Annotated in this window: 34 protein-coding genes and 2 pseudogenes (1 of these 36 only partly in view); 18 read left to right on the top strand and 18 right to left on the bottom strand. The window is 70.3% G+C overall.

The genetic code is table 11. From position 1 onward, the window contains the following. The 8 genes and pseudogenes from ACPZVR_RS22525 to glnA all read right to left on the bottom strand — a co-directional run. Nucleotides 1–244, bottom strand: a pseudogene (locus tag ACPZVR_RS22525) (IS3 family transposase); the annotation flags it as partial. A gap of 28 nt (nt 245–272) precedes the next feature. After that, nucleotides 273–1,565 (bottom strand): annotated as a pseudogene (locus ACPZVR_RS22520) (ISL3 family transposase). 109 nt (nt 1,566–1,674) lie between these two features. After that, nucleotides 1,675–1,839 carry a hypothetical protein gene (locus ACPZVR_RS22515; RefSeq protein ID WP_436701925.1) on the bottom strand — a complete coding sequence of 55 codons (165 nt, stop codon included), beginning with the start codon at nt 1,837–1,839 and terminating at the stop codon, nt 1,675–1,677. After that, complete coding sequence (locus ACPZVR_RS22510; RefSeq protein ID WP_436701924.1) at nt 1,836–1,967, bottom strand: hypothetical protein; 132 nt, start codon at nt 1,965–1,967, stop codon at nt 1,836–1,838. Before ACPZVR_RS22510 ends, ACPZVR_RS22515 begins: the two co-directional genes overlap by 4 nt. A 314-nt stretch (nt 1,968–2,281) precedes the next feature. Next, nucleotides 2,282–3,337, bottom strand: coding sequence for an Eco57I restriction-modification methylase domain-containing protein (locus tag ACPZVR_RS22505; protein WP_436701923.1), 1,056 nt, complete (start codon nt 3,335–3,337; stop codon nt 2,282–2,284). Between the two features lies 1 nt (nt 3,338). Further along, nucleotides 3,339–6,485 carry a DEAD/DEAH box helicase gene (locus ACPZVR_RS22500; protein ID WP_436701922.1) on the bottom strand — a complete coding sequence of 1,049 codons (3,147 nt, stop codon included), beginning with the start codon at nt 6,483–6,485 and terminating at the stop codon, nt 3,339–3,341. A gap of 145 nt (nt 6,486–6,630) precedes the next feature. Then, nucleotides 6,631–7,290, bottom strand: a complete 660-nt coding sequence (locus ACPZVR_RS22495) for a DNA methyltransferase family protein (RefSeq protein ID WP_436701921.1) — start codon at nt 7,288–7,290, stop codon at nt 6,631–6,633. A gap of 433 nt (nt 7,291–7,723) precedes the next feature. Beyond that, nucleotides 7,724–9,145: a type I glutamate--ammonia ligase gene (gene glnA / locus ACPZVR_RS22490; RefSeq protein WP_436701920.1), complete on the bottom strand. Its 1,422-nt coding sequence runs from the start codon at nt 9,143–9,145 to the stop codon at nt 7,724–7,726. Between the two features lie 223 nt (nt 9,146–9,368). Between glnA and ACPZVR_RS22485 the strand changes: the two genes are divergently transcribed. Further along, nucleotides 9,369–9,794 carry an RDD family protein gene (locus ACPZVR_RS22485; protein ID WP_436701919.1) on the top strand — a complete coding sequence of 142 codons (426 nt, stop codon included), beginning with the start codon at nt 9,369–9,371 and terminating at the stop codon, nt 9,792–9,794. Nucleotides 9,795–9,812: 18 nt separating this feature from the next. Here the strand turns inward: ACPZVR_RS22485 and ACPZVR_RS22480 are convergent, their stop codons facing one another. From ACPZVR_RS22480 to lipB, 3 genes are read right to left on the bottom strand one after another with little or no spacing between them, the layout of a single operon-like run. Next, nucleotides 9,813–10,529, bottom strand: a complete 717-nt coding sequence (locus ACPZVR_RS22480; protein WP_436701918.1) for a DUF4191 domain-containing protein — start codon at nt 10,527–10,529, stop codon at nt 9,813–9,815. A gap of 36 nt (nt 10,530–10,565) precedes the next feature. Then, nucleotides 10,566–11,510: a lipoyl synthase gene (gene lipA / locus ACPZVR_RS22475; RefSeq protein ID WP_436701917.1), complete on the bottom strand. Its 945-nt coding sequence runs from the start codon at nt 11,508–11,510 to the stop codon at nt 10,566–10,568. Between the two features lie 4 nt (nt 11,511–11,514). Continuing rightward, entirely contained in the window at nt 11,515–12,252 is a 738-nt protein-coding gene (gene lipB / locus ACPZVR_RS22470) for a lipoyl(octanoyl) transferase LipB (RefSeq protein ID WP_436701916.1), read from the bottom strand. Nucleotides 12,253–12,323: 71 nt separating this feature from the next. Here lipB and ACPZVR_RS22465 point away from each other — a divergent pair, with 71 nt between their 5' ends. Then, nucleotides 12,324–12,932 (top strand): hypothetical protein, encoded by a 609-nt coding sequence (locus tag ACPZVR_RS22465; RefSeq protein ID WP_436701915.1) that lies wholly within the window; start codon nt 12,324–12,326, stop codon nt 12,930–12,932. Here ACPZVR_RS22465 and ACPZVR_RS22460 read toward each other — a convergent pair. Continuing rightward, complete coding sequence (locus ACPZVR_RS22460; RefSeq protein ID WP_436701914.1) at nt 12,866–13,765, bottom strand: TIGR01777 family oxidoreductase; 900 nt, start codon at nt 13,763–13,765, stop codon at nt 12,866–12,868. The two genes, ACPZVR_RS22465 and ACPZVR_RS22460, sit on opposite strands and share 67 nt — an antisense overlap. A 7-nt stretch (nt 13,766–13,772) precedes the next feature. Further along, entirely contained in the window at nt 13,773–15,575 is a 1,803-nt protein-coding gene (sucB, locus tag ACPZVR_RS22455) for a 2-oxoglutarate dehydrogenase, E2 component, dihydrolipoamide succinyltransferase (protein ID WP_436701913.1), read from the bottom strand. Between the two features lie 70 nt (nt 15,576–15,645). On the opposite strand from sucB, the gene ACPZVR_RS22450 reads away from it, so the two are divergent. Next, entirely contained in the window at nt 15,646–16,038 is a 393-nt protein-coding gene (locus ACPZVR_RS22450; RefSeq protein ID WP_436701912.1) for a hypothetical protein, read from the top strand. On the opposite strand, the gene ACPZVR_RS22445 is transcribed toward ACPZVR_RS22450, so the two are convergent. Next, nucleotides 15,992–17,515: a leucyl aminopeptidase gene (locus ACPZVR_RS22445; RefSeq protein ID WP_436701911.1), complete on the bottom strand. Its 1,524-nt coding sequence runs from the start codon at nt 17,513–17,515 to the stop codon at nt 15,992–15,994. The genes ACPZVR_RS22450 and ACPZVR_RS22445 overlap by 47 nt on opposite strands. A gap of 42 nt (nt 17,516–17,557) precedes the next feature. Between ACPZVR_RS22445 and gcvT the strand changes: the two genes are divergently transcribed. Genes gcvT through ACPZVR_RS22405 form a run of 8 tightly spaced genes read left to right on the top strand, consistent with a single transcriptional unit; the run spans nt 17,558 to nt 24,679 of the window. Next, on the top strand, nt 17,558–18,667 hold the full coding sequence (gene gcvT, locus ACPZVR_RS22440) for a glycine cleavage system aminomethyltransferase GcvT (RefSeq protein WP_436701910.1): 1,110 nt from the start codon (nt 17,558–17,560) through the stop codon (nt 18,665–18,667). A 1-nt stretch (nt 18,668) separates the two neighbouring features. Continuing rightward, complete coding sequence (locus ACPZVR_RS22435; protein ID WP_436701909.1) at nt 18,669–18,938, top strand: hypothetical protein; 270 nt, start codon at nt 18,669–18,671, stop codon at nt 18,936–18,938. Next, a complete protein-coding gene (locus ACPZVR_RS22430) occupies nt 18,935–19,783 on the top strand; it encodes a PhzF family phenazine biosynthesis protein (protein ID WP_436701908.1) in 849 nt (282 codons plus the stop codon). Before ACPZVR_RS22435 ends, ACPZVR_RS22430 begins: the two co-directional genes overlap by 4 nt. A gap of 26 nt (nt 19,784–19,809) precedes the next feature. Then, nucleotides 19,810–20,604, top strand: a complete 795-nt coding sequence (locus tag ACPZVR_RS22425) for a thymidylate synthase (RefSeq protein ID WP_436701907.1) — start codon at nt 19,810–19,812, stop codon at nt 20,602–20,604. Nucleotides 20,605–20,608: 4 nt separating this feature from the next. Continuing rightward, nucleotides 20,609–21,127: a dihydrofolate reductase gene (locus ACPZVR_RS22420; RefSeq protein WP_436701906.1), complete on the top strand. Its 519-nt coding sequence runs from the start codon at nt 20,609–20,611 to the stop codon at nt 21,125–21,127. 24 nt (nt 21,128–21,151) lie between these two features. Beyond that, nucleotides 21,152–22,090, top strand: coding sequence for an LLM class F420-dependent oxidoreductase (locus ACPZVR_RS22415; protein WP_436701905.1), 939 nt, complete (start codon nt 21,152–21,154; stop codon nt 22,088–22,090). 16 nt (nt 22,091–22,106) lie between these two features. Then, a complete protein-coding gene (gene dapA, locus ACPZVR_RS22410; protein WP_436701904.1) occupies nt 22,107–22,994 on the top strand; it encodes a 4-hydroxy-tetrahydrodipicolinate synthase in 888 nt (295 codons plus the stop codon). Continuing rightward, complete coding sequence (locus tag ACPZVR_RS22405) at nt 22,994–24,679, top strand: ribonuclease J (RefSeq protein WP_436701903.1); 1,686 nt, start codon at nt 22,994–22,996, stop codon at nt 24,677–24,679. Before dapA ends, ACPZVR_RS22405 begins: the two co-directional genes overlap by 1 nt. 302 nt (nt 24,680–24,981) lie before the next feature. Here ACPZVR_RS22405 and ACPZVR_RS22400 read toward each other — a convergent pair whose 3' ends face one another. Beyond that, on the bottom strand, nt 24,982–28,173 hold the full coding sequence (locus ACPZVR_RS22400; protein WP_436701902.1) for a M4 family metallopeptidase: 3,192 nt from the start codon (nt 28,171–28,173) through the stop codon (nt 24,982–24,984). 219 nt (nt 28,174–28,392) lie between these two features. On the opposite strand from ACPZVR_RS22400, the gene ACPZVR_RS22395 reads away from it, so the two are divergent. From ACPZVR_RS22395 to ACPZVR_RS22365, 7 genes are all read left to right on the top strand, one after another. Then, entirely contained in the window at nt 28,393–31,008 is a 2,616-nt protein-coding gene (locus ACPZVR_RS22395; RefSeq protein WP_436701901.1) for a DNA translocase FtsK, read from the top strand. Between the two features lie 5 nt (nt 31,009–31,013). Next, the gene (locus tag ACPZVR_RS22390) at nt 31,014–32,708 is read left to right on the top strand and encodes a helix-turn-helix domain-containing protein (protein WP_436701900.1); all 1,695 of its coding nucleotides are present in this window, start codon (nt 31,014–31,016) and stop codon (nt 32,706–32,708) included. A 64-nt stretch (nt 32,709–32,772) separates the two neighbouring features. Further along, nucleotides 32,773–34,224, top strand: a complete 1,452-nt coding sequence (gene rimO, locus ACPZVR_RS22385) for a 30S ribosomal protein S12 methylthiotransferase RimO (RefSeq protein WP_436701899.1) — start codon at nt 32,773–32,775, stop codon at nt 34,222–34,224. Continuing rightward, entirely contained in the window at nt 34,221–34,871 is a 651-nt protein-coding gene (gene pgsA / locus ACPZVR_RS22380; RefSeq protein ID WP_436701898.1) for a CDP-diacylglycerol--glycerol-3-phosphate 3-phosphatidyltransferase, read from the top strand. Before rimO ends, pgsA begins: the two co-directional genes overlap by 4 nt. Nucleotides 34,872–35,095: 224 nt before the next feature. Further along, on the top strand, nt 35,096–43,075 hold the full coding sequence (locus ACPZVR_RS22375; protein WP_436701897.1) for an ExeM/NucH family extracellular endonuclease: 7,980 nt from the start codon (nt 35,096–35,098) through the stop codon (nt 43,073–43,075). 68 nt (nt 43,076–43,143) lie between these two features. Then, nucleotides 43,144–43,659, top strand: a complete 516-nt coding sequence (locus tag ACPZVR_RS22370; protein ID WP_436701896.1) for a CinA family protein — start codon at nt 43,144–43,146, stop codon at nt 43,657–43,659. A gap of 49 nt (nt 43,660–43,708) precedes the next feature. Further along, entirely contained in the window at nt 43,709–44,026 is a 318-nt protein-coding gene (locus ACPZVR_RS22365) for a helix-turn-helix domain-containing protein (RefSeq protein WP_436701928.1), read from the top strand. A gap of 122 nt (nt 44,027–44,148) precedes the next feature. Here the strand turns inward: ACPZVR_RS22365 and htpX are convergent, their stop codons facing one another. The 3 genes in view from htpX to ACPZVR_RS22350 are tightly spaced (at most 56 nt apart) and all read right to left on the bottom strand, a layout consistent with a single transcriptional unit that may run on beyond the window. After that, entirely contained in the window at nt 44,149–45,021 is an 873-nt protein-coding gene (gene htpX, locus ACPZVR_RS22360; protein ID WP_436701895.1) for a zinc metalloprotease HtpX, read from the bottom strand. A 56-nt stretch (nt 45,022–45,077) separates the two neighbouring features. Beyond that, nucleotides 45,078–45,875 carry a DNA-formamidopyrimidine glycosylase family protein gene (locus ACPZVR_RS22355; protein WP_436701894.1) on the bottom strand — a complete coding sequence of 266 codons (798 nt, stop codon included), beginning with the start codon at nt 45,873–45,875 and terminating at the stop codon, nt 45,078–45,080. A 10-nt stretch (nt 45,876–45,885) separates the two neighbouring features. Then, on the bottom strand, nt 45,886–48,226 hold the 3' portion of the coding sequence (locus ACPZVR_RS22350; protein ID WP_436701893.1) for an ATP-dependent helicase. 2,231 nt of this gene lie beyond the right edge of the window; 2,341 of the gene's 4,572 nt are visible here — the last part of the coding sequence; its start codon lies off the right edge, out of view; it ends in the stop codon at nt 45,886–45,888.

Genomic DNA, 48,226 nt, shown 5'->3' with positions numbered 1-48,226 from the left:
CGGTCCGTGCAGCCATGTCCTGGCCGGCCTCCTTCGCTTCGTCGAGGAGGAACCGGTAGCCGAACTCGGGGTCGTCCATGTGGGCGTCGAACAGCGCGTTCGCGCGGTACGCCTCGACCAGGTCGGCGTCGGTGACCGGGCAGGCGAGCCAGCCGTAGTAGGGCTGGCGAGCGATGTTGAGGACCCGGCACGTGACCGTGACAGGGATCCCGTCGACGGCCAGCTCGCGGACGAGCGGGTACATTTTTCGGCTCTTCTGACTGATCCGTGGGTCATCGGCCGGGCAGTGCGGGTCGGTGGCCGCCGAGGTTGAGCATGGCCAGCGCGATGAGGGCGTCGGGCGATCTGAACCCGAAGGCCATCCTGGTGATGAGGCGGATCTTGGTGTTGACCGACTCAACCAGGCCGTTGGATAGGCCGTGCTCGATCGCGGCGAGGATCTCGTCGCGGTGCTTGGCGATCCGCTGCTGGATCTTGACGAAGGACTCGATCCGACAGCGTCGAGCCCACGCGATCCAGCGATCGAGGGCATCAGCTGCTTCGTCGGGCGGCAACCGGAACACGGTGCGCAGGCCCTCCTTGAGGAGGTAGGCGCGGTAGAGCCCCGGGTCGGTCTTCGCGATCCAGGCGAGCTTCGCCTGCTGATTCTCGGTGAGGTTCTCCGGGTTCTTCCACAACGCGTAACGGGCGTTCTTGAGTGCTCGAGCATGACCGGTGGACACGATGAGTCGACGACCAGCAGCCCACCCGTAGACCTTGGTGTTTCCAGCGCGACGGGCCTGGTTTCAGGCGTCGCGGCGCACGACGTCGAGTGCGTCAGTCGCCCAGCCGACGACATGGAACGGGTCAGCACACCGCACAGCCTGGGGACATCGCTCGCGCACGACGTTCGCGATCCACTCTGCGCCATCAGCTGTGACGTGAGTGATCTGGGCGCACCTGCCTTCGCCGGAGGCTTCTAGGGCGTCGAAGAACTCCTCCATCGTGGCTCGGTCGCGTCCGGCCTTGGCCCATACGAGTCGGCCGGTGTCATGATCGACCACGACGGTCAGGTACTTGTGCTTGCGCTTGTAGGAGATCTCGTCGATCCCGAGGCGTCGCAGGCCGGCAAACGCGTCGATCCCTTCGGCCGTGTCGGCCCAGACGCGGGTGATGATCGCTCCGACGGTGCGCCACCCGATCCGCATCAGTTGGGTGACCGCGGCCTTTGAGGACTGCGTCGCCAACCAGGCGACCTGCTGGTCGAACGCGAGCGTGTGGCCGGCGGCGTGACGTGCCCACGGAACCTGCCTGACGGTCGGCCCGTGGGTCGGGCAGTTCACGCGCGGCGCGTCTGCCTCAAGGAACACCTCTACGGTGCCCAGGTCCAGGCAGCGCCAGCGGCGGCGTCCTTCGCCGGGGTCGTACCAGGAGGCTCGGGTGCCGCACCGACCACACCGGCCGCGGGCAGCTCGTCGTGGCCGCACATGCGCGACGACCACCTCGCCTACCTCGTCGAACTCGATGTCCTCGATGACGGTCTTCTCGACGCCCAAGAGGGCGCGCCATAGGCTGGCGTTTCGCACGCCGTTCTCCGCTCTGCAGTTCCTGACTCTCGACAAGCAGAAACTAGAGCGGGAGCGGCGTGTGGCCGTTCAGGCGCGATCAACCACCCACAGAAGTGTCACAAGAGCCTCATTTTCCCGGCAGGTTCGCCTGGGACAGGTAGGCAGCCGCGCGTCGCAGGACTTCGTTCTCCTGCTCCAGCAGCCGCAGCCGCTTGCGCAGCTCGCGGTTCTCGGCATTCTCAGCCGCCGTTGTGCCGGGCTTCACGCCGTCCTCGACGTCGGCGGTCTTCATCCAGTTCGTCGGCATGACTCGCTGATGCCGAAGTCGGCAGCGATCTGCTTGAGGTGGACGCCCGGCTCACGGTTCCTCGCGACACGGACCACGTCGTCGCGGAACTCCTTGGGGTACGGCTTCGGCACAGTGCATATCCTTCCAGCGGCACCTCTCGGAACCACAGATCAGATGTCACCTATCCGTGCAGCAGTCCCAACCCTGCTATGACGTAGCGGTTCAGTCGACGCGTCCGGAGGGCGCGCGGCAGCCACCGCCGCCGGGAGGCACGCCTGGAGCGCGGCGAAGGTGACCGCGGGGATGCCGCCGCGCACCTCTGATCGACGTGGTGAGAGCCTCTCAAGGGGTTTCGGCATGTGTGGCCAGCTTACCGATTCCATTAACGAGCGGTCTTCTAGCGACTGAATCTCTTGGGCGCCGAATGGAGTGACCCCCTCCGGGGTCACTCCATGGGCGTGACCTTCTCCTCGATGAAGGCGATCTCGTCCTCCTCGAGCCCGTACTTCGCGTGGAGCTGTTGGTCGATCTCCGGGATCGACTTGGACCAGTCGATGTCCGAGGCGGCCGTGAAGTCCTGCTTCGGCACGTAGCGCCACGTGTGGGCTGCGTTGTGCTGGGTCACCTTGAGGATGCCCAGCATCGCGCGAGCGAACTTCGACTTCACGTACTTGAGCAGCGCCTCGGCTTCCGCTTCGGTGTCGAAAGCCCCGATCGTGAGGAACGTGCTCGTCACCGCCACGTCCGGCGCAAGCACCGTCGGGTTGTTCAATGCGATGCCGAAGAAATCGGTTGTCGATCCAGACCCGTTCGCAGCCGGAACTGCAACCTTGTAGGCCGGGAACGAACGAGGGCCAGTGATGTAGTCGCGGCGGAGCCAGCGAGTCGTGCGCTTCCGTCCGGACAGGCCGTACACCTCGACGTAGTCGAAGCCATCCGACGGCCGCTTCTCGTGGAAGAGGAACGGGAGACGGTCGAAAGCGCCGGCATCGAGCTTGTACGGGTTCCCCGCGGACATCAACGACCGGGCGGTCGGGTTCTCCGCGTGCATCTTGTCGGTGTAGCGATGCTGTCGATCGTTGGTGATGCCCAGATCCGTCAGCGAGTGAGTCCCTGCGCTCTGGACCTTGCTCAGGATGGCGTTGAGCTGCGGGTGCTGCGTGAAGAAGCCGATCGGGCCGAGCTTGCGCCCGGCGTCGCGATGAGTGACGGCGATTCCGCCCTTAATCGGGTCGGTCAGGCCTGGGAAGAGCCGATTCGAGTCGGGCTCGAAGTGAGCTACCCGAAGGTGCTCGTCCGCGAGCATCTTCTCGTTCCAAGCCTTCGGCGTGAACCCCGCGTTGAAGAGGAAGCGTGCTGGCGTGATGAGCACGACCTGGTTGCCAACCGCGAATGCCGCGTCCATGAACTTGTCGTAGATGGGCATGTTGTGGGTCGATTCGCCGACTGAATCCTCCTGGTAGGGAGGGTTGCCGATCACGACGTCGAACTTCTTGCTCACGTCAGTTGCCTTCCCTCAGCATCTCATCGACCATTGCTCGACGCTCCTTGACGCTCATGTTTGCGACGTTGCCGACCCGGAAGTGCCCGGACTCGGTGAGCCACTCTTTGCGCTCGGGGACCCCACCGGAGACAGCCTCAATCGTGATGCGGTGCAGGATCTCGTTGTGGCTCATCTCGAACAGCTGGGCCGACATGATGTGCCGTAGCCGCTCGTCCTGGTCGGGGAATACCTCGGCAAGGCCCGTGTCGAGGCGACGTACGAGCTCCATCAGGAACAGGCCGGCCGTTGAGAACAGGTCCGCGAACGTCTTCTCGGCGTCGGAGAAGATGCCAGGGTTCTCGGCCTCGAGGGTGTCCACCATCAGCTTCACTACGGCCTGTGGCGTGAAGACCAGCGAGGTCTTCTGCTGCGGGATGTAGGCGAAGATGTTCTCGGTCTGAGCGCCGTCGAAGTAGTCGGCGAGAGCTTCCTTCTTGTCGAGAAACTCCAGGACGGCCTCGTTGAAGACGGCCTCGTCGAAGAGGCCCGGGATCTTCGTGACGGTGCCGTCCTCCTCCGTGACCTCCTGACCGTCGCGCAGCAGCCGGAACTCCGCCTCGGTGATCCCGGTGATCTCCTCAAACACGTCGTCGGGCGTGTAGTCGTCGAAGTTCGAGAGCCGGAGGTCGCGGTTGCCGTACGCCATAAGGAACATCGGGATCGTACGAGCGAAGCCCCGCAGGTGCGAACGGGCGTCCTCGATGGTCTGGTTCGCCCGCTTCTGCTCCTTCTTGGTCTCCTCGCGCGTGACCACTTGAGGCACGATCGTCTCCATCGTGCTCTCGACGATGGAGAGGATGTTCGTCTTGAACGCCTCGTCCTGCTCGGCCATCCTCGCGGCGATAGCGGCGGCCTCCGCCTCGGTGGCCGCGTTCTTGAGCTCGTTCTCGAGGTGCTTGTTGACGATGTTGTGGTCGGTGTAGGCGCGCTCGACCTGGTCCTTCACCACCTGCTCGGTCTTCTTGATGTCCTTGTCGACCTGGGCAACCGTGAGCCCGTACTCGTCCTTCAGTTGCTCGCGCTTAGCGCGGGTCTGCTCCGTCACGGCCTTGGCGATAGCCGTTGCAGCCGTCGCGACCGGTGCGTCGGCCTCGGGCATCGGGAAGTCCTCGATGCGGTAAACCGGCTTGCCAAGTTCCTCGACCTTGGGGTTGATCACGGTCTCGGTTATGGCGTTGACGTCGACCTTACCTTCCGGATCGGTCACAGGCGGGGGCTGTGGGATCTCGATGGGATCGCCCACCTTGGCCTTGCCCTGCTTCGCCGTGGGGAGCTTGTCGAGGATCTCCTTGACGTGCTCAGAGTAGCGGAAGATGCCGCCGACGTTGGCGAACAGCAGGTTCGATAGGAACCCTCGGCGTACGACCTCGCGGGCCTTGAAGACCTGCGGGAACGTCAAAACCTGCGACGCGTCGAGCTCGATCATCCGGCCCTCGGCGTCCTCGCCGAGCACCGGGAAGAAGTTGAGCAGCGTGCGGATGTTCTCCTTGCGCGCTGCCGGGTCACCCGAGGGGTTCGGGTGGAGGTTATTGGCGAACGCGTCGAAGACCGTCAGTGTGCGCTCGGGGGCGAAATCGAAGATGTAGGCGTTCTGCTTCTGGAAGACCTGCCCACCGCGCTCGAAGGTGCAGGGGTTCTGCGCCCGGAACGCCGCCTGCATGTACTGCGCCGGCGAGGACAAGTCCGAGAGCATGATGACCGCGGTCCACTCTGGCACCGTGACACCGGTGGTGAGCTGGCCGACCGACAGGGTGATGGTCTTGCCGCCGGCCTTCTCGGTCTCAGCGATCGCCTGGCGCACCTTGTCGAGCGACTTGCCAGCGGCCACAGGGTCCGCGTCGTCGTCGTTCGGGCGCCCGTCACCGGCAGCGAGAACGATCGTGTAGTCCTTGAAGACCTCGTGTTTCTTGAGCATCCGGTCGAGCGCCTTCGCCGAGGCAACGCGGTTGAGCAGCCAGAAGGAGTGGCGGATCTCGTCGCGCAGCTCCGGAGTGGAGAACGGGTACTTCTCGTTCGTCGCCATGCAGTCCAAGAACTTCTCGACCTCGGCCTCGTGCTCGAAGTAGCCGTTGTCCTTGGTCGCGAAAAACTCGTTGAGGTTGAAGGCGAAGTCGATGTTCGCCTCGTCCTCGGCGATCGCCACACCCTCCGCCAGACGGTCGGTGATCATCCGCGAGATCTGGTAGGTCAGCAGGTTGAGCGTCGGCAGCGCGGCGTACGGGTTCTCCCCGTCCCCGGGGGTCCAGTTCTGGCGCGCGACCTGCTCGTCCTCGTAGGTCCAGTTGAAAATCTGGTCCTGCTCAAACTTGCCCTTCGCCAGCGCCTTGAAGGGCGTACCGGACAGGTGCAGCGTCCACTTGCGCTTGATCTGGTCGAAGGCGACGTCAGTCTTGGTGGTGTCGATGCCCTCGTGGGCCTCGTCGATGACGAGCAGGTCCCAGTCGAACTGCGCGATGTGACGCAGCTTGTCGTAGGAGCCGCCGAAGTACTGCGAACCCTTGAGGTCCTGCAGCGAAACGAATTCCACGATGCGCGGGTTGTCGTCTTGGTGGGCCAGCGAGTACGCCCGCCACTGTTCGCGGGTCATGGGCGATCGAGCGTCCAGCGAGGGCGACTCCGAGACGAACCGGAAGGTGGTCTGGTGGCCGATGAACTGCGTGAAGTCGTCGTACCAGGCGTTCGCGATGGCTGGACGATTGGTGACGATGAGGACCTTCTGCACGTCCAAGGCGCGCATGAGGTCGTAGGTGGTCAGCGTCTTGCCGAAGCGCGGCTTAGCGTTCCAGAGCACCTCGGGCTTGCCGCCCTTGAATGCGGCCACAGCCTGGTCAACCGCGGCCTGCTGCTCGGGCCGCAGGGTGTAGTCCTCGACCACATCGACACGCTGGATCGCGGAGAAGTCCTGGCCGGCGAAGTCGTTGAAGTAGTCGATCGACTTCCTGGGGGCCTCGGCGAAGTTGTGCCACTCGGTCCGCGTCGGCTTGAGCTCCCGCTCCACGCCCTGCTGACGCAGGAATGCGTGGAAGTCGGTGTCGGTGAAGCGGCCGCCCGCCTCGGATGTGAAGACCGCCCGGCGCGCCCAGACCTTCTCCTTGGTGATGGACATCTGGCTCGCCTGCTGCGCGATGCGGGCGTCGGCAGTCTCCTGCTCGGTGTATCCGATCTTCTCCCAGCCCTCGTACTTGGGGACGTCGGGCGTCCTCCATGAGTAAATCAGCGGGATGATCTCGCGGTAGGTCTTGATCTTTGGGCTAGCCATTCGAGCGGCCCTGCTCGTGCACCTTGTCGATCCGGCAAGCCTCGTAGTCCGGGTAGACGTTGAAGTCGATGGCCCCCTCACGCAGCGAGGAGAACGCGAACGGCTCCCGCTGGACCACCCCAGGTGAGCCCTCGACCCGGCGCCACCAGGAGAACTGGATCTCCCTGCCCCGCCAGTCTCGGCCCGTGAGGGTGTTCCCGCGGACAACGTTGGTGTCGATGAGGAACGCGGCGGACCGATACAGGTTCGTCCGAGGTCCGCAGGGCACCTCGCGCTCCTCGTGGAAGCGCAGGAACGTCGAGAGAATCAGCAGCTTCGCGTCCTTGTGGTTGTCCTCCAGCAGCTCGATGCCGTAGATCGAGGCCAGGGCGAACAGCGAGGCCTCGGGCCACTCCTCGTAGGGGTAGCTCCGCTCGATGGCCGCCAGCTTGCGCTGCAGGATCGCGACGAGGAAGTTGCCGTCGCCGGCTGCCGGCTCGAGGAAGGTCCTGTCGACACACTCCAGGTCCTTCTGCACCAGGTCGAGCATGCGGTCGACCATGTGCCGCGGCGTGAGGACCTCGCCGTACGTCTTCACCCGATGTCGGGACTTCACGAGCTGCTCCTCGACCGTGGCCTGCACGTCTGGGCCTGTCGCGACCTGGGCGGTCATGCTCTCCCTTACCACTGGGCCCCGCCGGCTTGCGAGGTCACTCCTCAATGCGGTGAGCCTATCCGCGAGGGCCGACACAGGCGGGGAGAATCGCGGAGGTCATCAATGCCCGCGTCAGCCACAGTGAGTAGAGCAGCGGGATGGGGGTGACCAAGCCGTGAGGGGGTGTTGATCCAGATCACTTCGGCCGCGACGCCCCGGGTCAAGCCCGGATCGCGGCTGAGCGCACGTTTCGGCTACGGTAGCGGCCCTGTGCAGCACCGATGTGCAGGGCAGGCCGGGCGGTCCCGGACGGCCAACACCGGTGTGTGGGCCGCACGGGGGTCGCAGACGAACGAAAAACGACCCCTGATGATGGAAGACGTTGGAAGGTGTCTTCGCAGGTCAGGGGCCGTTTTCAGGCACTCAGCCGGTGGGCGTCACCCACGCGGGGCTAAATGTCGTAATACAGCTCGAACTCGTGCGGGTGCGGCCGCAGCTGCACGGGAGCGATCTCGTGCTCGCGCTTGTAGGACACCCACGTCTCGATGAGGTCGGGGGTGAACACGTTGCCGACGGTGAGGAACTCGTGGTCGGCCTCGAGGGCCTCGAGCACGGCGCCGAGGGAGGTCGGGACCTGGGCGATCTCGGCCATCTCGTCCGGCGGGAGCTCGTAGATGTCCTTGTCGACCGGGGCGGGCGGCTCGGTCTTGTTCTGGATGCCGTCGAGGCCGGCGAGCATCAGGGCCGAGAACGCCAGGTAGGGGTTCGCCGACGGGTCGGGGAAGCGGGCCTCGACGCGCTTGGCCTTGGGGTTGCTGCCGGTGATCGGGATCCGGATTGACGCAGAGCGGTTGCGCGAGGAGTAGACCAGGGAGATCGGGGCCTCGTAGCCGGGGACCAGGCGGTGGAAGGAGTTCACCGTCGGGTTGGTGAAGGCGAGCAGCGCCGGGGCGTGCTCGAGGATGCCGCCGATGTACCAGCGGGCGACGTCGGAGAGTCCGCCGTAGCCGGTCTCGTCGTAGAAGAGCGGCGAGCCGTCCTTCCACAGCGAGGAGTGCACGTGCATGCCGGAGCCGTTGTCGCCGAAGATCGGCTTCGGCATGAAGGTGACGGACTTGCCCTGCTCCCAGGCGGTGTTCTTGATGAGGTACTTGAACTTCATCACGTCGTCCGCGGCCTTGAGCAGCGTGTCGAAGCGGTAATTGATCTCCGCCTGACCGGCGGTGCCGACCTCGTGGTGGGCCCGCTCGACCTGGAGCCCGCAGGTCTCGAGGTTCTTGACCATGTCGGCGCGCAGGTCGCTGTAGTGGTCGTACGGCTCGACGGGGAAGTAGCCGCCCTTGAGGCGGGTCTTGTAGCCGCGGTTGGTGTCGTCGGCCTTGCCGGAGTTCCACCAGCCCTCGACGGAGTCGATGTGGTAGTAGCCCTCGTTGACGCCGGTGGAGTAGCGGACGTTGTCGAAGATGTAGAACTCGGCCTCCGGCGCGAAGAACGCGGTGTCCGCGATGCCGGTGGAGGAGAGGTACGCCAGCGCCTTCTTCGCGATGTTGCGCGGGTCGCGCGAGTACGCCTCGCCCGTGATCGGGTCGTGGATGAAGAAGTTCACGTTCAGCGTCTTCGACCGGCGGAAGGGGTCGATGTACGCCGTCGTCGGGTCGGGGAAGAGCGACATGTCCGACTCGTTGATCGCCTGGAAGCCACGGATCGAGGAGCCGTCGAAGCCCAGGCCGTCGTCGAAGACGGACTGGTCGAAGGACGAGGCCGGCACGGTGAAGTGCTGCATGACACCGGGCAGGTCGCAGAAGCGGACGTCGATCATCTCGACGCCCTCGTCCTTGATGTACTTGAGCAGCTCTTCGCTGTTGTTGAACATTCGTTCCTCCTCGGCACGTCTCCTACGGACGTGCCCTCAGGCGTTACCCGACGGGGGTGTGGTCGGTCGCGGCAGACGGTCCGCGCCTGTGCGGAGCGCCGCTGACAGCAACTTACCGGTCGCGCAGTTTCCCACCCATGACCGCTTTGTTTCCGGAATGTAACAAGATGCGCGGGCCGGGGTGGCGGTCGTCCGAACGAGCGTCCCGCCTACCCTTGGTCGCGTGCCACGTGTCGCTGATGTGAACAGTCCCTCGTTCCCCACCGCCTCGTGGGGACGCCGGGTCCTGGCCTTGATCGTCGACTGGACGCTGTGCACGCTGGTGGTGATCGTGGCGTTCGGCCTCGACGACTACACCGAGCCCGGCTCGACCGCGTCGTTCCTGGTCCTGCCGGTGTACGTCGCCGAGTCGGCCCTGCTCACCTGGCTGGGCGGCGGCTCGGCGGGCAAGCTGCTGACCGGCCTGTGCGTCGTACCCGCGGACGGTCACCTGCGCCGCCTCAACCCGTTCAAGGCCTTGCTGCGGCAGGTCATGATCGCGCTGGTCATCCCGCCGCTGGTGTTCCGCGCCGACGGCCGGGGGCTGCACGACATCCTCGCCGGTACGTCGACCATCACCTTCGCGACGCTGCGCACGATGGTGAAGTAGCGCGGCGAGGCGGGTGCCTCAGCGGCCGCGGAGGTTGCCGCGCATGCCCTTCATCGAGGTGGGCACGGGGCCGCGGGGGAGCGGCACCTTGGGCCGCTGGGCGTCGAGGGCGCGCAGCCGCTGGCGGATCTCGGTGATCTCGGCCGGCTTGACCTGGCGGCCGAGCTTCTGGACGTGGCGGACCAGCTTGTTGAGCGGGACCTGCCCCTCCTCGGTACCGACCAGCACGTCGTGGACCGGGTAGTCGCCGGCGACCCGCTCGTGCTTCTTGTGTTCGCTGAGCATGAGGGCCTTCAGCCGGCCGGGGTTGCCCTCGCCGACCAGCACGATGCCCGGAGGGCCGACCACGCGGTGGACCATGTCCTGCTGCTTGGTGAAGCCCACGACCTCCTCGATGACCCAGCCGCGGCGCAGCATGGTCAGCGCGCGGGCGGCGGCGCCGAGCTGGCCGTCGAGGCGGGCGAAGGCCGCCTTCTGGGCACGGCGGCCGAAGACGATCATCAGCGCGAGCAGGCCGATGAGGAAGGTCGCGATGCCGGCGAGGATCCAGCTGAAGACCGAGTTGTTGTGGGGGAGGACCAGGCGGAAGAGCGCCAGGCCGAGACCGCCGAAGACGAGGAAGGCGCCGAGCATCCACCAGCGGATCGCCGGGTCGACCTCCCGAGACATCTTGTAGGTCTCGATGATCTGCCGGCGGCGGCTCAGCGTGGACGGATCGACAGGCGTGTTCGACATGGGGTGCTGCGGTCTCCTCAGGCGGAACGGCGGGCGTCAGGCGGTCGCTTCGGCGCGCGCGTCCCGCGCGGCCATCGCCTGACGATACAGACGTCCGGCCCGGTACGACGAACGGACGAGCGGGCCGGACAGGACGCCGCTGAACCCGATCTCCTCGGCCTCGGCGGCGAGCTCGACGAACTCCTCGGGCTTGACCCACCGCTCGACCGGGTGGTGGTGCACCGAGGGTCGCAGGTACTGAGTGATCGTGACGAGCTCGCATCCGGCCTCGTGGAGGTCGCGCAGGGCCTGGGAGACCTCCTCGCGGGTCTCGCCCATCCCGAGGATCAGGTTCGACTTGGTGACCAGCCCGAACGCGCGGGCCTGGGTGAGGACGTCGAGGGAGCGCTCGTAGCGGAACGCGGGTCGGATCCGCTTGAAGATCCGCGGGACGGTCTCGACGTTGTGCGCCAGGACCTCGGGTCGCGACTCGAACACCTCGGTCAGCAGGTCGGGCACCCCGTTGAAGTCGGGGATCAGGTTCTCCACGCCCGTGTCGGGGTTCAGCTCGTGGATGGCGCGCACCGTCTCGGCGTACAGCCACGCACCGCCGTCGGGCAGGTCGTCACGGGCGACGCCGGTGATGGTGGCGTACTTGAGGCCCATCGTCTGCACCGACTCCGCGACCCGGCGCGGCTCGTCGCGATCCAGCGCCTGCGGCTTGCCGGTGTCGATCTGGCAGAAGTCGCAGCGCCGGGTGCACTGGTCGCCGCCGATGAGGAACGTGGCCTCGCGGTCCTCCCAGCATTCGAAGATGTTGGGACAGCCCGCCTCCTGGCACACGGTGTGCAGGCCCTCGGACTTCACCAGCTTCTGCAGCGCGGTGTACTCCGGGCCCATCTTGGCCTTGGTCTTGATCCACGACGGCTTGCGCTCGATCGGGGTCTCCGCGTTGCGGACCTCCAGGCGCAGGAGCTTGCGCCCCTCGGGTGCTGCACTCACCACGTCAGCCTACTCCGCGGGCGGGATAGCCCAGCACCGGGACCGCGGCCTTGGCCGGGTCGGGGCGCGGCTCGTAGTCGGGCGTCGGCACATAGGGTCTCCACGCCAGCAGGTCGGCCAGGTGCCGGCGTACGGCGTCCAGCACCTCGCGCACGGGGACGTCGCGTCCCAGCTCGGCGCTCAGCGAGGTCACGCCGGCATCGGAGATGCCGCAGGGCACGAACCTGTCGTACCAGCTCAGGTCGACGTCGCAGTTGAGCGCGAAGCCGTGCATCGCGACGCCGTTGCGCACCCGGATGCCGATCGCCGCGATCTTCCGCTCGCCGCCCCGCTCGTCCGCCCTGAGCCACACGCCGGTGCGGCCCGGGATCCGCGCCGTGGTGACACCGAACTCGGCACACACGGCGATGATCGCCTCCTCGAGACGGCGCACGTAGTCGACCACCTTGACGTGGTCGGCCAGCCGCACGATCGGATAGCCGACCAGCTGGCCGGGTCCGTGGAAGGTGATCTTGCCGCCGCGGTCGACCTCGATGACCGGAGCGCCGCCGGGGTCGGCGGGGCGCTCGTGCGGCTCGGTCCGGCGGCTGGCCGTGAAGACGGGCGGATGCTCGACGAGCAGGACGGTGTCGGTCAGCTCGCCGGCGACGACCTGCGCGTGCAGCTCGCGCTGCAGGTCCCATGCCGTGACGTAGTCGATGAAGTCGGGTCCGAGTCCGTCCTCGCGGAAGGTCAGCGTCACGTCGTCGAGCCTACTCCCGGGCCTGTGGATGACCGGATGCGCCTGTCGGGGGGACGGGACAGGATCGGCTCATGCAGATCTCGGCCGCCCGCTCCGTCCTCGCCGGGACCGCCGCCGTCCTCGTGACGATCGCCGCGGTGGTCGCGGGGGTGCTGCTGCGGCCCGGCTCCCCGTCGTCCGGTACGCCGACCGGTGGGCCGGTCACCGTGGTCGGCCCCGCCGCGGCGCGGGTCGAGGTCGCCCGCGCCGTGGGCTCGCTGGCCGTGCTCCGCGACTGGGACCGGGCCCGCTCGCGGGCCTGGGCCGAGGCCGATCCGGCGGCGCTGCGGCGGCTCTACGCCCCCGGTTCCGCGGCCGGTCGCCGCGACGTGGCGATGCTGCGCGCGTGGCTGCGGCGGGGCCTGCGGGTGGAGGGCCTGGCGATGCAGGTCCTCGCGGTCGAGCTGCGACGACGCACCGACGACCGGATCGTGCTGGTGGTCACCGACCGGGTGGCCGACGGCTCCGTGATCCGGGCCGGGCCGGGGGAGTCGGCGACGCTGCCGCGCGACCGACCGACGACGCGACGGCTCGCGTTCGTCCGCAGCGGCGCCCGGTGGCTGCTCGCGTCGGCTCAGGCTGCCGAGCCCCGGAGCCCGGTGGCGAGCACGGCGTCGACGTCGGGGTCCGCGAAGCCGTAGCCGAGGTCGAGCAGTGCGGCCGGCCGGAGGTTGAGCGAGCCGAGGACCTCGTCGGCCATCGGGCCGGCGGCCAGCCGGATCGCGGCGGACGGCGCCGGCAGCAGGGCCGGTCGGTGGAGCAGCCGCGCCAGCGCGCGGGTGAACTCGGCGTTGGTCGGCGTGACGGGGGCACACAGGTTGACCGGACCCGCCGCGGTGGGGTGCTCGACGAGGTGGGTCGCGGCACCGACCCAGTCGCGTAGCGAGATCACCGGGTAGTGCTGCCGGCCGCTGCCGAGACGCCCGCCGAGCCCGGCGAGGAACTGCAGGCGCTGCTGCCGCAGCGGGGCGTTGCTCCGGTCCTGGACCGGCGCGGTGCGCAGCAGGACGACCCGGGCACCGGCCTCGGCCGCGGGATGCGCCGCCGCCTCCCATGCGCGGCACACGCGGGTGAGCAGGGCGTGACCGCGGGTGTCGGAGGCCTCGGTGAGCTCGGCGGGGCCGTGGTCGCCGTACCAGCTGACGCCGGAGGCGTTGACCAGGGCCGGAGGCGTCGGCGCGGCGGCGATGGTCCTGGCGAGCAGGCCGGTCGTGGCGCACCGGGAGTCGAGGACGTCGTGCGCCCACTTCTTGGAGTGCGGGTTGCCGATCAGCGGCGCGCCCGCGAGGTTGACGACGACGTCGGCGGAGCGCACCAGTCCGGCGTCGACCGTGCCGCCCTGCGGGTCCCAGCGGGACTCCGCGCGGTCCGGGTCGCGCCGCACCAGGCAGGTGACGTCGTGGCCCCGGCCGCGCAGCTCGGCGACGAGCCGGCGGCCGAGGAAGCCGGACGAGCCGGCGACCACGACGTGCACGGTGGCCTCAGACCTCGAACTGACCGGCCTCGAGGCGCTTCTTCAGGTCGCGCAGGAAGCGGCCCGCGTCGGCGCCGTCGACGACCCGGTGGTCGTAGGTGAGCGCGAAGTAGACCATGTGGCGCACCGCGATGGTCTCGCCGAGGTCCTCGTCGTCGATCACGACGGGACGCTTGACCACGGCACCGGGGCCGAGGATGGCGACCTGCGGCTGGTTGATGATCGGGGTGTCCCAAAGGGCGCCGAAGCTGCCGAGGTTGGTGATCGTGAAGGTGCCGCCGGAGAGCTCGTCGGGACCGATCTTGTTGGTCCGCGTCCGCTCGGCGACGTCGGCGATCTTCTTGGCCAGCCCCGAGATCGACAGGTCGCCGGCGTCCTTGACGACCGGCGTGAGCAGGCCCTTCTCGGTGTCGACGGCGAAGGCGACGTTCTCGCGGTCGTAGTAGGTGATCTCGCCCTTCTCGAGGTCGAGGTTGGCGTTGAGCGACGGGTGCTGCTTGAGCGTGTCGATGGCGGCCTTGGTGAAGAACGGCAGGTAGGTCAGCTTGACGCCCTCGCGCGCCTGGAACTCCGCCTTCACGCTCTCGCGTAGCCGGGCGATGTTGGTGACGTCGACCTCCACCACCTGGGTGAGCTGAGCCGAGACGTGCAGCGACTCGACCATCCGCTCGGCGATGATCTTGCGCAGCCGGCTGACCTTGACCGTCTGGCCGCGCAGCGGCGACGGGGTCGCCGGGGCGGCGGATGCGGCGGGAGCGGCGGCCGGGGTGCCTCCGGCCGGGGCGGCCTTGGGGGTCGCCGCGTCGAGGACGTCCTGCTTGCGGATCCGGCCGCCGACACCGGAGCCGGTGACCTGCGCCAGGTCGACGCCGTGCTGGGCGGCGAGCTTGCGGACGAGCGGAGTGACGTAGCCGGGGCCGTCGGTGGCCTCGGCGGCCGGCGCGGGTGCGGCCGGCGCGGGTGCAGCCGGCGCGGGTGCGGCCGGAGCCGCCGGAGCGGGAGCGGCCGCGGGTGCAGCGGGCGCCTCGGGAGCCGGGGCGGCCTGCGCCGGCGCGGCGGGAGCCTCCGGAGCCGGGGCCTCCGGGGCCGGGGCGGCGGGTGCCTTCGGCGCGGCGGGCGCCTGCGGGGCGGGGGCGGCGGCGGCCGGCGTCCCCGAGCCGATGATGGCGAGCTCGGCCCCGACCTCGACCGTCTCGTCCTCGGCGGCCTTGATCTCGAGCAGGGTGCCGGCGACCGGCGACGGGATCTCGGTGTCGACCTTGTCCGTGGAGACCTCGAGCAGCGGCTCGTCGACGGCGACCTCGTCGCCGACCTGCTTGAGCCAGCGGGTGACCGTGCCCTCGGTGACCGACTCGCCCAGGGCAGGCAGGGTGACGGCGGTGCCGTCGCCGGCGCCCGATGCGGCGGGCGCGGCTGCCGGCTCGGGCGCGGCGGCAGGAGCTGCCTCCGGCTCGGCGGGGGCGGGGGCGGGGGCCTCGGCGGCCGGAGCGGCCTCGGCCTCGGCGGCCGGAGCCTCAGTGGCCGGAGCCTCGGCGGGTGCCTCGGCGGCGGGGGCCTCGGCAGGCGCCTCGCCGGCTTCACCGACGATCGCCAGCACGGCACCGACCTCGACCGTCTCGTCCTCGTTCGCGCGGATCTCGACCAGCGTGCCGGCGACGGGAGACGGGATCTCCGTGTCCACCTTGTCGGTGCTGACCTCGAGCAGGGGCTCGTCGATCGCGATCTGGTCGCCGACCTGCTTGAGCCAGCGCGTGACGGTGCCTTCGGTGACGGACTCACCGAGGGCGGGGAGAGTGACTTCGGTCGCCATGGTGCTCATCCTTGCACCATCGACAACGCAACCGGCAACGGCCCACCCACGGTTCGGGCACACTGGAACCATGGGTTTGTTCGACCGGTTCCGCGGCGGCTCCAAGCTACGGATGAGTAACCCGGCCAAGGACGCAGCACGCACCGGCTCGACCCGGGTGCGTGCCTCCGATCGCGCCGACGAGGAGCATCTGCGCACCTGGGTCCAGGAGCGCCGTGGGGTCGAGGGGTTCGTCGAGCCGCGCACCGCGGTCAGCGAGATCACCCTGCTCCTCGTCGCCCACGACGGGGAGTGGACGCGCCGCCGGGTGCCCTCGATCAACTGGGCGCACGACTTCTGCAACCGCCACCAGGTGCCGTCGTACGACGCCGCCGTGGTCGGCGTGCCGCAGCGGATGCGCGACTACAACTCCCGGGTCAGGCAGGCGCAGAAGCAGCGGGACCAACAGCGGCGCGAGCCCTGAGGTACTCCACCAGCGTCGCCACGCCGTAGCCGGTCGCGCCGGGCGCGAGGTGGCCGCTCGGGCCGCCCTTGTTGAAGGTCGGCCCGGCGATGTCGAGGTGCGCCCACGGCAGTCCGCCGGTGAACTCGCGCAGGAAGGCGGCCGCGAACAGCCCGCCGCCCCAGCGGATGCCGTCGTACTGGGCGAGGTCGGCGACCGTCGAGCTGCGGATCCGGCCGTCCATGTACTCCGGGATGGGCATCGGCCAGGCGTCCTCGCCGGCCGCGGCGCCGGCGGCGATGACGTCGGCCACCACGTCGTCGTCGCCGAGCACGCCGGCCAGGCGGTCGCCCAGCGCGAGCACCATGTGCCCGGTGAGGGTCGCGATGTCGAGGATGGTGTCGGGCGCGGCCTCGAGGGCGCGGCCGAGGGCGTCGGCGAGGACCAGGCGGCCCTCCGCGTCGGTGTTGGTGACCTCGACGGTGGTGCCGTCGTAGGTGCGCAGCACGTCACCGGGGCGCATCGCCGCCTCACCGACCATGTTCTCGGCCAGCGCCGCGAAGGCGGAGACCCGCACGGGCAGGCCGAGGCGGGCCGCGGCGAGGGCGGCCTGGACGACGGCGGCGGCGCCGGCCATGTCCTCCTTCATCGTGGCCATGCTCGCGGCGGGCTTGATCCACAGGCCGCCGGAGTCGAAGGTGATGCCCTTGCCGACCAGCGCGACATGGGCGACCGCGTCCTTCGGCGCGTAGCTGAGCTCGACCAGGCGCGGGGGAGCCGCCGAGCCGGCGCCGACCCCGAGCAGTCCGCCGCAGCCGAGCTCGGCCAGCCGCGCCTCGTCGATCACGTCGGCCTTCACCTTGGCGCGCCCCTTGGGGAGACCCTTGTTGACGTCCTTGACCGCCGCGGCGATGGCCGCGGCGAAGGCGGGGGGTGTCAGGTCGCCCGGCGGCGTGTTCACCCAGTCGCGCGCGGCGACGATCGCGTCGACCAGCACCTGGGCGGGCTCGACGGCGGCGGCCACCTCGGCCCGGCGCGCGGCCGGCGTGAGGACCACGACCTCGGCCGGTGCGGTCGGCGTGGCCGGCTTGCTCTTGTAGGACGTGAACGCGTAGCCGCCCAGCCGGTAGCCCTCGACCACGGCGCGCACCAGCTCGGGCGTGTCCGCCGGCAGGGCCAGCGCGACCGAGGCCGCATTGGTGACCGCGCGCGCGGCATTGCCCGCGGCTCGGCGTACCGCCGCGGCGTCGGGGTCGGCGCCCAGCCCGACGAGGACCAGGAGCGGGGAGGCGATCGTCCCCGCGGTCGGGACCTTGGCCACCTCGCCCGGCGCGCCCTTGGCGCCGACCGTCGCGAGCAGGCCGGACAGCTTGCGGCCGTACGCCGCCGCCACGTCCTCGGCACCCGGGGCCAGCACCCCGTCGGGCAGCACCCCGACGACGACCGCCTCGGCACGGGTCTTGGCGGGGCTGGCCGTTCGGAGCGCGAAAGTCGTCACGCCCGGCAGGATATCGAGGCGGCCCGGCGATAGATTGCCCACATGGCGGACGCGACCCCCCTGCACTCACCCCTGCACGACCGGCACGAGGCGCTCGGCGCCAAGTTCTCGGAGTTCGGCGGCTGGCTGATGCCTCTGGAGTACCCCACCGGTGTCGTCAAGGAGCACGCCGCGGTGCGCGGCGGCGTCGGCATCTTCGACGTCAGCCACCTCGGCAAGCTCGTGGTCCGGGGCCCGGGTGCGGTCGAGTTCCTCAACGCCACCCTCACCAACGACCTGCACCGGATAGGTCCCGGCCGAGCCCAGTACAGCCTGGTCGTCGACGACGCGACCGGCGGGATCGTCGACGACGTCTTCACCTACTACCGCGACGACGACCACGTGCTCGTCGTCCCGAACGCCGCCAACTGCGCCGAGGTGCGCCGCCGCCTGGCGCAGGCCGCGCCGCAGGGCGTCGAGGTGCTCGACCACCACCGCGACTACGCCGTGCTGGCGGTCCAGGGCACGCGGTCCGACGAGGTCGTCGCCGGCGTCGGGCTGCCGGTGGGCCACGACTACCTGAGCTTCGTCGAGGCGCCGTTCGAGGGCGCGCAGGTCGTGGTCTGCCGCACCGGCTACACCGGCGAGCGCGGCTACGAGCTCATCGCGCCGTCCGAGGTCGCCCCCGCCCTGTGGGACGCGCTGATGGCGGCCGGCGAGCCGTACGGCCTGGTGCCGGCCGGCCTGGGCGCGCGCGACACCCTGCGCACCGAGATGGGCTACCCGCTCCACGGCCAGGACATCTCGCCGGACATCACTCCCAACGAGGCCCGGCTGGGATGGGCGGTCGGCTGGAAGAAGCCCGCCTTCTGGGGCCGCGACCGGCTGTTGGCCGAGCGTGAGGCGGGCCCCCGTCGCAAGCTCGTCGGGATCGTCTCCACCGGCCGCGCGATCCCGCGTCCGCACATGAGCGTGCGCCTCCTGCGCGACGTCCCGCTCGGCGAGGTCACCTCCGGCACGTTCTCGCCGACCATGAAGAAGGGCATCGGCCTCGCGCTGGTCTCGACCGTGGTCGACGACGGCGCCGAGGTGATGGTCGACGTCCGCGGCCGGCCCGAGGTCTTCCAGATCACCAAGCCGCCGTTCGTGCAGCCGTCCGTGCGAGAGTCGTGACATGACCCTGCCCGAGCAGCCCGCTCCGTACCGCCCGTCCGCTCCCGCCGAGCATCCCTGGCGCTGGCGCCTCGAGGACGCCTCGGGGAGCGAGGTGGCGCTGACCGGCGCCGACGCCCAGGAGTACGCCGACCAGACCTTCCCCAGCCAGGGCGACGCCGAGTCCTGGATCGGCGAGACGTGGTCGGAGCTCGCCGACCTCGGCGTCACCCACGTGACGCTTTTCGAGGCGGACCGCGAGGTGTACGGCCCGATGTCGCTCAGCGCGTGACCCTGGGTGACGCCATGATCCGGGAGTTCCGCCAGGTCGACGTGTTCACGACCGAGCCGCTCCTCGGCAACCCGCTGGCCGTGGTCCACGGCGCCGACGCGATGAGCGACGAGGAGATGCAGCGCTTCGCCCGGTGGACCAACCTCAGCGAGACGACCTTCCTCCTGGCGCCGAGCGACCCGGCGGCCGACTACCGGGTGCGCATCTTCACCACCGAGGAGGAGCTGCCGTTCGCCGGGCACCCGACGCTCGGCTCCGCCCACGCGTGGCTGGAGGCCGGTGGGGTGCCCGCGGGGGAGGGTGTGGTCCAGCAGTGCGGGGTGGGCCTGGTGCGCCTGCGCCGCGACGCCGGCCGGCTCGCGTTCGCCGCCCCCGACCTGATCCGCTCGGGTCCCGTCGACGAGCAGCTGGCCGGCCGGATCGCGGCCGGGCTGCGCATCGACCGCGCCGAGATCGTCGACCTGGCCTGGGCCGACAACGGGCCCGGCTGGGTCGCCGTCCGCCTGGCCAGCGCCGACGCGGTGCTCGCGCTCACCCCGTCGCTCGCCGAGCTGCCCGGCAAGGTCGGCGTCGTCGGCCCGTATCCGCCCGGGTCGGAGTGCGCCGTCGAGGTGCGGGCCTTCGTGACCGACGAGACCTCCGGCACCGAGGACCCGGTGACCGGCTCGCTCAACGCCTCGCTCGCCCAGTGGCTGGCGGACGGCGTGCTGCCGGCGTCGTACGTCGCGGCGCAGGGGACGGTCATCGGCCGGCGCGGCCGGGTCCACGTGGACACCGACGGCGACGGGGTGATCTGGATCGGCGGCGACACCCGGACCACGATCCGCGGGACGGTCACGCTGTGACCGCGCCGTCCAACTAGGCTGACGCCGTGCGCGCGTACCTCGACCTCGTCCAGCGGATCCTCGACGAGGGGACCGAGAAGGGCGACCGCACGGGCACCGGGACCCTGAGCGTGTTCGGGCACCAGATGCGGTTCGACCTCACCGCGGGCTTCCCGCTGGTGACGACGAAGAAGATCCACACCCGCTCGGTGTTCGGTGAGCTGCTGTGGTTCCTGCGCGGCGACACGAACGTCCGCTGGCTGCAGGAGCGCGGCATCACCATCTGGGACGAGTGGGCCGACGACAACGGCGACCTCGGGCCCGTGTACGGCGCCCAGTGGCGCTCGTGGCCCACCCCCGACGGCGGCCACATCGACCAGCTCGCGCAGGTGATCGCGCAGATCCGCGCCAATCCCGACAGCCGCCGCCACATCGTCTCGGCGTGGAACCCGAGCCAGGTCGACGACATGGCGCTGCCGCCGTGCCACAGCCTGTTCCAGTTCTATGTCGCCGACGGCCGGCTCAGCTGCCAGCTCTACCAGCGCTCGGCCGACGTGTTCCTGGGCGTGCCGTTCAACATCGCGTCCTACGCCCTGCTCACCCACATGGTGGCCCAGGTCGCCGGTCTCGGCGTCGGCGACTTCGTGCACACGCTCGGCGACGCGCACCTCTACTCCAACCACCTCGAGCAGGCCCGCCTCCAGCTCGCCCGCGAGCCGCGGCCGCTGCCGAGGCTGGTGCTCAACCCCGCCGTCACCGAGATCGACGCCTTCGAGCTCGAGGACATCGCCGTCGAGGGCTACGACCCGCACCCGGCCATCAAGGCCCCGATCGCGGTCTAGGACGATGACGACTCCCGCAGGACGGCGGGTCACGATGGTGGCCGCCGTCGCCGAGAACGGCGTGATCGGCGCCGACGCCGACATCCCGTGGAAGATCTCCGAGGACTTCCAGCACTTCAAGGCCACCACGATGGGCCACGTGCTGATCCTGGGACGGACCACCCACGAGGGCATCGGGCGGCCGCTGCCGGGCCGCACCACCATCGTGCTCACCCGCGACCACGACTACGCCGCCGACGGCGTCGAGGTCGCCTACTCGATCACCGACGCCCTCGCGCTCGCCGACCGGATCCTGGAGGGACAGCCCGCCGACCGGCAGGTGATGATCGGCGGCGGAGCGGCGGTCTACGCCGCGGCGATGCCGTACGCCGACGAGCAGGTCATCTCCGAGATCCCACTGTCGCCCGAGGGCGACACCCACTACCCGGAGTTCGGCCCGAAGCGTTGGCGCGAGGTGCGCCGCGAGCCGCGCGACGGGTTCACCATCGTGTGGTGGGAGCGGGCCTTCGCCTGCGGCGGGTGAACAGCGGCCTGAGAAGGTAGGGGCATGGAGCTCCGTGTCTTCACCGAACCGCAGCAGGGCGCGACCTACGACGACCTGCTGGCCGTCGCCCTCGAGGCCGAGAGGCTCGGCTTCGGTGCCTTCTTCCGCAGCGACCACTACCTCCACATGAGCGGCGACGGTCTCCCCGGCTCGACCGACGCCTGGACCACCCTGGCAGGGCTGGCCCGCGACACCAGCACGATCCGGCTCGGGACGCTGATGACCAGCGCCACCTTCCGTCACCCGGGAGTGCTCGCGATCCAGGTCGCGCAGGTCGACCGGATGAGCGGCGGCCGGGTCGAGCTCGGCATCGGCGCCGGCTGGTTCACCCAGGAGCACACCGCCTACGGCATCCCCTTCCCGGACACCAAGGAGCGCTTCGAGCGGTACGCCGAGCAGCTGGAGCTGATCACCGGCCTGTGGTCGACGCCGGTGGGGGAGCGGTACGCGTTCGACGGGCGGCACTACCGGCTCGAGGACAGTCCCGCGCTGCCCAAGCCGGTCCAGGACGGCGGGCTGCGCGGCGGCGTACCCGTCCTCGTCGGAGGTCTCGGCAAGAGGCGGACGCCCGCGCTCGCGGCGGCGTACGCCGACGAGTTCAACCTACCGTTCGTCGACGAGGAGACGACCGCCGCCCAGTTCGCCCGGGTACGCCGTGCCGCCGAGGAGATCGACCGCGATCCCGCGTCGCTGACGTGGTCGAATGCGCTGGTCCTCTGCGTCGGCGAGGACGAGGCCGCGATCGCTCGCCGCGCCGCCGCGATCGGGCGGGAGGTCGACGAGCTGCGGACCAACGGGCTGGCCGGGACACCGGCCGAGGTGGTCGACAAGATCGGGCGGTACGCCGCGCTGGGCGCCGAGCGGATCTACCTCCAGGTCCTCGACCTGGGTGATCTCGACCACCTGCGCCTCGTGGCGGCTGAGGTCCTGCCCCACGTGTGACGATAGGCTGGGGGTCATGACTCCCGCACCCTTCGGCACCATGCTGACCGCCATGGTCACGCCGTTCCTCGAGAACGGCTCCGTCGACCTGGACGGAGTGCAGAAGGTCGCCAAGCACCTCGTCGACAACGGCAACGACGGCATCGTCGTCTCCGGCACGACCGGGGAGTCGCCGACCACGACCGGTGCCGAGGACGGCGAGACCCTGGCCGCGGTCAAGGACGCCGTCGGCGACCGGGCCAAGGTCGTCGCCGGGGTCGGCACTAACGACACCCGTCACTCGGTCGAGCTGGCCAAGCAGGCCGAGAAGGTCGGTGCCGACGGGCTGCTGCTGGTGACGCCCTACTACAACAAGCCCAGCCAGCCCGGCGTGCTCAACCACTTCCGCCACGTCGTCGAGGCGACCGGGGTGCCGGTCATGCTCTACGACGTCCCGGGCCGCACCGGCACCAAGATCGCGCTGGAGACCTACGTCGCCGCGCGCGAGTGGGACACGGTGATCGCGGTCAAGGAGGCGACGGGCGACCTGGCGCGCACCGCGCAGCTGGTCGACCTCGGCTACGCCGTCTACTCCGGCGACGACGTCAACACGCTCGGCTACCTCGCCTACGGCGCGGTGGGCCTGGTCTCGGTGGTCGGCCACGTCGCCGGCACCGAGCTGCGCGCGATGATCGACGCGTTCCGCTCCGGCGACCATGCCGAGGCGCTGCGCATCCACACCGGGCTGATCCCCGCGTTCGAGGCGATCATGGGCGTCGCCAACTACGGCGCGACGACGGCCAAGGCCGCTCTCGAGCTGGTCGGGGTCCTCGACAACCGAACCGTCCGACCGCCACTGATGGCGCTCGACGACGCGGAGGTCGCGGATGTCCGTGCCGGTCTCGCCGCGGCGGGCCTCCTCTGATGTCGCACCCGCACCCCGAGCTGTCCGCGCCCCCGAAGCTGCCCCGGGGCGGCCTGCGGGTCATCCCGCTCGGCGGCCTCGGCGAGGTCGGCCGCAACATGACCGTCTTCGAGTACGACGGCCGGCTGCTCATCGTCGACTGCGGCGTGCTCTTCCCCGACGACCACCAGCCGGGCGTCGACCTGATCCTGCCCGACTTCGCGGCCATCCGCGACCGGCTCGACGCCGTCGAGGCGCTGGTGCTGACCCACGGCCACGAGGACCACATCGGCGCGACGCCGTACCTCCTGCGCGAGCGGCAGGACATCCCGCTGGTCGGCTCCGAGCTCACCCTCGCGCTGGTCAACTCCAAGCTGCGCGAGCACCGCCTGCGGCAGACGCCGTTCTACACGGTCAAGGAGGGCGACCGGATCTCCTTCGGCCCCTTCGACCTCGAGTTCGTCGCGGTCAACCACTCGATCCCCGACGCGCTCGCGGTCGCGATCCGCACCGGCGCCGGCATGGTGCTGCACACGGGCGACTTCAAGATGGACCAGCTGCCCCTCGACGGCCGGATCACCGACCTGCGGGCGTTCGCGCGACTGGGGGAGGAGGGCGTCGACCTCTTCCTGACCGACTCGACCAACGCCGAGGTGCCCGGCTTCACCACGGCCGAGCGCAAGATCACCCCGGTGCTCGAGCAGGCGTTCGCCGAGTCGAAGCAGCGCATCATCGTCGCCTGTTTCGCCTCCCACGTGCACCGCGTCCAGCAAGTGCTCGACGCGGCGGTGAAGCACAACCGCAAGGTCGCCTACGTCGGTCGCTCGATGGTCCGCAACATGGCCATCGCCCGCGACCTCGGCTACCTCAAGGTCCCGCCGGGCGTCATGGTCGAGGCCAAGGAGCTCGCCGACCTCGCCCCCGAGCGGCAGGTGCTCATCTCGACCGGGTCGCAGGGCGAGCCGCTCAGCGCGCTGGCCCGGATCGCGCAGCGCAACCACAACTTCGTGCACCTCGAGGAGGGCGACACCGTCGTCCTCGCCTCGAGCCTGATCCCCGGCAACGAGAACGCCGTCTACCGGGTCATCAACGGCCTGGCCCGGCTCGGCGCACGCGTGGTCCACAAGGGCAACGCGCTGGTCCACGTCAGTGGTCACGCCAGCGCCGGCGAGCTGCTCTACTGCTACAACATCGTCAAGCCGCGCAACGTGCTGCCGGTCCACGGCGAGGTCCGGCACATGCTCGCCAACGGCGAGCTCGCCAAGGCCACCGGCGTCGAGAACGTCGTCTACGCCGAGGACGGCGTGGTCGTCGATCTGGTCGACGGCATCGCCTCGGTCGTGGGCAAGGTCGAGTGCGGGTACGTCTTCGTGGACGGCCAGTCGGTCGGCGACGTCACCGAGTCCGAGCTGAAGGACCGCCGGATCCTCGGCGAGGAGGGCTTCATCTCGGTCATCGTCGTCGTCGACTCCGTCGCCGGCAAGGTCTCCGCAGGCCCCGAGATCCACGCCCGCGGCCACGCCTGGGCCGACTCGGACTTCGAGTCGATCAAGCAGCCGATCGTCGACGCGGTGAACCGCTCGATCGACGAGGGCAGCACCGACACCTACCAACTGCAGCAGACCGTGCGCCGGACCATCGGCCGCTGGGTGAGCAACACCCACAAGCGCCGGCCGATGATCATCCCGGTGGTCGTCGAGGCGTAGACCGGGCCGACGGCTCGGGCACGCCCGGGCGGCAGCTGGGGCACGCTCGGGCAGCCGGTCGCGTCGTACGCGGTCGGGGGCCGGCACCGGTGCTGGTCCGTGGCGTGCGCCGTGCATGGTCATGCGCATCACCTCGCCCGCTGGCGGGGTAGGACGTGTTCCGATTGGGCACAAACAGCATCCGATCGGCCCGAATTGTTGCGGTTTGGTCCCAAACCGCAACGGCGCAGATCCGGCTGAAAAACGCCGAGAGTGCATGGGCTCTCGATCCACCGAGAACCCATGCACTCTCCTGCGTACCGCTACTGCTTGCCCTTCAGCTTGATCGTCACCTTGGCCGAGAACGGCGAGATCCTGGCGTCACCGGGGTAGCTCACGGTCCCCTTGACCTTGCGCTTGCCCTGCCGCCACAGCTTCTTGAGCTGCTTCTTGGCCTTGATCTTCACGACCCCGTTGACCGCGGTCCCGGTGTAGGTCTTGCCCTTGATGGCGAGTGTGACCGGACCGGAGGGCATGACGCCGTTGGAGGTCGTGATCGTGAGCGTCACGGTGCCCTTCTTGGCGCTGGCCTTGGGGGAGACGGTCGCGGTGCCGGGAGCGACGTCCGGGGTGGTGCAGATGCTGACCGCCACGTTGTCGATGTACCAGCCGTCGTTGCCGTTGCAGCCGTCCATGCCGAAGTCGAACCGGAACTCCACGGTGTCGCCTGCCTTGGCGATCATCGACAGGTCGATGGCCGAATGACCCCACTGGCCGGTGGGGAGGCCCCCGTCGGCTCCGGTGTACGCCGGCTCGCCGGCCATCGGGTTGGTGTTGCCCGACGCCTCGGTGTCCAGCTCGCCACCCGGGGCGTTGTAGAGCCAGGCGCGGTCGGGCACCAGCTCGAACTCACCGGTGCCGTTGACCTTGTACTTCACGTTGCCGCCGTCGAAGCCGACCTCGGTCGCCACGTAGTGGTCGAACGTGAAGCGCGGCAGCTCGCCCGCGGGCACGGTCAGGGGCGGCGTCGCCATCCCCACCCGCGAGGAGTAGTCGTTGGCGTCGAGGTTGCAACTGCCGAAGTTGCCGGCGTCGCCCTTGTCGTTGAAGTACAGCACCGACGTGCCGCCCTTGTGCTGGACGCCGCCCTTGCTGACCACCGGCAGGTTCGTGGTGGTCGTGGCGTCGAAGTGCTTGGCGCCGTCGCCGTCGGGGCTGGTGTAGTACTCCACGTCCTGGGTCCACCCGGCCGGGATGCCCGACTCGAAGCCCTCGGTCCACAGGCTCTTCGTGACGGTGCCGTCGCCGCAGCCCACCTGGCCGCGGTGGAACATCGGCTTGAAGTTGCACTGCACCGGCTCCTTGCGCAGCTCGGTCGCGGCGATCGCCTGGGTCACCGCGGCGCAGTCGGCGGCGGCGATGGGGGCGATGGTCCCCGCGTCGGCGGCACTGCCGCCGGTCGGGCTGTCACCGAGGGTGAGCTTCTTCAGCGTGGTGTTCCCGGTGAGGGTGGCGCAGGAGCCCTCGAGGCCGTCGGCCAGCTCGGCGAAGCCGGAGGTCGGCGTCAGGTAGGCCGTCTGCGTGCGCCAGAACAGGTGCGCCGCCTTGTCGAGCCCGATGCCCGGCACGGTGACTCCGTTGTAGGTGCCGCCGTCGACCAGCAGGGCGAAGGTGTGGTTGACCACTCCCGAGTTGGTGTGGACGCCGCCGCTGTCGTCGGTGTCGCAGAAGTACTCCTCGTCGGAGACCTTGCCCGGGTCGCCGTAGCAGTTCGGGTTCCACATGTCGCGGATCGCGCCGCCGAAGGCGGGGTCGTCCTCGCCGGAGAGCCAGCGGAAGCTGGCGTCGCGCGAGCCCGGCACCTCGGCGTCGGTCAGCGTGATGCTCAGCGGACCCGCGGCCGCCTTGATCTCCGCCCCGTCGGCCTGGGTGACCATCGCGCCGTAGAGGGAGGAGAATCCGGCGACCGACGCGACGCCCGGCTGGTTGTTGCCGAAGATGATGCCGACGGCGTCGGCGTCCTCCGCGTGCGCGATCTTGGTGGCGAAGGGGCACAGCCCGCGGTCGACGTAGACGAACTTGCCGGCGACCTCGGCCGCGTTGTCGAACGGGGAGCAGCCGTCGGTGTCGGTGCCGACGACCTCGCCTTCCTCCTCCTCGACCGCGTCGGTGCCGACGACCAGGTCGTCGGTGACGTTGTCGATGATCGGGCCGAACGCCGCCGCGACGGCGGTGCACTCGCCGACCTGGGCCTCCGGGGTGACGACGACGGTGATGTCGCCGCGGGTGCCCTCGGAGCACTTGCCGTCGGTGCGCGGGGTGTCCTCGTCGGGGTCGTCGAGCCGGTTGTTGAGCATGTCGACCGTCTCGCCCCAGATGTCGGAGTAGGCCTCGTTCATCGCGCCGGGCTGCCACTGGTAGAGCAGACCGGACGTCTTCTCCGTGTAGGCGTGTCCCCACTCGTGGGCGACGGTGTCGTCGGAGGAGACGCCGGAGCAGTAGTTGGTCGAGGTGCCGTTCCAGTTGGCGTTGGGGCACTGGATGGTCGGGTCGTTGTTGACCGTGATCATCTTGCCGCCCAGGCCGTCCCAGGAGTCACGGCCGAAGGAGTTCATGAAGAACCAGTACGCCTCGCCGGTGCCGAGGACCTCGTTCTGCTGGTCCTGGTCGAGGGCCCCGGGGAACGCGTCGCCCTCGGACCACACCGGCTCGGTCTCGATGGACTCCTCGTGCAGGTCGCGGTCGAGCGCGTGGGCGATCATCGAGTAGCGGTTGACCGGCTTGCCGGTCTCCGCGTCGAGGACGGAGGTCTCGCGGACCTGCTTGCCGTCGGTGACCTCGACCACCCAGGCGAGGAGGTTGCGCCCCTCGACACCCTGGATGGCGCCCATCCGGTAGATCATCAGTCGGGCGCTCGCGCGCAGGCTGCCCGCGTCGGGCTTGGCGCTCGCGTGCTCGTCGGCGCCGGCCGGTGCCTCGGCGGCGAGCCGGATCGCCTTCGCCTCGGCCGCCGCCTCGTCCAGGCGCGGCGTGACGTCGACGTCGACCTGCGGCGCGACGTAGCCGGAGACCGAGACCAGGTCGCCGTCGGTGTCGACCTGGGCGCGCAGCTTGGCGCCGAACACCGGCACCCCCTGGTAGGTCTGGGCGAAGTCGACGGTGTGACCGGCCGGCGTCGCGGTGGTGACGGGGTGACCGAGCTGGGCGGCGGTCGCACCGAACGCGCGGGCGTAGCGGTCGACGTAGTCGGTCGCCTTCGCGGCAGCGCCGCTGCGGGTCGTCCCGGAGCGCTCCGACGGGGCGAGATCGCCGCTGGCACTGATGAAGCCGACCTTGCCCGTGGCGGGCGAGGTGGTCAGCGACACGGCGCCGGCCGCCTGGTTGCGCATCTGCTCGACGACGGACGGATCCGGATCGGCGGCCTGGACCGGTGTCGACGGGATGATGACGAGGGCCGCCCCGACGAGCGAGAGTCCGACGCCCTTCCTCAGGGTGTCGGGAAGGTTGAGTCTCACGAATGTTCTCCTCGAGATAGAACGTGTCGTCGGCGGAGCCCGAGTGTTGCCCGCTCCGGACACTGCACGGCACCCTAAGCGCAGGAATACGGCCGGTCCAGAGGTCCGGCGTAAACTCTCCGTCGCCGTGCTGGCGGAGCAGGAGAACCTCCCGGTCCCCGGCGACACACCGCCGTGTGGTCCGTGTGACTGGTGGGACGATCACCTAGGTTTGGTGTCATGGCGACCCGTACGTCTTCCCCGCCGGGGTCGCGCAGCAGGACCAGCTCTTCCTCCCGCTCGGGCGTGAAGAAGACAGCCAGCTCGCGTACCCGGAGTACGTCCACCAAGAAGCGCCCGCCGGCCAAGAAGTCGGCGGCGAAGCGGCCTGCCCCGCGCGCGGTGCGCAGCGGGCCCGGCCCGGTGCTGCGGACGTTCACCGCGCTCGGCAGGGGAGTGGTCGCCCTCTGGCTCGCCTTCGCCCACGGCATCGGCGCCGTCACCCGGGGCGTCGGCCACGGCGCCCGCGACATCGCGCCCGAGCAGCGCCGCGACGGCTTCGGTCTGCTCCTCGTCGCGGTCGCCCTCGTCATCACCGGCGCCGTCTGGTTCGAGGTGCCCGGCGGGGTCATGGACTTCACGCGTGCCGCGGTCTCCGGATCGGTCGGCAAGATCGGCTGGTTCGTGCCGCTGCTGGTGCTGGCCGCGGGCTGGCGGGTCATGCGCGACCCGGTCGGCAACGGCCCGGCCGGACGCCAGGTGATCGGCTGGACCGCCTTCTCGTTCGGACTCCTGGGCGTCGTGCACATCGCCAACGGCAGCCCCGAGCCGGTCCAGGGCGACACGACGCCGCTGCGCGACGGCGGCGGCGCTGTCGGGTACGTCGTCTCGGCGCTGCTGCTCGACCTGCTGCGCGCACCCGCCGTCGTCGTACCGCTGCTGGTCCTCCTGGCCTTCTTCGGCGTCCTCGTCATCACCGCGACGCCGCTCTACCGCGTGCCCGACCGCCTGCGCGACCTGGGCGACCTGCTGCTCGGGCGGCACCACGGTCACGACGACGACGCGACCCAGGCGATCGACCTCGACGACACCTTCGAGCGGATGGGCGACCCGGCGTACGACTCGCCGGTCCTCACCGAGCCGAAGCGCCGGCGGCGCAAGAAGGACGAGGAGCCCCATCCGACCGAGGAGTCGATGGAGCTGCGCGAGCCGATCGACGTACCCCTCACCGACGAGGAGCCGATCGACCCGGAGGCCGGTTCCAACGCCCTCATCGCCCGCCGCCTCGCGCAGAGCGCCGCCACGGACGACGAGGAGACCGGCGAGCTCGAGCCGCCGCCCCACGCCGACCTGCCGCAGCGGGTCGAGCAGCTCGCCCTGTCCGGCGACATCGTCTACACGCTGCCCGACGCCTCCGCGCTCAAGCCCGGCGACCCGCACCGCGCGCGGTCGAAGGCCAGCGACGAGGTGGTGGCGCGGCTGCAGACCGTGCTCGACGAGTTCAACGTCGACGCGCAGGTGACCGGCTACACCCGGGGCCCGACGGTGACCCGCTACGAGATCGAGCTCGGCACCGGCGTCAAGGTCGAGAAGATCACCAACATCCAGAAGAACATCGCCTACGCGGTGGCCACCTCGGACGTGATGATCCTCAGCCCCATCCCCGGCAAGTCCGCGGTCGGCGTCGAGATCCCCAACACCGACAAGGAGATCGTCTCCCTCGGCGACGTGCTCCGCTCGCCGGTCGCTCGCAACGACCACCACCCGCTCGTGTCCGGCCTCGGCAAGGACGTCGAGGGCGGCTTCGTCGTCGCGAACCTCGCCAAGATGCCCCACCTGCTGGTCGCGGGCGCCACCGGCTCCGGAAAGTCGAGCTTCATCAACTCGATGATCACCTCGGTGCTGATGCGCTCGACGCCCGACGAGGTGCGGATGATCATGGTCGACCCCAAGCGGGTCGAGCTCAACGCCTACGAGGGCGTGCCGCACCTGATCACGCCGATCATCACCAACCCGAAGAAGGCCGCCGAGGCGCTCGAGTGGGTCTGCCGCGAGATGGACATGCGGTACGACGACCTCGCCAACTTCGGCTTCCGGCACATCAACGACTTCAACAAGGCCGTGCGCGAGGGCAAGGTCGAGGTGCCGCCGGGCAGCGAGCGCACGCTGTCGCCGTACCCGTACCTGCTGGTGATCGTCGACGAGCTGGCCGACCTGATGATGGTCGCGCCGCGCGACGTCGAGGGCTCGATCGTCCGGATCACCCAGCTCGCCCGGGCCGCGGGCATCCACCTGGTGCTCGCGACGCAGCGTCCGTCGGTCGATGTCGTCACCGGTCTGATCAAGGCGAACGTCCCGTCCCGGCTGGCGTTCGCGACGTCCAGCCTCGCCGACAGCCGCGTCATCCTCGACACCCCCGGTGCCGAGAAGCTCGTCGGCCAGGGCGACGGGCTCTTCTTGCCGATGGGCGCCTCGAAGCCGATCCGCGTGCAGGGGTCCTGGGTCAGCGAGCCCGAGATCCACGCGGTCGTCAAGCACTGCAAGACCCAGCTCGAGCCCAACTACCGCGAGGACGTCACCGCACCGGCGGCGTCGAGCAAGGTGCTCGACGACGACATCGGTGACGACATGGACCTCGTGGTCCAGGCGATCGAGCTGGTGGTCTCGACCCAGTTCGGCTCCACCTCGATGCTGCAGCGCAAGCTCCGGGTCGGCTTCGCCAAGGCCGGGCGCCTGATGGACATCCTCGAGAGCCGCGGAGTCGTCGGACCCAGCGAGGGGTCCAAGGCCCGCGACGTGCTGGTCAAGCCCGACGAGATCGACGCCGTGATCATGACCATCCAGGGCGAAGGGTGAGCGAGATGACCGACAGCGTGAGCCAGCCGTCCGCCTCGCGGGTCGAGGTCCGCCGCAACGTCGCCCTGTCGGCCTCGGTCGGCGGGTTCTCGGCCCTGCTCGCCGTCGCGTTCGCGGTGCGCTCCTTCAGCGGCGGCACCACCCTCGACTGGGTGACCTTCGGGGTGCTGGCGCTGGTCACCGTGGCCCATCTGGCGGCGCTGGTCGACGGCCGCGCGCCGCTGCTGGTCGCCGACGACCACGGCGTCCGGCTGCGCCAGGGCGCGACCTGGCGAGGGATCGCCTGGCCCGAGATCGACTGTCTCGAGCACCTGCCCCGACGCGGCCTGGTCCGCGACGGGCACCTCCTTGTCGACGGGTACGACGACCAGCAGCTCGTCGTCCCGCTCACCCTCGCCACCCGCCTGGTCGGCGCCGAGGCGGACTCGCTGAGCGACGTCCTGGCCGAGCTCGCCGACGGGCGCGCCGACGTGGTCGAGGTGGTGCCGGGCCTGGCCGACGACGGCGCGGAGCGCTCAGGGGACGTGCCCAAGCTCAGCGACCTCTACGCCGACGACGCGCCCGCCGCGGAGCCGGAGGCGCGGCGAGGGATCGCCGCCCGCGTGGCCGCGGGCCTCGGCGCCGCGCGGGAGCCCCGCCCCGACGCCGCCCCCGACCTCGACGCTCCGGACCTCGCCGCGCCCGACGCCGCCTCCCATCTCGACGCGTCGGACTTCGAGGACACCGGCGAGGTCGTGCTGGCCGCCGACACCGAGAGCACCGACGAGATCGCCGTGGTCGACCCGACCGACGAGAGCGACGACACCCCCGTCCCCGACCGCCCGACGGTGCTGCCCGCGCGCGTCGAGCTCGACCGTTCGGTCCCGGACCGGCCGACGTTGGTCCGGGCGCCGATCGTGCCCGACGCCGACCACGCCGACCGCGCCGAGCACGCCGAGGACGGCGAGTCCGTGACGGTCGTCCTCGAGGACCTCGCGGTGCGTCCGGCGGCGCAGCCGGTCATCGGTCCGGAGCTGACGGCCGCGCGCGACCGGCTCCGCCTCACGATCGACCAGCTCTCCGAGCGGACCCGGATCCGGCCGCACGTCATCGAGGCGATCGAGGTCGACGACTTCGCGCCCTGTGGTGGCGACTTCTACGCCCGCGGGCATCTGCGCACCCTCGCCCGCGTGCTCGGCATCGACGCCGGACCGCTCGTGGCGTCGTACGACGAGACCTATGCCGACGCACCCGTCGACCCGCGGCGCGTGTTCGAGGCCGAGCTGGCGACCGGCGCCGGCGGCTCGATCCGCAGCACCCGCGGCGGTCGCAACTGGTCGGTCCTCATCGCGGCGGTGATGGGCGCGGTGCTCGTCTGGTCGGTCGCCAAGCTCGTCATGGGCGGGCCGGCGCCGGTGGGCGACACCCCGGTCCTCAACCAGAGCGGCGGCATCTCCCAGGCCGCCGCGGCCAAGGGCGATCCCGTGAAGCTCACCCTGACGGCCGCGGGCGGCGGCGCCCAGCTGGTCATCCGCGACGCGGCGGGGGAGATCGTCTTCGACGGCAACCTGGCCTTCGGCCAGACCTCCGAGCTGAAGGTCGTGCCGCCGGTGCGGATCTGGAGCTCGGACGGCTCGGTGACCTACGCGATCGGCGGCGCGCAGCCGCAGGCGCTGGGCGAGACCGGCGCGGAGGTCTCCAAGACCGTTGTCGCCCGGTGACGGCACCGGTCACACCGCTGAGGAATGCCGGCCGGCCCGCGCTCGCCGGTATCCTCGACCGGACATGACCAGCACACCCACGAACCCCGTCTCGGTCGCGCTCCTCACCCTCGGTTGCGCGCGCAACGACGTCGACTCCGAGGAGCTGGCCGGCCGGCTCGCCGCCGACGGCTTCGCGCTGGTCGACGACCCCGAGGACGCCGACACGGTCGTGGTCAACACCTGCGGCTTCGTCGACGCGGCCAAGAAGGACTCGATCGACACCCTCCTGGCCGCCGCCGACCTCAAGGAGTCCGGCCGCCCGCAGGCGGTCGTCGCGGTCGGCTGCCTGGCCGAGCGGTACGGCGAGGAGCTCGCCGACTCGCTGCCCGAGGCCGACGCCGTGCTGGGCTTCGACGACTACCAGGACATCTCCGGCCGGCTGCGGTCGATCCTCGCCGGCGAGCGCCCGCACCCCCACACGCCGCGGGACCGGCGGCTGCTGCTGCCGATCAGTCCCGCGGAGCGCCAGGCGGTCGTGGACGCGCCGACGTCCGCGGACGCCGATGTCGAGATCGCCATCCCCGGCCGCTCCGCGATCCGGCGCCGCCTCGACGGCGGGCCGATGGCGCCGCTCAAGCTCGCCAGCGGCTGCGACCGCAGGTGCACCTTCTGCGCGATCCCCATGTTCCGCGGCTCCTTCGTGAGCCGGCGTCCCTCCGACGTGCTGCAGGAGGCCGCCTGGCTGGCCGGCCAGGGGGTCAAGGAGCTGTTCCTGGTCTCGGAGAACTCCACGTCCTACGGCAAGGACCTCGGCGACCTCGGCCTGCTCGAGACGCTGCTCCCGGAGCTGACGGCGGTCGACGGCATCGAGCGGGTCCGGGTCTCCTACCTCCAGCCCGCCGAGACCCGCCCCGGACTGGTCCGGGCGATCGCGACGACACCCGGCGTGGCGCCGTACTTCGACCTGTCGTTCCAGCACGCCAGCGCGACCGTGCTGCGCCGGATGCGCCGCTTCGGCGACCCGGAGAGCTTCCTCGGCCTGCTCGCGCAGGTGCGGGAGCACGCGCCCGAGGCCGGCGTGCGCTCCAACGTCATCGTCGGCTTCCCGGGCGAGACGGAGGAGGAGTTCCAGACGCTGTGCGACTTCCTGGTCGCCGCGCGGATGGACGTCACCGGTGTGTTCGGGTACTCCGACGAGGACGGCACCGAGGCCGCGAACCTCGACGGCAAGTTGGACGACGACGAGATCCGCGCCCGCGTGCAGCACCTCAACGACCTGGTCTCCGAGCTCACCTCCGAGCGCGCCGAGGAGCGGATCGGCAGCACCGTCGAGGTACTGGTCGAGGAGGTCGACCCTGACGGCACCGGCGACGGCACCGTCGAGGGGCGGGCCGCCCAGCAGGGGCCCGAGGTCGACGGCACGACGCGGGTGCTCGGCGTACCCGGCGCGAAGGTGGGCGACTTGCTGCGGGCCGTCGTGATCGGCTCCGACGGCGTCGACCTGATCGCCGAACCGGCAGGAGGACAGGCATGACCGGGACCAGCACGGGCGCGAGCCCGGCGTCGGCCAAGCCGAGCAACTGGAACCTGCCCAACGCGCTGACCACGCTGCGGATCGTGCTGGTCCCCGTCTACGGCTGGGTGCTGCTCCACGACGGCGGCGACTCCATCACGTGGCGCACTATCGCATGGGCGATCTTCTTCGTCGCGATGGTCACCGACAAGATCGATGGCGACATCGCGCGCGCCCGGAACCTGATCACCGACTTCGGCAAGATCGCCGACCCCATCGCCGACAAGGCGATCACCGGGATGGCGTTCATCGGCCTGTCGATCATCATGGACACCTGGTGGATGTGGACGATCACGATCGTCGTCCTGACCCGCGAGTGGGCGGTCACCCTGCTGCGGCTCTCCGTGCTCAAGTCCGTCGTCATCGCCGCCGCCCAGAGCGGCAAGTGGAAGACCGCGGCGCAGGCGCTGGCCCTCGGCCTGCTGACCCTGCCGCTGCTCGAGGTCGGTGACGAGGTGGGCTGGCTCGACGTCCCCGGCGAGATCACCTACGGCGCCGCGATCGCGCTGCTGCTCGTCGCCTTCGTGCTGACCATCTGGTCGGGCTACGAGTTCTTCCGCGACGTGTGGAAGCAGCGCCACGACATCCGGACGCCGCGCTCCGCCTGATTCGGCGACCGCCGCGACGTAGATCCTGCGGCGCTCCATCCCGCAAGAGCAAAATCTGACGGCTTGTCGTCACCTTTTCGTCACTTGGTTTTCCTCAGCCCCTTGCCAGCGGTGCTTGAGATCAGCCTAGGTTAAGGACCCTTCCCCGCCGTTCTCGCCAACTTCTCTCGGGTGCGCGCGTGCACGGTTGTCCCTTGCCGCTTTGACGACCTCGGAAGTAGCTCATGCGTTCAGCGAAGCAGTTCCTCCTCGGCTCCCTCGGTGCAGCCCTCGCGATGTCCGGTGTCGCGGTTCTCACCGCCGGCACGGCCCAGGCCGCCAGCCCCGGGATGATCATCAACGAGGTGTACGGCGGAGGTGGCTCGACGTCCGCGTCGGCCGCCTACAAGTCCGACTTCGTCGAGCTGCTGAACCCGACCGGGACGGCGCAACCGCTCAACGGGCTGAGCCTGCAGTACCGGAGTGGCTCCTTCACCGGCAGTGGGACAGTCTCGGTCCTGCCGCTTCCAGACGTGAGCGTCCCCGCCGGAAGCAAGTACCTGGTTCAAGTCAGCAGTCCAACGGGCTGCACCGGCGGTGTGCTCTGCGGAGGGGCGGACGTCCCCTTGCCCGACTACAGCGGCACGGCGCTCAACATGGCTGCAGGCAGCGGCCAAGTGATGCTCGTGCAGGGGACCAGCACCATCACCGTGACCGGGTCGTTGATGCACACGGTGGCCAATGTCGTCGACTTCGTCGGCTACGGCACCGCGGGGTCCTCGGAGACGGCGCCGACCGGGACTGCGACCACGAACACGACCTCGGTCCAACGCAAGAACACCACGGACGGCGACAACAACGCCACCGACTTCAACGCGCCCGCGACTCCCAGCCCCGAAGGGATGGGCACGGTCGCGCAGCCGCTGTCTGCCACGAACCCCGGCAACAAGACCTTCACGCAGAACCAGGCGATCTCACCGATCACGCTGCAGGCGAGCGGCGGCACGTCGCCGTACACCTGGGCCGTGACGGCGGGGACGCTTCCGGACGGGCTGCAGCTCACCGGCAACCAGATCACGGGGACGCCGACGACGGTGACGCCGAGTCCCGTCGAGGTCACCGTGACGGCCACCGACTCGGCGACGCCAACGCCGGCGACAGCGACGGCTACCTTCACGATCCAGATCGATGAGCAGCTCGCGATCACCCCGATCGCGGAGATCCAGGGCACCGGTGCCCGGTCGCCCTTCGCGCCGCCGACCGGCAACAGCACCGGAGCCGACGTCAAGGCGACCGAGGGCGTCGTGACCGCGGTCTACTACACCGGCGGCTTCAACGGCATGTACATCCAGACGCCGGGCGTCGACACCCCGGACGCCTCCGACGGCATCTTCGTCTACGGCGGGTCGACCAACGCCAACATCCCGGCTGGCATTCAGGTCGGCGACTCGGTGCGGGTCACCGGCAAGATCGCCGAGTTCTTCGATCTCACCCAGATCGTCCCGGCCTCCGCCGCCGCCGTGACCGTCCTCGGGACGTCGCTGGGAACCGTCACCCCGCGCGCCTTCGCCTTCCCCGAGACCGACGCGGAACGGGAGAGGTTCGAGGGCGAACTGGTCGAGCCGCAGGGCGCGTTCACGGTCAGCAACGTCTACACCACCAACGACTTCGGTGAGATCACCCTGGCCGCGGGTCAGGGCCCGCTCAAGCAGCCGAGCGAGTTCGCCGACGCGTCGGACCCGGCGGCGCTGCAGGCAGTCCGCGACGAGAACGAGCGGCGCGCGGTGGCCCTCGACGACGGCTCGACCGTCCGCTACCTGCAGAACCAGACCAACAAGGCGCTGCCCCTCCCGTGGCTCACGGGCGCCGACCACAACGCCGTGGCCTCGCCGCCGCGGGTCGGCGCGGGTGTGGAGTTCCACTCGAAGGTCATCTTCGACTGGCGCAACGACACCTGGAAGTTCCAGCCGCAGGCGCAGGTCACGACCAACGGTGCTTCGGTGGCGACCTTCGAGGACACCCGCGAGGTCAACAAGGTGCCGCAAGACGTCGGTGGCGACCTCAAGATCGCGACCTTCAACGTCTTGAACTACTTCAACACCACCGGCGAGGCCTACGAGCTCGCCGGTCCCCAGCAGGACCCGCCCGTCGATACCTTCTGCACCTGGTATCGCGACCGAGGACCGGGGACCGGGGCCAAGATCGGCAACAACTCCTGCGGAGTGCGGCTGCTCGACGACCCGGACACCACCAGGGATGAGTCCCAGGACAACGACGGCAGGGGACCGCGGGGTGCCGCGACCGCCGAGAGCCTGGCCCGCCAGGAGGCGAAGCTCGTCCACACCATCAACGCGCTGGGCGCGGACGTGATCGGTCTCGAGGAGGTCGAGAACTCGATCAAGCTGCCCGGGGAGACCAACCGTGACGACGCTGTGGCTCGCCTGGTGGAGATCCTCAACACCGCTGCCGGTGCCGGCACCTGGGCGTACGTGAAGAGTCCGGGTGAGGCGCTGACGGCGGCGGCCGTCGCGGAGCAGGACGTGATCCGCCCGGCGTTCATCTTCAAGGCCGCGAAGGTCGAGCCGGTGGGCGGATCGGACATCCTGTTCGGCACCACCGAGTTCGCCAATGCCCGCGAGCCGCTGGCACAGGTGTTCAAGGCCAAGGGCGCGCCGGACAGCGACGGCTTCGCGGTCGTCGTCAATCACTTCAAGTCCAAGGGCGACAACCAGGCTCCGATCCCGCCCGCGACCGGTGACAACGCGCAGAACGGCGAGGTCGGCGCGTTCAACGGCGACCGTGTCCGGCAGGCCACGCGGCTCCTCGAGTTCGCCGACGACTTCGCCGCCGAGCGGGGTGTCGATGCCGTCTTCCTCGCAGGCGACTTCAACTCCTACACGGGCGAGGACCCGATCAAGGTTCTCACCGCCGACGACCGCTACCAGCTGATCGAGTCCGACCAGGAGGGCGACGAGAGCTACTCCTACCAGGGACTCTCCGGGTCCTTGGACCACGTTCTCGGCAACCAGGCCGCGATGGACATGGTGACGGGTGCCGACATCTGGGAGATCAACGCCAACGAGGCGGCGTCCTTCCAGTACAGCCGCTACAACTACAACGTCACCGACTTCTGGCTGCCGAACCAGCCGTGGGCGACCTCCGACCACAACCCCGAGATTGTCGGCATCGACGTTCCCGACTTCACCCCGACCTCCTACAAGGAGATCCAGGTGATCGGCACCAACGACTTCCACGGTCGGCTGCTCCCGGACGCCGGCAACGCCGCGGGTGCGGCGCCGTTCGCGTCGGCGGTCAAGGACCTGGAGGCGCAGTTCCCGTCCGGCAGCACCGCGTTCGTGGCCGCCGGCGACCTCGTCGGCGCGTCCACCTTCGAGTCGTTCATCCAGGACGACGAGCCGACCATCGACGCTCTCAACGCGATGGGTCTCGATGTCTCGGCGGCGGGCAACCACGAGTTCGACCGTGGGTACGCCGACCTCGAGGGCCGGATCCGCGACCGAGCCGACTGGGAGTACATCGCGGCCAACCTCGACTACGCCCCGGGCGTGGCCGAGGAGGACAAGCTCGCCGAGACCTGGACGACCACGCTCGACGGCGTCAAGGTCGGCTTCGTCGGCGCGGTGACCGAGGACCTCCCCGGTCTCGTGAACCCGGCCGGCATCGAGGACATCACCGTCACCGACGTCGTCGACGCGACCAACGCCGCGGCGGCGGCGCTCAAGACGGCGGGCGCCGAGATCGTCATCCTGCTGGTGCACGAGGGCGCCCCGACGACCGAGTGCGACTCGGCCAGTTTCACCGACCCGGCAACCGTGTGGGGGAACATCGTCCAGAACACGTCCGCCGACGTCGACGCCATCATCTCCGGTCACACCCACCTGGCCTACAACTGCCGCTACACCGTGCCCGACTGGCAGGCCGACAGCAGCCGCGCGGTCAAGAAGCGGCCGGTGGTCTCGGCCGGTCAGTACGGCACGAACCTCAACCAGCTCGTCTTCAAGTTCGACGAGACCTCCGGTGAGCTCAAGGCGATCAGCCAGGACGTGATCGCCGCGTCCGGCGTCGGCTATGCGCCGGACCCGGCCGTGCAGGCCATCGTCGACGACGCGGTGGACTACGCCGCGGCGGAGGGAGCGACCGTCCTCGGTCAGATGACCGGGCCGTTCAAGCGGGCGTCGTACACCTCCTCGGCCGGCGCAACGGAGAACCGCGGCGGCGAGTCCACGCTGTCCAACCAGGTCGCCGAGGCCCAGCGCTGGGCAACCAACGCCGACATCGCCTTGATGAACCCGGGCGGCCTGCGCGCAGACATGCTCGGCACCGCCAATAGCGGCCTCCGCGACCTGACCTATCGGCAGGCCGCGGACGTCCAGCCGTTCGCGAACACCCTGGTCACCATGCGGCTGACCGGCGCTCAGCTCAAGACGGTGCTCGAGCAGCAGTGGCAGCGCACGGCGACCGGGTCCGTACCGTCGCGACCGTTCCTTCGGCTGGGGGTCTCGGAGGGGTTCACCTACACCTACGTCGAGTCGCCCGAGACCGTGACCGCGCCGAACTCCGCGCCGGTCAACACCTTCCAGGGCACTGTCACGGGGATGTGGCTCAACGGCCAGCAGATCGACCTCGGGGCGTCGTACACGATCGCCGCGAACTCGTTCCTCGGCGGTGGGGGCGACAACTTCTGGGAGCTCGCCAACGGCACGAGCAAGGTGGACACCGGCAAGGTCGACCTGGAGGCGATGGTCGACTACATGGCGCAGTTCGACGCCGACGCTCCGCTTCCCGTCGACTACAGCCAGCGGGCGGTGGAGCTGAAGCTTCCGGTCGACGCCCCCGACGCGTACCGACCGGGCGACACCGTGTCGTTCGACGTGGCCTCCTGGGCCATGTCGGCGGCCGATGACCTCACCGACACTCAGCTCGAGGTCAGGCTCGGCGACGACGTCCTCGGGACGTTCCCGGTGGACAACACCATCGGCAACAAGCCGTACGACAACTACGGCACGGCCTCGGTCTCGGTCACGCTGCCAGACGAGCTTCCGGACGGCACCGTGGAGCTGACGGTCTACGGTCCGACGACGAAGACGTCGGTGCCGTTGGTGATCACGACCGAGGCCAGTCAGACCGAGATCCAGATCATCGGCACCAACGACTTCCACGGCCGGATCCTGAACGAGCCGTCCTCCGCGGCGGCGGGCGCCGCGATCATGTCGACGGCGGTCAAGGAGTTGCGTCAGGCCAACCCGAACACGGTCTTCGCAGCAGCCGGCGACCTGATCGGCGCGACGACCTTCGAGTCGTTCGTGTCGAACGACAAGCCGACGATCGACGCGCTCAACGAGGCGGGCCTGGAGGTCTCGGCTGTGGGCAACCACGAGCTCGACCAGGGCTACGACGACCTCATCAACCGGGTGATGGCCGAGTACGACCCCACGGAGAACCCCGATGGCGGTGCGCAGTGGCAGTACGTCGCCGCGAACCTCAAGTTGCGCGAGAACGGCAACCCGGCTGTGCCGGCGTCGTGGATCAAGACGATGGACGGGGTCGACGTCGGGTTTGTCGGCGCCGTGACTGAGGCGCTGCCGACCCTGGTGTCGCCGACCGGCATCGACGACCTGCAGATCGCGAACATCGTCTCGTCGGTCAATGCCGAGGCGAACCGGCTGGTCGCCGAGGACGGTGTGGACCTGGTGGTGATGCTGGTGCACGAGGGCGCTCCGGCGACCAATTGCGCGACGATGGACGACTCCGGCCCGTGGGCCGAGATCATCAACAACATCACCCCGAACGTCGACGCGATCGTGTCCGGTCACACCCACCTGGCTTACAACTGCAGCTTCCCGGTTCAGGAGTGGATCGACGCCGACCGGCCGGTCAAGGAGCGGCCCGTGGTCTCCGCGGGTCAGTACGGCGAGAAGCTGAACCAGCTCGTCTTCACCGTCGACCGCGCCACCGGCGACGTCCAGGCGCAGACGCAGGCGATCATCAACCTGAAGACGTGCAACAACAGCACCAGCTGCACGCCGTACACCCCGGACCCGGACGTCGTGCCGATCGTGCAGGACGCGATCGACGTGGCCACGCCGATCGGGAACCAGGTCCTCGGTCCGATCGCCGGCCCGTTCAACCGGGCCAAGCTGGCCAACGGCACCACCGAGAACCGCGGTGGCGAGTCGACGCTCGGCAACTTGGTCGCCGAGGTCCAGCGGGCCGAGACGCCGGCCGAGCAGGGCGGCGCGCAGATCGCCTTCATGAACCCCGGCGGCCTTCGGGCGGAGATGGAAGGCACCGTCACCGATGGCGTCCGCAACCTGACCTACCGTCAGGCGGCGAACGTCCAACCCTTCGCCAACGGCCTGGTCAACATGGACCTGACCGGCGCGCAGATCGAGAAGATCCTCGAGCAGCAGTGGTCGCGGACCCCGGACGGGACGCAGATCCCCTCGGGTCTGACCCGCTACTTCCTGCGACTGGGCGTGTCCAAGGGCTTCACCTACACCTACCGGGAGGTTCCGGCGCCGGGCGTACCCGTGCAGGGCGGGGGCGCGCCGCCGGTCGACACGTACGTCGGCGACGTGACCGGGATGTGGCTCAATGGCGAGCCGATCGTTCCCACCCAGACCTATTCGGTGACGGCCAACGCCTTCCTCGCCGGCGGTGGCGACTCCTTCTGGGAGTTCAGGAACGCGACCGGCAAGGCGGAGTGGGGCGTCTCGGACCTGCAGGCGATGACCCACTACATGTCGACGCACACCGGGAGCACCGCGCTGCCGGTCGACTACAGCCAGCGTGCGGTCGAGGTCCACGACGTGGCCGCGAGCTACGCCGTGGGCGGCCGGCTCACCTTCGGGGTCGAGTCGTGGAGCCTGTCCAACGCCTCCGACCTGAAGGACACCGAGATCGAGGTCAGTGTCGGCGGCATCCTGCTCGGCACGGCCACGCTGGACAACACGGTGAGCACGGTCGCGATCGACAAGACCGGCACCGCGTCGGTCGACGTGCCGATCACGAGTGCGGTCCCGGCAGGCGAGGTCCAGGTGATCCTGAGGGGCGCGACGACGGGCACCGAGATCCCGGTGAGGATCACCGTCACCGACGGCACCTTCGTCAACGACGTCAAGCCCGCGATCACCGGCACGGCCAGCGTCGGCTCGCAGCTGACTGCCACGGCCGGCACGTGGACGCCGACGCCGGGCTCGGTCAGCTATCAGTGGCTCGCCGACGGGGTGGAGATCGAGGACGCCACCGGGTCGACGTACACGCTGACGGCCGCTGAGCTGAACAAGGTGATCACCGTCAAGGTGACCGCCAAGGCCACCGGGTACGTCGACGCGACCGTCGAGTCCGACCCGACCGCTGCGGTCGGAGAGGGCACGATCGTCAACGACGGCAAGCCTGGCATCTCCGGGCCACTGACCGTCGGGTCCGAGCTGACGGCCACGCCGGGGATGTGGACGCCGACGCCGGGCTCAGTCAGCTATCAGTGGCTCGCCGACGGGGTGGAGATCGAGGACGCCACCGGGTCGACGTACACGCTGACGGCCGCTGAGCTGAACAAGGTGATCACCGTCAAGGTGACCGCCGAGGCGACGGGCTATGCGGACAAGACGGTGGAGTCGGACCCGACGCTCGCCGTGTCCAAGGGGGGAGTGACCACGGTTACCCCACCGACGGTCACCGGCACCGCGGGCGTCGGCCAGACGCTCACGGTGAGCCCGGGAGTGTGGCAGCCGGCACCCGACTCGGTGACCTACCAGTGGCTCGCGAACGGGGTCCCGATCCCCGGGGCCACCGGCACCAGCCTCGTGGTGACCCCGGCCCTGGCGGGCGCGACGATCACCGTCGCGGTGACGGCGCACCGGGCCGGCTACGCCGACGCGACCGCGGTGTTCACCCTGAGCACGCCGGTCACCAAGGCGGCCAGCTCGATGGCGGTCAAGATCAAGCCGAAGAAGGTCAAGGTCGGCAAGAGGATCAAGGTGGTCGTCACGGTCACGACCGCTGCCGGCGTGACGGCCACCGGCCCGGTGACGGTCAAGCTCAAGGGCCAGAAGGCCAGGACCGCGACCGTGGTGAACGGCACGGCGACGGTGAAGCTGAAGAAGGTGCGCTCACCCGGCAAGAAGAAGCTCCTGGTGACCTATCAGGGCAGCACCGCCGTCAGCGGATCCTCGGCCACGACCAAGGTCAAGGTGCGTCGCTGACCTGAAGCTGACGCCGGGCTGATCGGGGACAGAGGGCCTCGGTCGGTGGTCCGTGACACGATGCGGTCATGGAGTCACCGGCCGAGGCGCTCGTCCATGCCCTCCGCGATGCCCGGGCGAGCGTGGCGACCGCCGAGTCGCTGACCGGCGGACGGCTGGCCGCCCGACTGACCGAGGTGCCCGGATCGTCGGTCGTCTACGCCGGTGGCGTGGTCAGCTACCAGACCCACATCAAGGTCGAGGTCCTCGGCGTGCCGCAGAGCATCGTCGCCGAGCACGGCGTGGTGTCCGCGGAGTGCGCCCGGGCGATGGCCGACGGGGCGCGCCGGCTGCTCGGCACGGTGTACGCCCTGAGCACCACCGGAGTCGCGGGCCCGGACCGCCAGGAGGGCAAGCCGGTCGGCACCGTGTACGTCGGACTGGCCGGCCCCGGCGGCACGAGGGTCCTGGAGCTGGACCTGTCCGGCGACCGGTCGGCGATCCAGGAGGCGACGGTCGATGCCGCGGTCGCCGGCCTGGCCGAGGAGCTGGCGGGGGCGCGCTCAAGGGCTGGGCAGCCGCCGGAAGATTCGGGGCTCGGGTAGCGTTGTGCCCAGGACCGGACCACCCACCCAGCCCGCTGACGGAGAGGAGATCGCGATGGTGCTCTTTCGCCGATCGCTCGGTGACATCCTGCGGAGTCGCCGTACCGAGCTCGGTCTGACCCTCCGTGAGGTCTCCGGCGCCGCCCGGGTGAGCCTCGGCTACATCTCCGAGATCGAGCGCGGCCAGAAGGAGGCGTCCTCGGAGCTGTTGGCCTCGTTGTGCGACGCCCTCGAGATGCCGCTCTCCGACGTGCTGCGCGAGGTCGCCGACGCCGTGGCGCTCGAGGAGGCCGCAGCGGTCCTGGCCGCCGCGCCCACCCCGATGATCGCGCCGCGCCGGACGCCGGTCGTGGCGTCGGCTGCCTGAAATCGACGGTGTGACAGTTTCACCGGCCGGCCGGTGAAACTCATGCTGGGACGAGGAAGCTTCCTCGTCCCAGCATGCGTTTTCTCGTCCCAGCTCGAGTTATGTCACCTCGGGCGGCGGCGTCAGCGGCCTGCCATCGCCTCCAGGCGCGCGATCCGGTCGGCCATCGGGGGGTGGGTCGAGAACATCTTCTGCACGTCAGCGGCCCGGAACGGGTTCGCGATCATCATGTGGCTGGCGTTCTGCAGCTGCGGGGTGGGGGCGAGGGGAGCGCGGGCCGTGCCGAGCTCCAGCTTGCGCAGGGCCGAGGCCAGCGCCAGCGGGTCGCCGGTGAGCCGGGCGCCGTCCTCGTCGGCGTCGTACTCGCGGGTGCGGCTGATCGCCATCTGGATGACCGCCGCGGCGAACGGCGCGAGCAGCGCGGTCCCGATCATGACCAGCGGGTTCGGGCGCTCGTCGTTGTTGCCCCCGCCGAAGATCGATGAGAACGCGAGGAACTGCGCGACCGAGCTGATCACGCCGGCGACGGCCGCGGCCACCGAGCCGGTGAGGATGTCGCGGTTGTAGACGTGCATCAGCTCGTGGCCGAGCACGCCGCGCAGCTCGCGCTCGTCGAGGAGGCCGAGGATGCCCTCGGTGCAGCACACCGCGGCGTGCTGCGGGTTGCGGCCGGTCGCGAAGGCGTTGGGCGCCTGCGTCGGGGAGACGTAGAGCGCCGGCATGGGCTGGCCCGCGCGCTCGGAGAGCTCCCGCACGATCCGGTACATCGCCGGCTGCTGCTGCTCCGACACCGGGTAGGCGCGCATCGCGCGGATGGCGAGCTTGTCGGAGTTCCAGTAGCCGTAGGCCGTCGTGCCGACGCCGATGAGCACGAAGATCCAGATGAACGCGGAGCTGCCCGTCGCGGCCGCGATCAGGCCACCGACCGCGAGCAGCAGCGCGAAGATGGCGCCGAACAGGCCGGCGGTCTTGAGGCCGTTGAAATGGCGGTGCATGTCCCGACAACGAACGGGGCGGTGCGTCGCGTTCCAGCCGGCCGACGAGACTCAGGTCACGGCGCCGGTTGGCAGCGAGGACACCAGTACGTCGTGCGCTCCCGGTCCGCCGCGCCCACCGGCCCGGCCTCGATCGGGGTGCGGCAGCGCAGGCAGGGCCGCCGCTGCCGCCGATAGACCCAGACCGGGTCGCGCCGGTCGCCGGTCGTCAGCGGCTGGCCGTGCTGGAGTCCGGATCGCAGCAGCAGGCGGGCGCGGCGCAGCAGCCGGAGCGGATCGGCGACGGCCGCGACCGGCGCCTGCGGGTGGACCCCCTGGACGAAGCAGACCTCCGACATCCAGATGGTGCCCAGCCCGGCGACGACGGTCTGGTCGAGCAGGCTCGCGCCGAGGACCCGGTCGGGTACGGCGGTGAGCCGGGCGCACGCGGTCGCCTCGTCGTCGGCCGTCCACGAGCCGAGGAGGTCGGGCCCGAGATGGTCCACGACCGCGCCCTCGTCGGCCGTGGCCAGCAGCTCCACGATCCCGAGCCGGAAGCCGACCGCCTCGGCCCGGGCGCCGCGGAGGACGACCCGGGCGTCGTGGGCCGGCCCGGGCCACGGCGCGCCGGGCGCGATCACCCGCCAGCTGCCCTCCATCTTGAGGTGGCTGTGCAGGGTGAGCGGGGTGCCGTCGGGCATCGTGAGCCGGGTGAGCAGGTGCTTGCCGTGGGTGGCGGTCCGCTCGACGGTGGCTCCGGTCAGGTCGGTCGTGGCGAGCTGGGGGACCCGCAGGTCGGATCCGACGAGCACCTGGCCGGCCAGCGCCCGGTCCAGTCGGTCGGCGGTACGACGGACGGCGTCCCCCTCCGGCACGGCGACCTCCTCAGGCTCGGATCCGCAGGCCGCGCGGGGTGGCGATGAAGCCGGCCGCGGCGAGGGCGTCGCGCAGCGGACCGCCGCTGCCCAGCAGGGCGGTGCCGTCGGCCTTCTCGACCGTCAGCTGGCCGAGGGTGCCGCGGCGTACGGCGGTGGACAGCGCCTCGGCGGCCGGGGCGAGCAGGTCGGGGTCGTCGGTCCAGGTGAGCAGGGTGCGGCCGCCGCGCTCGACGTAGAGCACCAGGGTCCCGTCGACGAGGACGACCAGTGCGCCGGCCTTGCGACCCGGCCGGTGGCCGCCCTCTTGCTCGCGGTCGGCGCTCGGCCAGGGGAGCGCGGCTCCGTAGGGGCTGGCCGGGTCGGTCGCGGCCAGGGCGACGGCGACCGGCTTGGCGTCGGGAGACTCGCCGCCGGCGGGGGCACCGAAGGAGCGCAGCCTGTCGACGGCGCCGGCGGTGCCGAACTGGGCGGCGCCGAGGCCCTCGACGAAGTAGCCCCGGCGGCAGCGTCCGGCGTCCTCGAACGCGCTCAGGACCTTGTAGACCGCCGCGAACCCGCCGGGCACGCGTTCGTTGACCACCGCGCCGCGGGTCACGAGGCCGTGCCGCTCGAGCAGCTGCTCCGCGGCGGCGTGGGCGCGTCGGGTCGGGTCGCTGTCGATGGCCGGGAGGAGCGCCCAGCGACCCGCCGTCTCGAGTGGACCGGTGCGGGCGACGCGGCCGGGGCGCGCCGGCGCGCGGCGGGTGCGGTGCGCCGCGCGCCCGGAGCGGGTGAGCGCCCGCAGCGGGGTCAGCGTGTCGTTGGTGAGGTGCCCAGCCCACACGAGTGCCCACAGCGCGGCGCTGACCGCCTCGTCGAGGGGAGTGTCCTCCCCGGCGTCGCGGCAGGCGCGCGCGACCTGGTCGGCGACCTGGCGGAAGAACCAGGCTCCGCCGGGAGCCAGCACATCGAGCACCCGCTGATGGAGGGGATCCTCGACCGGGCCGGGCTCCGGCAGCGTGAGGTGGGCCCGGTCGACGAGATGGAGCGAGACCCAGCCGTCGCTGCCCGGCAGCGCGCCGTGCCCGGACCAGACGACCTCCCCGGTCGCCGTCAGCTCGTCGAGCAGCGCCGGCTCGTAGTCGCGCACCCGAGCCGGGAGCACCAGCGACTCCAACGCGCTGGCCGGCATCGGGGCGCCGGCGAGCTGCTCCACCGTGTGCAACAGCCCGTCGACGCCGCGCGGACCCTTGGTCGTGGTGATCTGGTGCCACGCGGTCGAGAACCGAGCCAGCGTCGTCGGCTCCACCGGCTCGATCTCGTGGCGCAACCGGGCGAGCGAGCGGCGCCGCAGCCGGCGCAGCACCTCGACGTCGCACCATTCCTCGCCGTCCAACGACACGGCGACCGGCCGGAACTCGCCGGACAGCACCCGGCCCTGCGTCTCGAGCCGCTGCAGGGTGTGCCGGACGACGGCGACGCCCAGGCCCAGGCGGGTCGCCACCTGGTCGGCGGTGAACGGCCCGTGGGTGCGCGCGTAACGCCCCACCAGGTCGGCCAGCGGATCGTCGACCGGCTCCGTGAACGCGGCGGGGGTGCCCGGCGGGGCAGGGACGCCGAGACCGTCGCGCAGGCGGGCGACGTCCTCGACGACGGCCCAGGCGTCGCCGTAGGGCATCCGCACCTCGACCACCCGGCGCGCCGCGACGAGATCGGCCGACCAGTCGGTGACGGCGGCGCCCTCGCGCGCGCGGGCCGCGACCTCGGCGGCCGTGAGCGGGCCGAGCAGGCGCAGCAGGTCGACCAGGCCCTCGGCGTCGCGCACCCGGCGCTCGGGAGTGGTGCGCTGGAGCTCCGCCTCGACCTCGGCCAGCACGTCGGGGTCGAGCAGCTCGCGCAGCTCGGCGCGTCCGAGGAGCTCGGCGAGCAGGCCCTGGTCGAGGGTCAGCGCGGCGGCCCGGCGCTCGGCCAGCGGCGAATCGCCCTCGTAGACGAACTGGGCGACATAGCCGAACATCAGGGTCCGCGCGTACGGCGACGGCTGGGTCGTCTCGACCTCGGTGACGGTGACCTCACGCTGGTCGACGCGGCGCAGCAGCGTGGTGAGGCCCGGCAGGTCGTAGACGTCGTTGAGCACCTCGCGGACGGTCTCGAGCACGATCGGGAACGCGGGATAGCGGGCGGCGACCTCGAGCAGGGCGGCCGCACGCTGGCGCTGCTGCCACAGCGGCGATCGGCGACCGGGGTCGCGGCGCGGGAGCAGCAGGGCGCGCGCCGCGCACTCGCGGAAGCGCGCGGCGAACAGGGCGGAGCCGCCCACCTCGCGCGTGACGATCTCGTCGATCTCGTCGGGCTCGAACGCGATCAGG

This window comes from Nocardioides segetis, from assembly GCF_051390595.1.
Taxonomy (GTDB): domain Bacteria; phylum Actinomycetota; class Actinomycetes; order Propionibacteriales; family Nocardioidaceae; genus Nocardioides.
Note: the sequence above shows the minus strand (reverse complement) of the source record. Positions and strands in the feature narration are given on the sequence as shown.

Coding starts and splice junctions, on each gene's coding strand:
- ACPZVR_RS22420 (WP_436701906.1), top strand. CDS start 20,609: ATGACGACTCCCGCAGGACGGCGGGTCACGATGGTGGCCGCCGTCGCC.
- ACPZVR_RS22495 (WP_436701921.1), bottom strand. CDS start 7,290: ATGACCGCCCAGGTCGCGACAGGCCCAGACGTGCAGGCCACGGTCGAG.
- glnA (WP_436701920.1), bottom strand. CDS start 9,145: ATGTTCAACAACAGCGAAGAGCTGCTCAAGTACATCAAGGACGAGGGC.
- ACPZVR_RS22480 (WP_436701918.1), bottom strand. CDS start 10,529: ATGTCGAACACGCCTGTCGATCCGTCCACGCTGAGCCGCCGCCGGCAG.
- ACPZVR_RS22465 (WP_436701915.1), top strand. CDS start 12,324: ATGCAGATCTCGGCCGCCCGCTCCGTCCTCGCCGGGACCGCCGCCGTC.
- ACPZVR_RS22390 (WP_436701900.1), top strand. CDS start 31,014: ATGACCGACAGCGTGAGCCAGCCGTCCGCCTCGCGGGTCGAGGTCCGC.
- ACPZVR_RS22450 (WP_436701912.1), top strand. CDS start 15,646: ATGGGTTTGTTCGACCGGTTCCGCGGCGGCTCCAAGCTACGGATGAGT.
- ACPZVR_RS22370 (WP_436701896.1), top strand. CDS start 43,144: ATGGAGTCACCGGCCGAGGCGCTCGTCCATGCCCTCCGCGATGCCCGG.
- rimO (WP_436701899.1), top strand. CDS start 32,773: ATGACCAGCACACCCACGAACCCCGTCTCGGTCGCGCTCCTCACCCTC.
- ACPZVR_RS22500 (WP_436701922.1), bottom strand. CDS start 6,485: ATGTCCATCACCAAGGAGAAGGTCTGGGCGCGCCGGGCGGTCTTCACA.
- ACPZVR_RS22395 (WP_436701901.1), top strand. CDS start 28,393: ATGGCGACCCGTACGTCTTCCCCGCCGGGGTCGCGCAGCAGGACCAGC.
- sucB (WP_436701913.1), bottom strand. CDS start 15,575: ATGGCGACCGAAGTCACTCTCCCCGCCCTCGGTGAGTCCGTCACCGAA.
- ACPZVR_RS22405 (WP_436701903.1), top strand. CDS start 22,994: ATGTCGCACCCGCACCCCGAGCTGTCCGCGCCCCCGAAGCTGCCCCGG.
- ACPZVR_RS22375 (WP_436701897.1), top strand. CDS start 35,096: ATGCGTTCAGCGAAGCAGTTCCTCCTCGGCTCCCTCGGTGCAGCCCTC.
- htpX (WP_436701895.1), bottom strand. CDS start 45,021: ATGCACCGCCATTTCAACGGCCTCAAGACCGCCGGCCTGTTCGGCGCC.
- gcvT (WP_436701910.1), top strand. CDS start 17,558: ATGGCGGACGCGACCCCCCTGCACTCACCCCTGCACGACCGGCACGAG.
- pgsA (WP_436701898.1), top strand. CDS start 34,221: ATGACCGGGACCAGCACGGGCGCGAGCCCGGCGTCGGCCAAGCCGAGC.
- ACPZVR_RS22435 (WP_436701909.1), top strand. CDS start 18,669: ATGACCCTGCCCGAGCAGCCCGCTCCGTACCGCCCGTCCGCTCCCGCC.
- ACPZVR_RS22515 (WP_436701925.1), bottom strand. CDS start 1,839: ATGAAGACCGCCGACGTCGAGGACGGCGTGAAGCCCGGCACAACGGCG.
- dapA (WP_436701904.1), top strand. CDS start 22,107: ATGACTCCCGCACCCTTCGGCACCATGCTGACCGCCATGGTCACGCCG.
- ACPZVR_RS22415 (WP_436701905.1), top strand. CDS start 21,152: ATGGAGCTCCGTGTCTTCACCGAACCGCAGCAGGGCGCGACCTACGAC.